Consider the following 57,671-nt stretch of genomic DNA (forward strand, 5'->3'; position numbering starts at 1 on the left):
TCACCGGCATGGTTGACCGTGTTGGTCTCCGGGCTCAAGAACCGGGTGTCGTTGTGGCTGAGCGTGTCGTTGTTGGACAACACCTCGGTCTGCCGCTGCGGAGCGAACGCGATCCCGTGAGTCTGGGCCACCGCCTGCTGCAAACCCACCACCGGATCACCACCACCATGCACCACCGCCGCGGGCGCCACCGTGGCCGCCACGGCCTGCACCTGGGCGGCCGAGACGTTGCCGAAGCCGGCCTGGTGGAGTTCGCGGTCGGGGTCCGCCACGAACGCGGCAGCGGAGACGGGGTCGCGGAACAGGTTCAGAAACCAGTCGATGAGGTTCATGTCGGATCCTTTCGAAGATGTTGGTCTTGGTCTGGTCGCCGGGCTGTCCGGCGAGCTGAGAACCACGTTATGGCCGACGCGACGGCCCTGAAACGGGGTCTCGGCCCCTCCCTGCGCGGCACCGTCCCGGGATCGGAGTAGGGGTGCCGTTAGGGGATTAGGGGATGGCGGGGGTTCGCCTCGGAGGCCCGCATTCTCCAGCCGAAACAACAGAATGCGCGGCCCCTGGAGGGGACCGCGCATTCGGTCGGTTTTGCGTTTCAGTCGAAGATGTCGAATCCGCCCGCGTCGATGTCGAGCTGCTGCACATCGGCCACCGCGTCGCTGAAGTCGTCGACGGTCGGGGCGTCGTCGACGACGTCGGAGATCACCGGCTGGTCCAACTGCAACGAAGTGTCGTCCGCGCCGGGGACGCTGGGGACATCCGGCTCGGCGAGTTCGGGGACCCCCGGGTCGGAGATCAACGCGGTGGACACGTCATCCACCACAGCGGCCGGTACGTGGTCGCCGAACGCGTCGAAGGCGGCGGTGGCCGCTCCGCTGCTCCAGACGTTGCTCGCGGCTTCGGCGATGCCGCCGTCCAGCGCGGTCGGAACAGTCGTCGGAAGCGCCGACATGGACTCCGACACCACCGGGATCAGGGCGTGGACATCGGCACTGGTCACGTTCGTCAGATTGGCGTCGAGCATGGCTTGATCCGGATCGGCGGCGAAACGCGCAGCAACGTCGGGATCACGCACCACCGACATGACGAAGTCAAGTAACTCGTTGGCCATGAAACACCCTCCCTCCCTCAAACAGATATATGGCTAGAGACAAGGCCTAGCCGAGTGGCCTGCCACGATGCTATCGACGGCGAACGCCGCGGTGATCGGTGCGAAACCCACCTGCTCGGCCGCGTCGTTAGGGGATGCCGCGTTAGGGGATTTTCTCCCACTAGGGGCAGCTCCGGTGTCCGAAGCCATCGAGCCGCTATCGTGATGGCCGGGTCCGAATGCACCCAAATGCAAAGGTGAAGATGAGCGACTCACTCGGGTTGTCGATCGGTTCGACCAACTTGGTGGCGGCCCGCATCGGCCGTCCACCGGTCATGCGCCGATCGATACTCACCGTCTACGACGATCGCGCGCCGGAGGTCGGCGTGCCAGCCGAGAACCCCAACCTGAATCAACCCGGCATGGTGCTGAGCGGTTTCGTCGAACGCGTCGGCGACCCGGTCCCGTTGGTGGCCGCCGATGGTTCGCCGCATCGCGGCGAGCGGGTGCTGGTCGAGGCGCTCGACGCCATGGCGCGCACGGTGGGCGGCGGTGCACCGGTCGTGATCGCGGTGCCCGCGCACTGGGGAGCCGCCACCACTGGCGCGCTGGCGGGGGCCCTGCGTGCCGCGCCGGGCCTGGCTCCCGACGGGGTGGCGCCGACGCTGGTGCCGGATTCGGCGGCCGCGCTCGCCGCGCTTCAGGCCGCACCCGGGTTGCCGTCGAGCGGCGTGGTGGTGCTGTGCGATTTCGGCGGCAGCGGAACCAGCATCAGCCTGGCCGACGCGGGGGCCGACTTGGGCCCGATCGGAGAAACAGTGCGCTACGCGGACTTCTCCGGCGACCAGATCGATCAGCTCCTGCTCAACCACGTCGTAGCGGGCATCGCGGCGGCCAACGACGCCGACCCCGCGGGCACCGCCGCCGTCAGTTCCCTGGCCCGGCTGCGCAACGAGGCCCGCGTGGCCAAGGAACAACTGTCGGCCGATACCGCCGCGGTCGTCCACGCCGACCTGCCCGGCTTCAACGCCGACGTGCGCGTCACCCGCACCGAATTGGAGCAGCTGATCAGCGAGCCGCTCGACGGGGTGCTCAATGCCGTCCAGGAGACGTTGCAGCGCAACAACATTCCGCCGGCGAATGTCTCGGCCGTCGCGACCGTCGGCGGTGGGGCGAACATCCCGATGGTCACCCAGCAGCTGTCGACCCGGCTGCGCGCACCGGTCATCACCACGCCGCAGTCCCAACTCAACGTCGCAGCGGGCGCCGCGCTGATCGCCGACGCCGCCGACGCCGCCACCGGGATGGCTGCCGCCGCCGATGCGCCGACCGGGATGGCGCCGACGAGCATGTCCGCCGCCGCGTGGGCCGCCGGAGCCGCGGGCGTCGCGGCCGCCGAGTCGGCCGCCGACGGCGCGGGCTCGGCGACGTTCCGCGCGCTGGCGTGGTCGCAGGACGACTCGCCCGCCGATGAGCCGGTCCCCTATGCCGGTGAGGATTACACGTTCGAAGCGGGCGGAACCGGCGCTCGGCCCGCGATGGACTTCGCCCACGAGGAAGAGCAGTACGAACCGGAACCCGAACCGCTGCCGTGGTACCGCAGGCCGGTGGTGCTCTTCGGCGCGGCTGCTGCGGCCGCACTGTTGGCCGCCGGTGGCCTCGCGGTCACGCTGACCAGCACGACCGGCGACAGCTCTCCCGTCACCGAGACCGCGACCACGTTTGAATCCGGACCCTCACCGGAGACGACGACTTCGGTTGCACCACAGACGGTTACCGTCACGGGAACCGATGGGCGCCCGACCACCAGCGTGGTCCCCCCACCGCCGCCGCCCGAGACGACGACCACGACGACACCCACCACCACAACCACGACGCCGGCAACCACAACCACCACGACGACGACCACGACCACGCAACCCACCACCACGACGACGCGTCCCACCACCACGCAGCCGACGACCACCCAGCCGCCGACCACCGACCCGCCCACCACATCGGTCGAACCGGAGCCGGACCTCCCCGTTCCGGACGCGCCATAGGCCCATGACCGCGTCGGACCCCCGGCCGGACATCCCGCCGCCCGCGCGCGAGGCGGTCGCAGCGCTGGTGGCCGCGCCGACCGAGCCGGTCAAACTGCTGGTGTCGGGCGGGATCGGCACCGGCAAGAGTTCGGTGTTGACCGCCGTCCGAACCGCGCTGCGCGCCGCGGGCATATCCGTGCTCACCCGCATACCGCGCGCCGATGACGATCCGGGGGCCGCGGTCGTCATCGACGATGCCCAGCTGCTGGACGACGACGAAATCGACCGGCTCGCCCAACGGGTGTCGGATCTGCCTTCGACCCTCGTCGTGAGCAGTGAGCCCATCGCGCACCGCCCGGCGATACGCGCCCTGTTCACGGCGATCGAACGCGAGAACCCGATCGTCAGCCTCGGACCACTGGCCCCGGGAGACGTGGCGAGCCTTGTCACCGAAAAGCTAGGTGGCACACCGCCATCCGATATGGTGCGATCCCTTGCCGTGGCGACGGCGGGCCTGCCGTTCCTGCTGCAGCCGGCGATAACGGCCGTCACCGAACCGCAGGACGAGGCACCGGCGACGGCGGTCCTGCAGGCGGTGACGTACGCATTGACCGAACGGCTGCGCCGCCTCGACGACGCGACGCTCGACACCCTTCTGATCACCTCTCTGAGCAGAGAACTCGGTCCCGACGACGTCGCTGCGGCGTTGCGGATCGGCGCCGAACAGGCATACGCGGTGGTCGATCGCGCCCGCGCCACGGGTCTGGTCGAGCCGTCCTACAGCCGAGCCTTCGTGCGGACACTGCACCGATGCGTCGCCCAGATCCTCGGCACGGCACGGCATCACGACACTGAGGTTGCGCTTCTGGTGTCGCAACTCGAATCGTCCACGCTCACACAGCAGTTGGCGCTCCAGATGGCCGAGCACGGGCTGCGCGACGATCGGTTGGCGACCGCGCTGGCCGATATGGCCGCCCGCAGTCATGGCCAACCAGCAAGGGCGGCACGGCTTTACCGCGCCGCCGTCGATGCGGGGGCGACCACGTTGAGCCCGCGGCTGGCCGACGCGCTGGCACTGACCGGTGACTGCGGCACCGCGGGCCGGCTCACCGATCAACTGCTCGGCTCCGACGATGCGGCCGAGAAGGCCGCGGCGGTCCGGATCGCGGCCAGCATCGCGCTGCACGATGGCAGCGCAGCGCAGGCCGCGGACCTGTTCCGCTGGCTGGGCCCGTATCCGGACCCCTTCGTGAGCGCGGCCGGCGCTGTGGTGACACTGGCCGCCGGTGACCTGCCGGCCGCCCGGGCGGCGTTGTCCGCCGACAGCACCGGCCCACCCACCTCCATGGCCCGCGCCGCGCGCAGCCTCGCCGAGGGCCTGTTGATGTCGTTGGACGCGCCGTACCCCGCCACCGTCTCCCGGTTGGGGCAGGCGATCACCGCGGACCAGCCCGCGGCAGGCGTGGCCCCCGACAGCCCCGCGGCGCTGGTGACCCTGGCCGCCCTGCACGGCGGTGATCCGGTACGGGCCCGCAGCGTGATCGCCCGAGCGGTGCGCGCCGGTCTCGAAGACGGTTCGGAGACCGCGCTTTTCGTCGCCCGCAGACACCGGCTGCTGCTGGGCTGGGTGCGGATGCAGGACGGACAACTGCCCGCCGCGACGTCCGACGTGGCGGTCGCGTGCGCAGATGGCGACACCTCCCCGCTGCACCGCCGCGACGCGTTGTGGGCAGCCGCGCTGCAGACAGCGATCGCCCGGCGCAGCGGTGACACCGGCGCCATGCAGAAGCACTGGTACGCGGCGGTGGAGGTGCTGGCCGAGTACTCGATGGACCTCTTCTCTCTACTTCCGCTCGGTGAACTGTGGGTGGCCGCATCCCGGATGCGTCAGATCGACCGGCTGCAGCACACCCTCGACGAGGCCTTCGCACTGCTCGGCTCTCTCGGCGAGCCCATGTTGTGGTCGACTCCCCTGCACTGGGCCGGCGTGCATGCGGGCATCCTCGCCAACGCCCCGGACGCCGTCGCCCCGCACGGCCAGGCGCTGACCGCCGCGGCCGCGCACAGCGCCTTCGCCAAGACGCTGGCCACTGCGGGCCGCACCTGGTTGCGGGTACTGGCCCATCACGTCGACACCGACGAGGTGACCACGGCTGCACGGCTGCTCGCGCAGGTGGGTCTCACCTGGGATGCGACCCGGCTGGCCGGTCAGGCCGCACTGCAGACACCCGATGGCCGGGTGTCCGGCGCCATGCTGCAGCTCGCGCGCGATCTGAAGCAGACCGTCGCCCCCGACGACGCACCCGGGGCCGATCCGCTCGCGGCGCACCAGACCGCGCGGGCCGGCTCGGCACGGCCCGTGTCATCCCGACTGTCCGACCGCGAGCGCGAAGTCGCCGAACTGCTGCTCCTCGGCATGCCCTACCGCGACATCGGAGCGCAGTTGTTCATCTCGGCGAAGACCGTCGAACACCACGTCGCACGGATCCGCCGTCGGCTCGGCGCGGAATCCCGCTCGGAGATGTTGTCGATGCTGCGGGCCATGCTGACGCCGCAGTCGTGATCCCCCAGTGCGCCGCCATCCCCTAACGGAGATCCCCTAACCGCCCCGGCCGACGACGGGTCCTGCACCGGATCCGCACGCCGACGTAGCGCCATAGCGTCATGCCATGTTCAATCCCCAGGCGAACCCGGACCGGCCGGTGGGTGTTTCGGTCGGCGCGACCTACCTCGCCGCGACCCGTGACGGCCACGCCGCGATGATCCGGCCCTCCGAACTCACGCTGCACGGACAGCGACTCACCGGCTTCGTCGATCGTGTCGGCGACCCCGTTCCGCTCATCGCCCCCGACGGCTCCGCCCATCGCCCCGAGCAGCTACTCACCGAGGCGCTGCGCACACTCACGCAGCCGGCCGAGGACATCGCGGTCGCCGTACCCGCGCACTGGCGCCCGTCGGTCGCCGACTCGCTGCGCCGCGCCCTGGGCGGCGACGTGCCGGTGGTGTCGGACGCGACCGCCGCTCTGGCCGCGCTGAACGCCGATCCGGGCCTACCCTCTCGCGGCGTCGTCGTGCTCTGCGACTTCGGCGGCAGCGGCACCAGCATCACGCTCGTCAACGCGTCCTCGGGCCACGCGGTGGTCGGCGAGACCGTCCGGTTCGCCGATCTTTCCGGTGATCTGGTGGACCAGGCGCTTCTGACGCATGTGATGACGTCGCTGCCCCCCGGCGCGGACCCGTCTGGGACGGCTGTCGTCGGTTCGCTGGCGCGGCTACGCGACGAGTGCCGCGCCGCCAAGGAGCGGTTGTCGGCGCACACCGCGACGGCCGTCACCGTCGATCTGCCCGGACACCGCGCAGATATCCGGGTCACCCGCGCCGAGCTCGAGGGGATCATGCAGCGTCCCGTCACCGATTTCCTTGCCGCGGTGGACGAGACGCTCGAACGCTACGGGGTTCCGGCGGCTGCGGTTTCAGCGGTCGCGACCGTCGGCGGCGGCGCACGCATCCCGTTGCTCACGCAGAAGCTGTCCGAACACCTGCGGGTGCCCGTGGTGACCACCGCGCACCCGCAGCTGGCCGCCGCCGTCGGGACCGCTCTGCTCGCCCAGCACCGGCGCGTCGTCGAGCCCGCGACCACTCTCGCGCCCGCCGGGATCGAGGAAGCCACCGTCCGAGTCGAGACCGGGCCATCGTCGGGCACGTTGGCCGCGCTGGCCTGGTCCGAGGACGACCGGCAGGATGAGCCCCTGCGCTTCGCCGATTCCCGCCCCGACCTTCACTTCCAGCATGAGCAGTGGCAGGACGAAGCGGCGCCGCGACGTTCCCCGCTCGTCTTGTTCAGCCTGGCCGCAGCCGCCGCGGTGATCACCACGGCCCTGTTCGGCGTCATGCAATTGCGCGGTGACACCGCCACCCCGGTCGAGGCGGCGACCGTCCTCACTCCCGAAGGCACGCCATCCCCCGCGCCTGCGGCGCCGGCTCCCACTCCAGCACCCCCGGCGCCGCCGGCCCCCCAACTCACCACGGTCGTCGTGCAACCGGCCCAGCGATCGTCCACACCCCAGCAGCGCAGCCCGCGCCCGGCGCCTGCTGCACAGTCGGCGCCGGCCGCGCCGGCCTGGACACCCCCGCCGCCGACGAACGCTCATCCGCCGATCGATCCCGGGCCCGGCAACGGCGCTCCATCACCTGAGGGTGATCCCGTCGTCCCGGATTCGAGCGACGAGCAAACGGGTACCGACTCGGTGCCCGACGAGTCCAGCCCGACCGACGGTGCGTAGTTAGGACAACCTTCGTAGCGGTGTTTCCTTTGGAGATGCAACTATGACTCCCGGGCTTGAGCAGGCCTGAGTTAAGTTACCCGCCGGTAACTAACGATAAGTTACCCTTGAGTAACTTGAGAATGGGAGGCGCGCGGTGGATACGCAGATGCTGATCAGGCTCGTCGTCGGGCTAGGGCTGACGGCCCTCGTCCTGGTCTTCGCCGCCAAACGTGTGCTCTGGCTGACGACGTTGATCCGCTCCGGTGCACCCACCAGCCCCGAGAACAATCGCAAGGACAACCTCGGCAAGCGCATCACCACGCAGATCGAAGAGGTATTCGGGCAAACCCGACTGCTCAAGTGGTCCCTGCCCGGCCTGGCCCACTTCTTCACGATGTGGGGCTTTTTCATCCTCGCGTCGGTCTACCTCGAGGCGTACGGCCTGCTCTTCGACCACGATTTCCACATCCCGATCATCGGCCGCTGGGACGTTCTGGGCTTTCTGCAGGACTTCTTCGCCGTCGCGGTGCTGCTCGGCATCATCACGTTCGCGATCATCCGGGCGAGGCAGGAGCCCAAGCAGCACGGCCGCGATTCGCGGTTCTACGGATCGCACACCGGCGGCGCCTGGCTGATCCTGTTCATGATCTTCAACGTCATCTGGACCTACGCGCTGGTGCGCGGCGCCGCGGTCAACACCGACGCCCTGCCGTACGGCAACGGCGCGTTCTTCTCCCAGTTCATGGGATGGCTGATGAGCCCGCTGGGCTACACCGCCAACTCGTGGATCGAGACCATCGCGCTGCTGGCCCACATCGCGGTGATGCTGGTGTTCCTGCTGATCGTGCTGCACTCCAAGCACCTGCACATCGGCCTGGCACCGATCAACGTCACGTTCAAGCGGATGCCCGACGGGCTCGGCCCGCTGCTGCCCGTCGAGTACGAGGGCAAGCAGATCGACTTCGAGGATCCGCCGGAGGATGCGGTGTTGGGCCGCGGCAAGATCGAGGACTTCACGTGGAAGGCCTACCTCGACATGACCACGTGCACCGAGTGCGGTCGGTGCCAGTCGCAGTGCCCGGCGTGGAACACCGGTAAGCCGCTGTCGCCCAAGCTCGTGATCATGAACCTGCGCGACCACCTGTTCGCCAAGGCGCCCTACATCCTCGGCGACAAGGAGTCGCCGCTGGAGAACACCCCCGAGGGCGGCCTCGGTGAGGAACTGCGCGGCGAGAAGAAATCCGAGCAACACTCGCACGAGCACGTCCCCGAGTCCGGCTTCGAACGGATCCTGGGGTCGGGTCCCGAGCAGGCCACCAGGCCGCTGGTGGGCACCGAGGAACAGGGCGGCGTCATCGACCCCGACGTGCTGTGGTCCTGCACGACGTGCGGCGCCTGCGTCGAGCAGTGCCCCGTCGACATCGAACACATCGACCACATCGTCGACATGCGCCGCTACCAGGTGATGATGGAGTCCGAGTTCCCCGGCGAGCTCGGCGTGCTGTTCAAGAACCTGGAGACCAAGGGCAACCCGTGGGGCCAGAACGCCAAGGACCGCACCAACTGGATCGACGAGGTCGACTTCGACGTGCCGGTGTACGGCAAGGACGTGGAGTCGTTCGACGGCTACGAGTACCTGTTCTGGGTGGGCTGTGCAGGCGCCTACGAGGACCGCGCGAAAAAGACCACCAAGGCCGTGGCCGAACTGCTGGCCGCCGCGGGCGTGAAGTACCTGGTGCTCGGCGAGGGCGAGACCTGCAACGGCGACTCGGCGCGCCGCTCGGGCAACGAGTTCCTGTTCCAGCAGTTGGCCGCGCAGAACGTGGAGACGCTCAACGAGTTGTTCGAGGGCGTCGAGCGGGTGGACCGCAAGATCGTTGTGACCTGCCCGCACTGCTTCAACACGCTGGGGCGCGAATATCCGCAGGTCGGTGGCAACTTCACGGTGTTGCACCACACGCAGCTGCTGAACCGGCTGGTGCGCGACAAGAAGCTGATTCCGGTCACGCCCGCTGACGGTGGGGCGGACATCACCTACCACGATCCGTGCTACCTGGGACGGCACAACAAGGAGTACTCGGCGCCGCGTGAGCTGATCGGGGCGTCCGGCGCGAAGCTGACCGAAATGCCCCGCCACGCCGATCGGGGTCTGTGCTGCGGCGCCGGCGGCGCGCGGATGTGGATGGAAGAACACATCGGAAAGCGCGTCAACACCGAGCGCACCGAGGAGGCCATGGACACCGCCTCGACCATCGCGACCGGCTGCCCGTTCTGCCGCGTGATGATCACCGACGGTGTCGACGAGGTCTCGGCCGCCCGCGAGGTGGAGAAGGCCGAGGTGCTCGACGTGGCCCAGCTGCTGCTGGGTTCGCTGGACAAGAGCACCATCACGCTGCCGGAGAAGGGCACCGCGGCCAAGGAGGCCGAGGAACGCGCCGCCAAGCTGGCCGCCGAAGCGCCCGTAAAGGAGGCCCCCGCCGAGGCCGAGGCCGAAGCTGAGGCGCAGGCCGAGTCCGAGGCCGCGCCATCCCCGAAGGCCGAGGCCGCCACGGCGACTGAAACCAAACCGGTCAAGGGCCTCGGGATCGCCGGCGGCGCCAAGCGACCCGGCGCCAAGAAGACCGCCGCTCCCGCCGGCGACAAGCCTGCGGCCGACGAAAAGCCCGCGGCCACAGCGGCACCCGCCAAGGGGCTCGGAATCGCCGCAGGCGCCAAGCGGCCCGGCGCGAAGAAGGCCGCGCCGGCGGCTCCCGCCCAGACCGAAGCCAAGCCGGAGGCCGGGCCCGAAGCCGGGGCCAAGCCGGAGCCCGAGGTCAAAGGTCTCGGCATCGCCGCAGGCGCCAAGCGGCCAGGTGCGAAGAAGAAGGCCCAGGCCGCGTCGCCCAACGAGGGCGAGGCGACCGTCACCCAACCGCCGAACGTGGACCCGGACAAGGCGGCGCCGGGCGCCAAGACCGACACCGCCGACTCCGACCGGGGCCTGGAAACCAAGCCCGAACCTGAGGTCAAGGGCCTCGGCATCGCCCCGGGCGCGCGCCGGCCCGGAGCCAAGAAATCGGCCGCACCGGCACAGCCGCCCGCTGAGTCGAAACCCGCCGCACAACCGGAGCCGACGGATGACGGCGAATCCGGCGCCGCCCCTGAGCCTTCCGGCGGGGACAACGGAGACCAGCCCGAACCACCTCCGGTGAAGGGACTGGGAATCGCCAGAGGCGCTCGTCCCCCGGGCAAACGATGACCCGGTGACCGGCGATTTTGGTTAATCGCTGGACAGAAGTGAGAGCATGAACGACGTGACCACCCACCACGTGCCGATCCACGCCGCCGGGCACGCACCGCGGCAGCGCACGTTCACGCAGTCGTCAAAGCTGCAGGACGTCCTGTACGAGATCCGCGGACCGGTGCACGAGCACGCGTCACGCTTGGAGGCCGAGGGTCACCGCATCCTCAAGCTGAACATCGGCAACCCCGCGCCGTTCGGGTTCGAAGCGCCAGACGTGATCATGCGCGACATCATCGCGGCCCTGCCGTATGCCCAGGGCTACTCCGATTCCAAGGGCATCATGCCCGCGCGGCGCGCGGTGTTCACCCGTTACGAACTCGTCGACGGCTTCCCGCGATTCGACGTCGACGACGTGTACCTCGGTAACGGCGCGTCCGAGTTGATCCAGATGACGTTGCAGGCGTTGCTCGACAACGGAGACCAGGTGCTGATTCCGGCGCCCGACTATCCACTGTGGACCGCGTGCACCTCGTTGGCGGGAGGCACTCCGGTGCACTACCTGTGCGACGAGACACAGGGCTGGATGCCTGACATCGCCGACCTGGAATCCAAGATCACCGAGCGCACGAAGGCGATCGTCGTGATCAATCCGAACAACCCGACCGGCGCGGTCTATACGCGCGAAACCCTCACGCAGATCGCCGATTTGGCACGTAAACACGAGCTGCTTCTGCTGTCCGACGAGATCTACGACAAGATCCTTTACGACGACTCCGAGCACATCGCGACGGCATCGGTGGCACCCGATGTGCTGACCCTGACCTTCAACGGATTGTCGAAGGCATACCGGGTGGCGGGTTATCGGGCGGGCTGGCTGGTGATCACCGGGCCGAAGGAGAACGCCACCAGTTTCATCGAGGGAATCAGCCTGCTCGCGAACATGCGATTGTGCCCGAATGTTCCTGCGCAGCATGCGATCCAGGTCGCCCTCGGTGGGCATCAGAGCATCGAGGAGCTGGTCCTGCCCGGCGGCCGGCTGCTGGAGCAGCGCGATGTGGCCTGGCAGATGCTGAACGAGATTCCCGGGGTGTCCTGCGTGAAACCGCAAGGCGCGCTGTACGCCTTCCCCCGGCTGGATCCCGAAGTCTACGACATCGTCGACGACGAGCAGCTGGTTCTGGATCTACTGCTGCAGGAGAAGATGCTGGTCACCCAGGGCACCGGATTCAATTGGCCGACACCGGATCACCTGCGCATCGTGACGTTGCCGTGGGCTCGCGAACTGGCGAACGCGATCGAACGGCTGGGCAACTTCCTGGTCAGCTACCGGCAGTAGCGGCGTCCCAGTAGGCGAGCTGCCTCTACCCTGGCCGCGTGGCGCACTCACACTCCCACTCCCACTCACACTTTCCGACCGGCCCGGCACCGCTGGGACCGATCGCCGCGAAGGTCGTCGTCGGCCTCCTGATAGCGATTGGCGTGGCCGTCGTGGCGGGAACCGCGTGGCTGTGGCCGAGCCAGCAGAAGACCGAGATCCCGCTGCCGTTTCAGAACGCCGAGGGCGGCGCCGTCACCACCGAATCGGGGCTGGTCCGCTCGAGCAGCACGACAACATGCGGCAGCCCGTCGGTCGGTCAGGTGCTCACCGCCGATCCCGTCCCCGCCGCAGGCGACGGCGCCGAGTGCGTGCAGGCGCTGATCGCCATCGAATCCGGGCCCAACAAGGGTGCGGCGACCCTGCTCGAATTCAGCGGTGGCCCCGGGCAACCCAACCTCGCCCCCGGTGACGAGGTCAGGATCAGCCGTCAGGTCGATGCGACCGGCACCACCACCTACTCGTTCTACGACTACGAACGGACATGGCCGCTCGTCGCGCTCGCCGTGGCGTTCGCCGTCGTGGTGGTCGTGGTCGCCGGCTGGCGGGGGTTCCGCGCACTCATCGGCATCGTGGTCGCGTTCCTGGTGCTCGTGGTGTTCATGCTGCCGGCGCTGCGCGACGGCGCCGCGGCCGTTCCCGTCGCGCTGGTGGCCTCAGCGCTGATCCTCTATGCCGTCATCTACCTGGCGCACGGCGTCAGCTTGCGGACCAGCGCGGCCCTGCTCGGCACACTCACCTCGCTGCTGCTTGCCGCGTTGCTCTCTTGGGGCGCAATCGAATTGGCTCACCTGACGGGTCTCTCGGAAGATCGCAACAACGAGGTCGCAGCCTACCTGGGCAACGTATCGATCACCGGCCTACTGCTGGCCGGGTTCATCATCGGGTCGCTCGGTGTGCTCAACGACGTCACGGTCACTCAGGCCTCGACGGTGTTCGAGCTGGCCGAGCTCGAGGGCAACTCGCGGCGGACGATCTACCTGGGCGCAATGCGCGTGGGACGTGACCACATCGCGAGCACTGTCTACACGCTGGTATTGGCCTATGCGGGCAGCGCGTTGCCCTTGCTGCTGTTGTTCAGCGTGGCGAATCGGGCGCTGGGCGACGTGCTCACCAGCGAGAGTGTCGCCATCGAGATCGCCCGCTCGGCGGTGGGCGGCATCGCGCTGGCATTGTCGGTACCGCTGACGACGGGCATCGCCACGGTGCTGGCGACGCCGACCGGCCGGCGATCGGCACCCGTGTCGCCTCACAATGCGCCAGACTGAGATGATGGCGGCCACCGACAGTGCGCGGAACGCCTTTGAACACCGGGCATGGCCCGAGGTCTACGAGACCCTGGGCCAGGCCAGCGCGCAGCGCGATCTCGATGCGAACGATCTCGAACGCCTCGCCATTGCGACGTACCTGCTGGGCAGGGACGAGGAAAGCACTCGAGCCTGGGAACAGGCCTACTCCGCACACTTGGCGCGCGACGACCCCGCCCGCGCTGCAGAGTGTGGATTCTGGTTGGCGCTCACACAGCTGCTTGCAGGCAACGGCGCACGCGGTGGCGGTTGGCTCGCGCGGGTAGGTCGGCTCGTGGAGGACGGCAAGCTGGACTGCGCCGCCCGCGGTTACCTACTCGTAGCCGCGGCCCTTCAGTTGTGGACGAGTGGGGACTCGGCCGAATCGTTTGCGATGTGCGCCGAGGCCGGCAAGATCGCGGCACGGTTCGCCGACCCCGACCTGGCGGCCCTCGCTCGGTTGGGGCAAGGTCAGGCGTCGGTCACCGGCGGTGAGACGGCGCGGGGTGTGGCGCTGCTCGATGAAGCGATGGTGAGTGTCACCGCGGGCGAAGTGTCGCCCATCCCCGCCGGCATCGTCTACTGCGCCGTCATCGAGACGTGCATGGGCGCCTTCGACCTGCGGCGTGCAACCGAGTGGACCGTGGCATTGAGCGATTGGTGTGACGCCCAACCTGGCCTCGTCCCCTACCGTGGCCAATGCCTCGTGCATCGCGCGCAAATCCTGCAGATCCACGGCGAATGGTCCAAGGCGACGACCGCAGCCTGTCAGGCCTGCGAACACCTGTCACACCCGACGCCGCACCCTACTTTCGGGCTGGCCGCCTACCAGCAAGCGGAGCTGCATCGGCTGCGCGGCGAATTCGTCGCGGCCGATACCGCATACCGGCAGGCCCACCAATCCGGACGAGACCCGTTGCCCGGCTTGGCTTTGCTCCGACTGGCCGAGGGAAACCTCGACGCCGCGACAACCGCCATCCGCCGGGCAGTGGACGAAGGCTTAGGTCCCTTTGGCCGGCCGGCCGCATTGGCAGCTCACGTTGAGATCATGCTCACGAGCGGCGACGTCGCGGCGGCGCGGACGAGCGCCGACGAACTGTCCGGGCTCGCCGAAACCATCGACGCTTCGTTCCTGCGCGCGATCGCCGCTCACGCCGACGGGTCGACCCTGCTGGCCGAGGGCGACACGGCGGGGGCCCTTGCTGCCCTGCGTCGGGCATCGGCCGGTTGGCGGGACCTGGCAATGCCTTACGAAGCCGCTCGGACTCGGGTTGAGACCGGGCTGGCGTGCCGAACGCTTGGGGACTTCGACTCCGCGGCAATGGAATTCGACGCCGCGCGTGACGACTTTGAGCGGCTCGGCGCCAAGCCAGACATGGAACGCTTGGTCGAACTCGTCGGGAGTCCGCAGGGCCCGAAGGGCATGCTGACCGCACGCGAATGCGAGGTGTTACGGCTTGTCGCCGCTGGCAAGACCAACCGAGAGATCGGCGCGAGCCTCGTGCTCAGCGAGCACACCGTCGCGCGCCATCTGCAGAACATCTTCACGAAGCTCGGCTTGTCGTCCCGGTCGGCGGCCACCGCCTACGCCTACGAGCACCACCTCATCTGAGGTACGAGTGGTCAGAACTGACCACGGGCATCGCGGCGAAATGGTCGATTCGGTCGACGCGACGATAGCGTTCCCGTTCGTACCGTCTCACCATGTCTCAACAAGTTGATTACAGTGATCTCCGGCGAACCGAAGCCGAGAATTACGCGGCCAATTTCGTCCCGCTCATTCCCGCGCCGCTGGCCGACGATCTCATCAAGGCGGCCGCGCCCGAGTCGGGCGAATATGCCGTCGACATCGCGTGCGGAACCGGCGTCGTCACCCGCCTGGCCGCCGAACGGGTGGGGACCACAGGGAAAGTCATCGGAGTGGATCTCACCCCTGAAATGCTGGAGGTTGCCCGCGCAAGCGCCGCACCGTCCGACGCCGCAATTGAGTGGCGGGAGGGAAGCGCCGAAGCTCTCCCGCTTGCCGATGAGGCCTACGACTTAGCGTTGTGTCAGCTTGGGCTGATGTTTTTTCGCGACCGAGCCGCGGCAGTGAGCGAGATGTGGCGGGTGCTGTCGCCGGGTGGTCGTGTCGCGATCAACGTGCCGGGAGCCATGCCGCGGATGTTCGAGATCATGGTCGACGCACTTGGCCGCCACATCAACCCCGATCTCCCCGGCTTCCTACGAGCGGTCTTCTCGGTGAGCGAGAACGAACTAGGCCAGCTGCTCGAGGGCGCCCACTTCCAAGACGTGGCCGTCAAAACCATGACGAAGACGTTGAGGCTTCCCCCGCCAGCCGAATTCCTTTGGCAATACCTTCAAGTCACACCGATCGCCGGCCTGGTGTTAGGCGCCGACGACGACCGCCGGCAAGGACTCGAAGACGATGTCGTCGCCCAGTGGCAAGACTTCGTCGATCACGGCGATCTGGTTGTCGACCTGTCAATCGCAATGGCGACGGCCCGAAAGTAGGTGGTACTCATGCCATTTCTAGCAACCTTTGGCGCCGCCACAGTACTAACATCCGCACTCCTCTTGGGAAGCACAACAAGCACACTCGACGACCCCGCCACCGCATGCGCCAAACGCAAGGGGCTCGATTGGGACCGTTATGAAGCGTGTGTACGCATCGCGGAAGATCTCTACATCGAGGGAAAAATCGACAAGGGCACACTGTTATCTGCGGACGAGGGCTGCTGCGTTAATAACGGGGGTATATGGGTGGACGACCTTGAAACAGGCGAAGGGCACTGCGAGGATCCTCCCCCGAACGAATATCCTGCTCCTCCTGCCGGACAGCTGCCACAGATCCCGGGCCCCACCGAGGCGACGCAAGTTCCGCCGCCTCCAGCGCATCCGGGCAACACCGCCGCTCCGCTTCCTGGTTCGCCGCCGGTGCAAACTCGTTGAGCCGAAAGCCGTAGCGCTTCAGCGTGTCAAATTGGTCATGGTCGAGAAACTACGCCACTCAGAACGACGTGCGCTCCAGCCAACCGTTCCACACCGCGGCGTCGCCCAGCACTTCGATGCCCAGGTCAGCGGCCGTGCGTCGGCGCGTGATCGCCAGCAGCAGGTCGGCGGCGCTTCCGCGCAGAGCAGTGTCGGCCTTGCTGTGGTTGTGCGACCACCAGACGCCGTCCTCGTCGTGGACGATGGTCCACTCCCCGGTCGGCCCCAGCCCGTCGTCGGTGGCGTGCATGTGGATGCTTCTGCCGTGATCCAGCGCGGGTTGCGCACCGGGGCCGACCATCAGTTCGACCCATTCGCTGATCGCGTCGGCGCCCAGCTCGGGCGGTGGGTCGTATTCGGCCCCAACGGCCAGCGCCGCATCCGCGTGGTGGACGGTGACCTCGTGTAGCCGGCGGCGGATCCACCAACCCGCAGGGCGCGGGCCGCGGAAGGTCCACACCCGGGTCGCCGCCCCTGCCCGCTCGACCGCATCAACCACCAGTTGCGCGCCCTCGTTGAGCCAGTCGATCGCCCCGTCGGGGTCGTCGGGTGGTTTGCCGTCGCGCACCTCGCGCGGATCCAGCGCCGACATCCGGCGTTCGGCGATGATCTGTGCCGCCCACCGGTTACCACGACCGACGTGGCGGAACAGTTGTTTGAGCGTCCAGTCGGGACAGGTCGTCACCGGCGTCGAGGGGTCTGCACTGCGGATCAGTTCCCCGAATTCGCGGGTCTGGTCGAGCAGCGCGGCTCGGAAATCCACGCCCCCGAACGTACTCAATACTCGACGCGGAAACCCCCGATAATGCCGATCTCGTTGCCGTCGGGATCTTCGATCTTCGACAGCCGCACACCCTTACTGGCCGCGACGATTTCGTCGGGATCGAGGCCGCGCTCACGCAGTTCAACGAGGTGGCGCTCCAGGTCGTCGACGGCGAAGTTGAGCAGACCGCTTCCGGCGCGCGCCGGATCGCTGAACACCTGCACCCAGGCGCCGGGGCGCACCTGCCACTCCACCAGCGTGGGCATCGGGTTGTTGTCGGGCGGGGGGCCGAACAACTCGGCGTACCACCGGCCGCTGGCCTCGACGTCAGTCACGGGCACGACCGCGAGCACATGGTCAACCGACATGAATCCCTCCGTTCCTCGAAGGGGTAGACCCTGTCAGGCCGGTGAACTAATCGTCGAGCGGGCGGTGCCCAGGGCGATCGGCAGCGACGCCCACCCCCGCAACACCCGCGTCTCGCGCCTGCTGCCCTCACCTGCCAGTCGCGCGCCGGGGAAACGCTCGAAGAACGCCCGCAGCCCGACCTCGCCCTCAGCGCGGGCCAGGGCAGATCCGAGGCAGAAATGCCTGCCACCGGAGAACGACAGGTGTCTTCCCGCGTTCTCCCGTTCGAGGTCGAAGCGGTCCGGGTCGTCGAACACGTTGGGGTCGCGGTTGGCGCCGGCGATGTAGATGAGCACGGCCCTGCCGCGGGGGATCCGATGGCCCGCGATCTCGGTGTGCTTCGTCGCCCTGCGCGCGGTGAGCTGCACCGGCGGGTCCAGGCGCAGGATCTCCTCGACGGCGGTCGGCCAGAGCTCGGGCCGCTGCGCCAGCGTCTCGAGGTGCTGCGGATTGTCGAGCAGCATCCGGATTCCGTTGCTCAGCAGGTTGACCGTCGTCTCGAACCCCGCGGCCAGCACGAGGCCGGCGGTAGCCATCAGTTCCTGCTGGTTGAGCCGGGCACCGTCGTCGGACGCCGCGATCAGCTGGCTCATCAGGTCGTCGCCGGGGTTGCGTCGCAGCGCTTCGAGGTGCCCGGACAGCCATTCGTTGAAGCCGACCACGCTGCGGTACACGGTGCGGTACTGCGGCCAGGTCAGGCCGATGTCGAGGCTCGCCGCCCCTCGTTCGCCGAACTCCAGGACGCGTGATCTGTCGGCGTCGGGAACGCCGAGGATGTCGCCGATCACCGCGACCGGTAGCTGGGCGCAGTAGCGGTCGACGATGTCGACCGTGCCGGCTCCCGCGAGTTCGTCGAGCAGAGATTCGGCGGTCTCTTGCACCCGGTCCCTCAGCGCGGCAACGGCTCTGGGGGTGAACACCGACGACACCAGCTTTCGGTACCGGGTGTGGTCCGGGGGTTCCACCGCCAACATCGACGGCGGTTCGAGGGGATGGAGCAGGTCGGTTTTGGTGCGGTTTGCAACCCATTGCACCGGTTTGGGCAGATTGGAGCCGATCGGCAGAACCTCGAAGTCGTCGCTTCTCAGCAGGTCGTTGGCGATCGCGTGGTCGACGGTGAGGTGCACAATGGCGGCCTCCACCATCGGCCCCCGCGCGCGCAGATCGTCGGCGAACGCAACCGGGTCGGCTCGAACGGTCGGATCGGCGATCATCCGGCCCTGGGGATCGCCGCGGCGGGCGAGCAGCTTCGAGGCACCGCGCACGAAGCCGTGCACCGCAAGCCAGCGGATTCGGTGACGGATGGGTCCGCCGTGCCGCGCCGGACGAATCGGTTCCACGCGGCCGAGCCTACCGATTCTGAGGCGTCACGCCCCGGCCCAGGCAGTGGATCTGCCAGCCGGCGTTCGTCCAGCGGTCGATGTCGAGGCAATTGCGGCCGTCGACAACGACTTTCGCGCGTACCACACCGGCGAGGTCGGCGGGGTCCAATTCGACGAATTCGCGCCATTCGGTGAGCACCAGTACGGCATCGGCCCGTTCACACGCTTCGGCCACCGACGTCGAATAGGTCAGCGTCGGAAACTGGCGGCGGGAGTTGTCCATCGCCTTCGGGTCGTAGACGTTGACGGTGGCGCCCTTGAGTTGCAGCATTCCGGCGACGTTGAGAGCCGGTGAGTCGCGCACGTCGTCGGACTCGGGTTTGAACGCGGCCCCGAGTACGGCGATGTTGGCACCGAGCAGCGAACCGCCGCACGCGACGGTTGCCAGTTCCACCATCCTGCTGCGCCGCCGCATATTGATGGCGTCCACCTCGCGCAGGAACGTCAGGGCATGGTTGGCGCCGAGTTCACCGGCGCGGGCCATGAACGCGCGGATGTCCTTGGGCAGGCAACCGCCTCCGAAACCCAGTCCGGCGTTGAGGAAGCGGCGCCCGATCCGGGGGTCATACCCCAACGCGTCGGCGAGAAGCGTCACGTCGGCGTCGACCGCCTCGCAGACTTCGGAGATCGCGTTGATGAACGAGATCTTCGTGGCGAGGAACGCGTTGGCCGACACCTTGACCAGCTCGGCGGTTTGCAGATCGGTGACCAGCAGGGGGACCTGCAGTTCCAGCAGCGGGGCGTACAGTTCGCGGATCGTCGCCTCGGTGGCACACGAATCCGGTTGTACGCCAAGCACAATCCGATCGGGATGAAGCGTGTCATGCACGGCAAAGCCCTCGCGCAGGAACTCCGGGTTCCAGGCCAACTCGACGTCCACTCCCGTCGGCGCCAACGCGCGCGCCCGTACGCCAAGTTCGGCGGCGGTGCCGACCGGCACCGTGGACTTGCCGACGATCACGGCCGACCGGCGCAGCCGCGGAACCAGCATGTCGATGACGGCGTGGACATGACGCAGATCGGCGGCGAACTCCCCCTTCTTCTGCGGCGTGCCGACGGCGAGGAAGTGCAGGTCGGCGAACCCGGCCGCAGCGTCGTAGTCGGTGGTGAACATCAAGCGTCCGGCAGATATGTTGTCGCTCAATACTTTCCGTAGCCCAGGCTCGTAGAACGGGGCTTCGCCCGCTGCGAGTTTGGCGACCTTGCCGGTATCGACGTCTACGCCGAGCACCTCGTGGCCCAGTTCGGCCATACCCGCCGCGTGGGTGGCTCCCAGATATCCCGTGCCGAAAACGGTGCACCGCATACCGCCTTGATATGCAGCTCCGATGAGCTAATCGCTACGCGACACCGATCACACGGCCAACGGCGGGTTACGAGCTAGCGGCAGAGCCCCAGGAAGCAGTTCGATCCACCGCGGCTGGATCCGTCGGAGCCCGGCCCGCGGGACGATCCGCTGTCACTGTCGCCGCTGCCGGGGTACTGACCCGCGTTGCTACCGGGGTAATCGTCCGACCCGCCGTAAAAACCACCGGTCCCGTTTTGCCACGGCGGCGTCCATTTCGGCGGCTTCTGTGGCTTCTGTGGCTTCTGCGGTTTCGGCGGCTTCCATTTCGGAGGCGACGGCGACCATGGCGGATTCCATGTGTTTTGCGGCGGGTAGTAATAGGGCGGCGGTGCGATCACCGGCGGCACGTACACCGGAGCGGGTGCCGGAGCCACCGGAACCGGGGCCGGAGCGACCGGCGCGGGAGCCACGGGTGCCGGTGCAGGCGGCGGTGCCGCGGGCGGAGGAGCGGGCGGCGGGGCTTGCGGCGGCGGTGGTGGCGCCTCGACATAGACGGTCCGCGGCGGCGCCTGCGGAGCAGGCTGCTGCTGGACGACGGGAACGGGAGCCTTGATGGTCTCCGCCTTCGGGGGAGGCGGGGGCGCCTGAACCGGCTGCGCCTGTTCGGTCGGCGGAGGCGGTGGGGCGGGCGCAATGCTGCTGGGCACGATCGCGCTCTGTCCCGGGCTCGGCCGCTGGTCGGCCGTCGGCCGGATACTGACCGCGAGCGAGATCACGAGCGCGACAACGCCGACCACGAAGATCGACGCCATCGCGCTACCGACGAGCAGGAACGGCTTGCGGTCCTCGTTGGCCGCGGCTGACAAGTCGGTCCGCGACGCGTAGTCGCCGACGAAGGCGCCGTCACCACCAGCGGGCGCCAGTTGGGTTTCCGCGCCGGCGAGCCCGGCGTACACCGAACCCGCGGTGGTGCCGTCGGGGTCCTGGGAGTACGCGAGTCCGACGGTCGAGGCCTCCAACGCGGGCGCGGCCGCGGCGGCCAGCGCCGCACCACGCGCCAGTGCCATCTCCGGCTCGTCGGGGGCGCGCACCGGCAGACTCACCAGATGCTCGAGATGGCTCCTCACCGAGCTAACGTCGACGCCCGATCCGACGACGAACATGCCCTGCGGTGCGTTGTCCTGGGCATCGACGGCGGCGGCCATGTCGGCGAGCACGGCCATCGCGTCCTGGCTGTGCAGGCTGCTGCTGAGAACCTTGACCACGGACCCGTCGTCGGTTTGGACAACCGACAGCGTCGCGGTGTCGCGGTCGATGAACAGCAGGGCGGTGGTGTCATATCCGACCGCCCGCCCGACGGCCTGGGCGAGTGCGGCCGCTGCGTGCCCGTCGGAGACGAGCATGACGTCCTCGATATCGCGGGCGGCGAGCGCGTCACGCAGCTGCGCGGCCTCGGCGTGATCGCTCCACGTGACGCCGACGGCCTTCAGATCATGACCACCCGCCTCGGCGCTCTCCTTGGTGCCAAGCACTGCGTCCACCACCTGGGCGGCGGCACCCGATGTTGCTGAGCCGCCACTTTCGCTGACCTCGATGACGTCGTGGTCGACGGTGGCTCCGTCGGCCATCTCGCCCTCGACCAGCACCATGCGGACCGTCGCAGGTGTCATCGACACACCCAGAACGATGTCCACTGCCCCTCCAAAACGTTTGCTACCAGCCTGGATCGCCGATCGGCATCTCGCCAAGCACAGGTCGGCGACTAGTAACTCATCGCCGTGAGCAGCACAGGTGTTACGCCTCCACCGACATTTGCTGGGGTCGATGCTGCCGACGTTGGTATCTCGACCCTACTCGTATCAACGGGCGTCCGTGCCGAGCGGATCAACTCGACTTGATGAAGTTCTGGTACGACCGCGACGGGGTCGGGCCACGCTGACCCTGATACTTCGAACCGACCCGCGCGCTGCCGTAGGGGTGCTCGGCGGGGCTGGTCAGCCGCAGCAGGCACAGCTGGCCGATCTTCATTCCCGGCCACAGCGTGATCGGCAGATTCGCGACGTTCGACAACTCGAGGGTGATGTGCCCGGAGAACCCGGGGTCGATGAACCCCGCAGTGGAGTGCGTCAACAGGCCCAGACGACCCAGAGAGGATTTGCCTTCCAAGCGGCCCGCCAGATCGTCGGGCAGGGTGCACAGTTCCAACGTCGAGCCGAGCACGAACTCGCCGGGGTGCAGCACGAACGGCTCACCGGGATCGGCTTGGACCAGCGTCGTCAGCTCGTCCTGCTGCTTGGCCGGGTCGATGTGGGTGTAGCGCGTGTTGTTGAAGACGCGGAACAGGTTGTCGAGGCGGACGTCGATGCTGGACGGCTGAACCAGGGAGTCGTCGAAGGGATCGAGCCCCAGTCGCTCGGCAGCGATCTCGGCGCGGATGTCGCGGTCGGAGAGCAGCACCCGACGAGCCTAGCGGCTCGGATGTTAGCCTTCGTGCTCAAACAAGCCGGTGTAGTTCAATGGCAGAACATCAGCTTCCCAAGCTGAGAACGCGGGTTCGATTCCCGTCACCGGCTCCACGAACCCACACTCGGCGGCATAGTCGCGTCTGCCAATCCCCATTCAATCTGAACTATTGAGTGTGACGGGGAACCAATTACTTCCAAACCGTTTGCCGAACGCCGCGGCGGGAACAGACGTCCGGGGGGCCGTTCGAAACGGTGCCGACCGCGAATGTTCGCGGTGAGGCGCTATCAGGATTGCCCGCGATTCCCGCCCACAAGAAATACGCGGGGCACCGAATATGGCACCGATGTAGGAGTCGCCTAATCGTGCAGGCCAATCTCGTCGCTCGCCCCGTCTCTCCAGCGGTCCGTGTGGTGGGGCCAGTCGTCTTGGTTGTTGGGTTGGCGTTGTACGTGGCCGCATATCTTCGGTGGCCCAGCCTGGCCAGCCAGGTGGACCTGCAGGTCTACCGGTTCGGAGCACTGCGCGTCTGGGATGGCCAAGACCTGTATTCGGCGGGGATGACCGGAAATCCGAACACGATGCTCTTCGCCTACACGCCGTTCGCCGCTCTTTGCTTTCTCCCACTGATCGGCTTGAGCCAGCCTGCCGTTCTCGCCGTTGGCCTTCTGCTGAACGTGGCCGCCGTGGGTTACATCGTCCACCGGATGCTCAGTGCTGCAGGAATCACGACCGGAACCGGTTTGTGGGGGTTGACGGCGCTTTTGACGGCTCCGATCATCTGGCTCGAGCCTGTCCGTCTTTCGCTGCAGCTCGGCCAGATCAATTTGCTCATCATGGCTATCGTCCTCGCCGATGTGCTGACGCAACCGCCCCGCAGGTGGACCGGAGTAGGTATCGGGATCGCCGCCGGGATCAAACTGACACCCGCGCTCTTCATCGTCTTCCTCGTCGCAACCGGGCGGCGTCGCGAGGCAGTCATCGCTGGCTTGACCTTCGTCGCGACCGTTGCAGTCGGGTTCGTAGCACTACCGGCCGATTCGAACGAGTTCTGGCTGCAGGGGCGGTTTCAGGATGTACGACGGATCTCCAGTGACCCCCTGGCGAATACCAGCCTGACCGGACTCCTCGCGCGCCTTGACTGGGCGACGCGGTGGGAGAGCGCGGCCGGAGTCATACTCGCGATCTTCGCCATCGCAATCGCCGCGGCGGCGTGGCGCCGAGGTCATTTGCTCTTGGGCATCGCCATCGCGGGGATGACCTCGGCCGCCGTGTCGCCATTCAGCTGGAGCCACCACTGGGTGTGGTTCGCGCCGCTCCTTGTCCACCTTGGGGTTCTCGGCTTCGTGCATCGCTCGCGCGTCGCGGCGCTGGCCATGTGGACGCTCGCTGCGACCTTCGGGGGGTGGTTCATCGCATCGAGGAGCTCGCCTCCACAGGCAGGCTTGATGTCCTTGCGCCACCCGGGAACGTGGGATCAGCTTCTTCCGGCGGCCTATCTTTTCGCGCTTTGTATCGTGCTCATCTGCAGCGTGTACACGATCTGGCGGGGACGACAGCACCTGGCGGCCTCAACGATCGGCATTGACGGAAGAGCGGGACACGCTGTCGGTTAAATGCGAGCCCAGGAGCGTTGATCGGCTGACGGACGGTTGGCAGCCCGCTACCGCGGGTAATGCATCCCCCGGGCGGCGGCGACTCGCGCGCTGTCAGTAAAACGCCGAGGGGGGCCGTCACACCCATGGACAACTCATTCACGCCAGTCAAAGAAGCAAATCCGCCGCACCAAGAGATGCGCCGCGGCGAACCTCCGCTCTCACCGGATGACGACCCGTTCTATCGAGCACCGCAAGGTTACGAGCACGCGGACCCGGGCACGGTGTTGCGATCACGCGACGTGGAGATCGGATTTCTCGGTCTCGTCAGCCAACGAGTGAAAGCCACCCAGTTGCTGTACCGCACGACGAATCTGCACGAAGAACCGGAAGTCGCCGTGACGACGGTGCTTGTCCCGTCACAGCGGGAGTCGGGCGTCGCTTGTCCGGTTCTCTCGTACCAGTGCGCGATCGACGCTGTCGCGTCGCGCTGTTTCCCCTCGTTCGCCATGAGGCGAGGCGCGCGACCGATCGGTGCGTTCGTCCAAGCCGAATACTTGTTGGTGGTCGCCGCGCTGGCCGAAGGCTGGGCGGTTTGCGTACCGGACCACGAAGGCTGTCACGGCATGTGGGGTGCTCCCGTCGAACCCGGCTACCGGATTCTGGACGGCTTGCGTGCCGCGATGCGGTGCGAGCGCCTGGAATTGGCCCCGTCCGCACCAGTGGGTCTCTGGGGTTATTCGGGGGGCGGCTTGGCTTCGGCGTGGGCGGCCGAGCTGTGTGAGCGATATGCACCGGAGCTCAATATCGTTGGCGCCGTGCTGGGTTCACCTGTCGGCGATCCGGGGAGTGTGGCGCGCCGCCTCAACGGCAGTTTCTTCGCCGGCTTGGCCGCGCTGATGATCTCCGCATTGATCCAGGTCTTCCCGGGCGCGCAAAATGTCGTCAACGAGCACGCAACCGACGAGGGCAAGGCCTTGCTCGAAAAGCTGCAGACAATGACGACAGCGCAGGCCGTCTGGCAGTTGCGCAATGTCGACATCGGGTCGTATGTCGACATGACGGCCGACGAGTTGTGGGACCTGCCCGACGTGCGCCACATCTTCGACGAGACCAAGCTCGGCAAGTCCAGGCCCAAGCCCGCCGTGCTCGTCGTCCAGGCGGTGCACGACGGGATCATCAGCGTCGACGACGTCGATGCCTTGGTGGCCGAGTATGAACGCATGGGTGCCGCGGTCACCTACCACCGCGATCGATTCTGCGGTCACCTGCTCTTGCACCCGCTGTCGGCGCCCATGACGCTGAGGTGGCTGCGCGATCGCTTCACCGACCGGCCGGTCGACGAACACAGGACGCGCACCGTGTGGCCGACCTTGTTCAACCCGTCGACGTACTTGGGCATGGCCAAGTTGGGCATCATCACCGCAAAGGTTGCCCTCGGACGCTCCGTCGAACGCCAACCGCTGTCGACGACGGATGCTCAGTAACCAACGAACCCGGTCCTCGTCGCGTACGGTCAGCGCAACCTACAACGAGGAGACCCATGCCAACCAAGAGCGCTCGACGCAATGCGATGTGCTTGATCGCCGTCGGTACCGCCAGTGCGCTCTCGCTCGCGGGCTGCACCTCCGCCGTAGCCCAACCGGGCGCGCCAAGCACCGGGGAGTCGCTGCGCATCGTGCTGGGTTCACAACCACAGCCGTCCCAGATCCCGCTGGTCTACGGCGTAGACCGCTACGGACACGACTTCGGGCTGACCCTCAGTACCCAGCAGAACATCATCCAGTACGACACCCACACCGACGCGGTACAGACCTTGCGCGACAACGAAGCCCAGGTCCTGGCGACGTCGGTGTCCGCGATCCTGGACGCGCGTGAGCACGGCGAAGACGTCAAGATGTTCTGCCCCTACGTCAGCATGGACGACTTCGTCCTTGTCGGCGCCAACGGTGTGAACAACGCCGGCCAGCTGTTCGAACCATCGACGCGGGTGGGCATCGACAGCCCGGGTGGCTCCGGCGCCATCGTGCTCAACGCGCTGCTGAGCGGCATCGGCGAACACCGTGACGTCCACGAGATTCCGAATCCGGTGATCCTCGAAAGCTCCCGCCTCCGACTCGATGAGTGGGTCGCAGGCCAGCTGGACGCGACGGTCATACACGACACGCAGTACGACGGTGCGAAGGCAATGGTGAATCAACCGGTGTTGATGGCCACGCTCTATGACAATGCCCCCGGATTCATCAAGGTAGCCCAGGCCGCCCGCGGGGACTGGCTTGCACAGAACCGCGAGCTCGCCGCCAGATACTGCGCCACCACGTTGCGCGCGATGCGGACGCTGAAAAGCGACTACGCCTTGTTCCGAAGCGCGGTCGACGAATACGTCGAAGCACCCCCCTCCGAAGAATCACTCAGAGAGCTGTTCGACCTCATCCAGCAGCACCCTTTCTGGACCGACGGAGGCGGGCTCACCGATGACAGCGTGAGGTTCATGATCGACATCGCGAGGGAATCGGACGTCCTCACCGGACCCATGAATGCGGCCGACGTCGTCGACCGTCAGACGTTGAACCGGGCCGTCGAACTCGCCAACATGCCAACGCAATAGTCGCCCGATGACGCAGAAGTCATCCAAACGCATCGCGTAACAGCCGCCTCGTTGACGTTTAGACTGGTTAAATAGGCGCGTGGAGTCCGTCGCGAGAGAGCCGATTCAGCAACGCTATGGATGACACGGTCAACGGCGACGATGCCACGCAGCGCGGGGACGGCCCACCCGCCCAGGACGCCTCCCGCGGCAGGGAAGGCGCCCGCGCCGAGGTACCCATCAAGCGCTTCGGCCGCTATGGACTCCTGTCGCTGCTGGGCGCGGGCGGCATGGGCCAGGTGTGGCGGGCGCGCGACTCGCAGACCAATCGGGTGGTCGCGCTGAAGGTGTTGCCCGAAAACTCCGCCGATGACGACGAGTCCCGCGAACGGTTTCGGCGCGAGTGCGAGGCGGTGGCACAGCTGACCGAGCCGCACATCATTCCAATCCACGACTTCGGCGACGTGGACGGTCGGCTCTTTCTCAACATGCGGCTGGTCGACGGGATCGACCTGCGCACGCTGATCAAGCAGGAAGGCGCCCTGTCGCCGACCCGCGCGGTGGCGATCATCTCCCAAATAGCCGGCGCGCTTCAGGCCGCCCACGACGTGGGCCTGGTGCATCGCGACGTCAAGCCTTCCAACATTCTGGTGTGCGCCAACGATTTCGCTTATCTGATCGACTTCGGGATCGCACATGCCTCCGGAGACCGCACGCTGACCAAAGCCGGGGAGACCATCGGCACCGCCGCTTACATGGCACCGGAAGCGATCGGTGCGGCAGTGAAGACCCATTCGAGGGTGGATGTGTACGCGTTGGCGTGCGTGCTCTACGAATGCCTCACCGGCGAACCGCCGTTCACCAGCGACATCGGCATGCAGGGATTGATCGCTCATCACCTGCACACTCCGCCGCCACAGCCCAGCAAGAGCGGCGCGGACGTTCCAGTGGCTTTCGATGCCGTCATCGCCAAGGGGATGGCCAAAAATCCCGACGATCGCTACCCGACCGTCCAAGACCTGGCGCTGGCCGCCCGGGCGGCAGCGGGCGACAGCGAAGCCGCTGCCAAGATAGCGAGTAAGCCACGAAAACGCCTGTCTCGCAAGGCTATGAGTGTCTTGACAGCGGCCCTGGTGGCAGTGGTGGCGATTGTCGTTGCGGGGGTCGTCATCGCCGGGCCACAGTCATCGGACGCCGACAGCGCTTCACCGACGCCGGTCGGTCAAGGCTTTTTGTCGCAGACACCGTTGCCGTTCACAGGACTTCAGGTCTCGGCAGGAATCGCGGTCGAGGCCGATGGGACTACGTACGTCACCGGTATCGGCATCGACCAGGTGATGCGACTGGAGCCCGGCGCGGAGACGGCGACCCCGCTGCCGATCGAGGGTCTGAAGAATCCACGAGATGTCGCGGTGGATGCCAAGGGCGATGTCTACGTGACCGATTCGGGTAACGACCGAGTGATGTGGCTTCCCCTCGGCGCACCTGCGGCGACCCAGCTGCCGTTCAGCGGCCTCAACGACCCGCGCGGCATCACCGTCAAGCCGAATGGCGACGTCTATGTCGTCGACCGCGGGAACAATCGTGTGTTGTTTCTGGCGAGCGGCGCCACCACTCCGAGTCCGGTACCGTTCACCGGCCTCAACGATCCCCGCGGCGTGGCAGTTGGCCCGGCGGGTGGTGTCGTCGTCACCGACACCGGCAACAACCGGGTGCTGCAGCTGGCGACGGACTCGACGGACGCCACTGCACTACCGTTCGCTGGGGTGAACGAGCCGCACGGTGTGGCTGTCGACTCGAAGGGCAACGTCTACGTGACCGACCGCGGGAACGCCGGGATCGTCGAGCTGCGGCCCGGCACGAGTGCGGCGTTTCCGCTGCCCTTCACGGGGCTCAACGACCCTCAGGGGGTGGCGGTCGACGCGGCGGGCAACGTCTATGTCACCGACGTGGGCGCCAATCCCGTGGTCAAGCTCTCGGTCGGCTGATACAACGGGGCCCATGGCTGCGTCGGGGCTCGATTTCGGTGTGCTGGGTCCGCTGCGTGTCAGCGTGAACCGCCAACCGGTGCCGTTGGGCACGCCGAAGCAGTGCGCTGTGCTGGCGCTGCTACTGATCAACCGCAACCGTCCGGTGCCGCGCGACTCGATCATCGCGGCGATCTGGGACGAGGACATGCCGGAGGCCGACGCGATACACAACCTGCATGTCTACGTGGCGAACCTGCGCAAGGTTCTTGGTTCGGGCGGCGCCGACCCGAAGGCGATCTTGGCCAGTGCCCGGCCGGGCTACCAGCTCAACGTGCCCGACGCGGCCTGCGATCTGGGGCGGTTCAACACCGAGAAGGCAGCCGGAGCGCAGGCATCGGCCGCGGGCCGGTTCGGGCTGGCCACCGACCGGCTTGCGGCCGCGTTGGCGCAGTGGCGCGGCTCCGTTCTCCACGATCTACGGGAGTTCCGCTTCGTAGAACCATTCGCCGCCGCGCTGGTCGAGGACAAGGTAGCCACGCATGTGCTTCGTGCTGAAGCCGAAATCGCCTGCGGGCGTGCTGGTTCGATGATCAACCAGCTCGAGGACCTCGTCGGCGAACATCCCTATCGGGAACCGCTGTGGGCGCAGTTGATCACGGCCTACTATCTAGCCGAGCGGCAGACCGATGCCCTCGACGCGTACCGCCGCGTCAGATCGTCGCTGTCGGAGGACCTGGGCATCGATCCAGGACCGACGCTGCGCACACTGCACGAGCGGATTCTGCGCCAGGAGCCCCTGCACATCCAACAGATCGCTCAGAGCGATGCCTCCGACGTCGTCACCATGCTCGAGCGTCACACGTCGACCGCGATCACGGGCGCGGCGGGATCCAATCGGGCGCAGCTTCGTGACGTCGCGGGCCGCTGTTATCCGCTGGAAACCGTGGTTACCGGGATCGGGCGCCGGGGCGACAACACCGTTGTCATCGACGACCCGAAAGTCAGCCGATACCACGCAACGATCATCGACACCGGCGCCAGCTTCGTGATCAATGACCTGCGGTCGGGCAACGGCGTGGTGGTGGCGCGCGAGCGGGTTCGCGGCAGCGTCACGCTCTGCGACGGCGACGCCATCGACATCGCCGGTCACCAGTTCACCTTCGAGATCGCACCCGGGGATTCGCCCTCTCAATAACCGCTGAGCTGCACGAACGCGGCATTGAGTTTCCATTGAGGACCGCGCCCCATTCTTTTCTCAACGCCACACCAGATGGCCCCGAGAAAAGGAACTCAGATGATCAAGAACCGCATCGCCGCCACCGCCGCCCTCGTCATCTTCGGACTGGCCGCTCTGGCCGGCGTCCTCGCCGCGGCAAGCGCCAACGCCGACTCGAGCACCTCGGGCACCGAGATGACCGGAACCGCCCAGCAGTCGGTCACTAACGCCCGCCAGGCGCTCGACGAGCAACTCGACGCGGCCCGCGACGGCAACGGAGTCGGCGTCCCTGCGCCCGGCATCGCCCAGACCGAACAGCACATCACCTTCCCCAAGACGCCCCACGGCCCCTACACCGGCAAGCCCGGCCACAACGACGGCGCCGACCCCGCGACCGGCTCGCAGGCCCCTCAGCCGATGCAGGTCGCCTCGACCCAGGTCAAGACCGCGCACTGACCAACCCGCCCAACCCGCCGGCCCCGTCATAGGGCCGGCGGGTTCTTGCTGTGGCTCGTCTTTCGCGGCGTGTCCCGCGCCATGGCCGCGGAGAATCTGCCAAGGTCGCAAGTCTGTGCCACAGGCGCGGCAGGCGGCACACGACGGGAGATCACGTGAACGAAGCTCGAAGCGCCCGCTACCGGCGCGGTGCCCTCGCCTTGTCATCGGTCGCAGTGACGACGGCCATGTGGCTGGGTGCCGTGCCGCCCGCTTGGGCCGATCCGTACGACGACGGCGACGCACCCGAGATCGTCGATGATTCCGGCTCCTACGCCGAACCCGTCGAAGAACCCGGCCCGGTGGACGCGGGTGAGCCGATTGCCGAGGCTCCCGAGCCGGAGGCGCCGGCTCCCGACATGGAGGAACCAGCGCCCGGCGCTCCCGACGAACCCGGACCCGCAGGGGCACCCGACGAACCGGGACCGGGCGAGGCACCGGGTGACCCCGGCGCCCCAGCGGACCCAGGCGATCCCGGCGACCCCGACACGAACGTCGCCGACCCGGCCGTCGAAGCCGACACCGCCGACCCCGACATCGCCGAGGTGTCGCAGGAGGACTTCGACGAGGCTCACGGCGCCGAGGCGGTGGACGTCGATGCGCCGACGGCGACGGAGGCGGAGGTCACCGAACTCACGGAGTCCCTGGAGTCGTTCACCAGCACCACGACCACCACCACGTCGTCGACGTGGAGTAGCTCAGTGACGCAATGGAATTCGCGGTGGACCGGCTATGACCGCTGGTACCGGCCTGTCTTCACCAATCCGTACAAGACACCGCTGCAGATCATCTATCCCTACGACAACACCACCCGAGTCTTCGACGTCCCGCCGAGCGGACGCGCCGTTCTCACGGCCCCCGGTCCGGGCGTGTACAGCTTCACAGCGGTGAACCGGGACCCCTCTGGCAAGCCGGTGACGGTGTCGACTGGCAGCTTCTCCGGTGGCGGCTACCGGCCGGCGCCCGGTCAGCCGCCGCCCCCAAAGCCCAAGCCGCCGACGACCTTCAAGAACGTGCTCGTAGCGCTCAAGTACAAGGACGGAGAATCGAAGCCATTCCGGGTCAAGATGCTGGCCGATCTCGGCGATGACCCGTCGGTCGGTGGTCACCGCGTGCTGCTCGACGAGGAGACCCCCGCATGGGGGCACTGGACCAAGACCGGAGGCGGTGAGCGCCTGTTCGAGATCACCAGCACCCAGCAGCTCCCCGGCCTGGTCCAGCCGTCGCAGGGTCCGCTCCCTGGTTATCAGGTCCAGCTGGGCAGCAGCGAAACCGCTGCGCCCGCGCAAGATACGTGGGTGAAGCCGGTGGCCATCGCCGCGGCCGTCGCCGGCGTGCTGGCGATCGGTGCGGTGGTGTATTTCCTCCTGTCGGGCCGTCGACGCAAGACGGCGCCGTAACGGCGGAAATTCGTTCCGAAGGTCTCGATCCTGCGGCGGGACGGATACAACCGGGCATTTGCGTGTCCTGCCACCGTGGATTCGCCCGACGCGGCCGTAAATTCCTGAGTCACTATGACAAACGCCTTGCGCACATTGGCAATCGCGGTCGCCCTGCCGGCGACCGCATGCATTGCATTCGCCGCGACGGCGGCCGCCGACCCTCCGCTGCTCAACGGCTCCTACACCGAGGTGGACGGCGACTCCATCCTGGTGCTGACCTTCGCGACGAGATGCGGGCCTGTCGGTTGTACGGGCACGGTCGCCAGCAATCAGGGGTGGCGCACTCCCGCCACGTACTCCGGGGGCCGCTGGAACTTCACCGTCTCCAAACCCGGCGGTCTCACCTGTGAGGACGGCAGCTACGAACCGGCCGTGGTGTCGATGTCGGTCGACCCCACGACGCTCGGCGGTGTCGTCTCCTCAGACTCCAACTACGGTTGCGCGGGCGGGGTCGTCACCCAGAGTCCATTCCAACTGCGCAAGGTCGGCTGACGCCTCAGCCCCGAATCGCGGTACGGAATCTGTCGCGGTACGCCTTCGGGGACACTCCGAGGTGTTCGACGAACGCACGTCGAAGAGTCTCGGTGCTGCCGAACCCGGCGAGGTGTGCCGTATCTGTGACGGTGCGTCCGGCGTCGAGTGCAGCGCGCGCGGCGTCGATGCGGATCATCTCGACGTATTCTGCAGGCGTCGTTCCAAGCTCGGAGCGAAACAGCCGCGTCAACTGGCGAGTGCTCAACGAAGCCCGCACCGCAAGGGATTTCACGCTGTGGTCGGCGCCGGGGTTGGCGGCGATCGTCTCGGTGACGACCCGAAGCGCTGACTGCGGCGGCGGGTTCGACTCGATGAGCGCAGAGAACTGCGATTGTCCCCCAGCGCGTTTGAGATAGACGACCAACCAACGAGCCACGTCGCGCACGAGGTCGGCCCCGTGATCCTGTTCGACCAGTGCGAGCGCGAGGTCGATGCCCGACGACACCCCGGCCGAGGTGAAGATGTCGCCGTCACGGACGAACAATGCATCCGGCTCGACGGTGATGTCTGGGAAAGCCCTTGCCAGTCTTCGTGTTTCTCGCCAATGCGTGGTGGCACGCCGCCCGCTGAGCAGTCCCGCCTGCGCAAGGATGAACGATCCGGTACAGATCGAACCCAGCCGCCGGGTCCGGTCCGCGATCGACTTCACCGCCGCGACCAGTACTGGATCGATGGGCCGAGACGGAATGGTGTCACTGCCGGCCACCAGGACGGTGTCGGCGGATTCGATGGACGCGATGCTGTCGGTGACACCCAGGCGGATCCCAATCGAAGACGTCACGTCGCGTCCGTCGATCGATGCGATCTTGATTTGATAGTCGCCGCCGAATCGGTTCGCCTCGGCGAAGACCTCCCCCGCCCCAGCGACGTCCAACATCGTGACGTCGTCAAAGACGACGATCACCACCACCCGCGAGCGAGCACCCGCAATCACACCGTCATTGTGTCGCAATTTGTGGAGCGAACGGCTCAATCACCGTATGCCCACGACTCCTCACCTGCGTTGACTCAAACGAACTAGTCCAACGAAGGAGGCTGAAGATGAGCACCCAATCGATCCAGTCGATCGCCGGCATCACGATCCCCGACAGCGCGCTGGTGCGCGAGACGACCGAGTACATACGTAATGCCGAGGACGATCTGCTGTTCGATCACTCGCGCAGGGTGTTCCTCTTCGGGGCACTGAGGGGCGAGGGGCTGGGCCTACGACCCGACCTCGAGCTGCTGTATGTGGCCGCGATGTTCCACGATCTCGGCCTCACCGAGCGGTTCCGCAACTCTGAGCTGCGCTTCGAGGTCGACGGCGCCAACGCGGCACGCGATTTCCTGCTGGAGCACGGCGTCGACGGCGCGGATGCCCGCAAGGTGTGGCTGGCCATTGCCCTGCACACCACTCCGGGCGTACCGCAGTTCCTCGAGCCCGAGATCGCATTGGTGAACGCCGGTGTCGAGGCGGACGTCGTCGGAATCGGCCGCGAAGAGCTCTCGCCGCAGGCCATCGACGCTGTGACCGCGGCCCACCCTCGGCCGGACTTCAAGAACCGCATCCTCGCGGCCTTCAACGACGGCATGAAGCACCGCCCCGACACCACGTTCGGGACCATGAACGCCGATGTGCTGGCGCACTTCGACCCTACGTTCGAGCGGCAGGACTTCGTCGACCTCATCTTGAACAACAGCTGGCCCCAATAGCGGGAAAGGAGCACAGATGGACGTCCACGAAGCCCTCTACACCACGCGGATGATGCGGCGGCTACAGCCGGATCCGATCCCACTCGACACGCAGGCCCGGATCCTCGACGCGGCAGTTCGCGCGCCGAACGGCGGCAATACCAACGCTGGCATTTCGTCGCCGTCGACGATCGCGCATTAATTCGCCAGTTCGCGCAACTGTTCCGGAAGGCGCGCGACCTTGAGTACGAGAAGTTCAGGACCGGGACCGGGCCGATGGTTGCGACGGCCCCCGGCGCCGACCGCGCCGCGCACGTCGAGACCATGCGTCGGATGAAGGGTTCGGGAAACTACCTGGCCGACCATTTCGAAGAGGTCCCGCTGCTGCTGTTCGTCTATGCCATGGACGATCTGGGCGGCGCCAACATCTACCCGGCGATCTGGAGCGCATTGCTCGCCGCTCGGGCCGAAGGTGTCGGCGGTGTGATGACGATGGTGCTCCGCAACTTCGAGGACCGGGTGAACGAGATACTCGGTGTTCCCGTCGGCGAGGGCTGGAAGATGTCGGCCATGCTGGCCCTCGGTTACCCCCTGGGCCGATGGGGCGTGGCGGCTAATCGTCTTCCGGTGCACGAGGTTTCGTCGCGCAACCAGTGGGATGCCCCGTTCGGCGTGGAGGTTCCGCAGCCGCTGTGGCCACCTCGAGATGAGACGGCGGTCAGCTTGACCGGGGCGAGCTAGGAGTAGCGCTATGGCCAGGACGAAAGGCGCTGCGCTGACCGTGGTGCAACCCGGCAAAGGCGATGTGGTTTCCATTCCCCGCGGTCAGATGCATGCCATGTGGAATGCCGGATCCGACCCCGGGCGGATCATCGAGGTCATCGCCCCCGGTGGGGGTTTCGAAAGTTACTTCCGCGAGTTGGGCGAGCTGCTGATGTCCGGGCAGGCCGCGGTGGCACCCGGCTCACCGTTGCATGAGTCGGCCGAATTCACCGAGCTGGCAGCCAGATACGGCCTGACCCCTGCCGCACCGGACTGGCTGGACGACGTGGTACGCCGGTACGGATTGTCACCGGCGACACATTGAGTAGGCCGCTCACTTCTTCAAGGTGAACCGGTTGATGTCGATGTACCTCGCGTGATGAACCTGTTGAAGCTCGACTGCCCGTCCGATAGTCAGGTCTTTACTCGGCGATCTGCTCCGCGGTCAGCAGGTGATCGCGTGCAGGAGTCTCGCCCCGCCGTCGGGCATGACGCGCTGGGCCATCTTCGAAGAAGTTGCTTAGTGGTTCTTAACCGAAAAGCTCGAAAGCTGCGATGGAGACGCATTAGCCAAGCTTTCTCGCCGGGGCTGTCGAGGTAGGTGGTGGATGTCCGATTCATCAAGAACAGTTAGCCGGCGCGGCGGCTCTGCGGTGCGCGCTCGCGGCCGTTCCCGTCGCCACCGGCCGGGAGTTGCCCCATGCGATCGGTCGCTGAACCGGCATGCCGCCAAAGTACCGATTGTCGATGGCATACCGCCGACGTGCGTTCCAGCGCGCGGAGCGACCAAACTCTGCCCGTCGAACCCAACTGCGGTGCTGTCCGCGTCAGCCAGTCTCCTTGCAGCACTGATGTATCCGCATCGAGGGACATCTATCGCGCTGTAGCGCCCACAGAACAAATTCCGGGCGATCATCGGTGTGGATTCGCGGATATCGGCGGCGTCGCGATGCTAGGGTGCTCGCGAATGTGACCATATGCGCTGGCGAAGGGCATGTTCTGTACTGGATCGTCGAAGAGGAGACAGATGCTCCAGGAGCAGCACGACGAGGCCATCACAGCTTATGGTGAGCGTGGTTGGTGGGTGCCTGAGGAAGGTCCAGACCACCCCCTGGAACAAGATCGGCGATCCCGGCGCCTTGCTGCCCTCAAGGCCTCTGCCCTGAGGACTTCCGTCGGTTTGGTGTTCGCCGCGGTTCTGTGGCTGCTCGGGCTACGACTCGGAGCCACTCTGCTTGTGTTGATGGTGATCGCGCTCGCGTTGATTGGCGTCTTTCGGCCGGCCGAGGGAGCGACGATCGACCGGGGCATCGCCCGGTTCGCTGCGTCAGCGGCGCGAGCCATAGCGGCGGTTCTGTTAGCAATCATCTACTTCGTCGTCATAACTCCGGTGTCTCTTTTTCTTCGCCTCTTCGGTCGCAACCCCCTTACTTCACCCGGTGTCAATCCCGAAAGCACCTGGATCATCAAGCCGCGCTTATCCGATCCAACGATGGCTCGCCGCCAGTTCAGTGTCGAACCGGAAGTGATCGGTTGGAGACCCAGGGGGCGCGGGGCCACAGCAAGACATGTTGCGGCGATGACTTTTCGCGCGGCGCTGGTGTTGGTCGTCGTCGATCTTGCCATCGGGCTTTCATTCCCGCAGTGGGCGCCCCATGGTGGCGTTCGCGTCGGAGGCAATGAAGGCACTTGGGACGACATCTTTACAGCACAGATCTCTTCAGCCGCCATGGCGGCGGATCAAGACTGGGCTGCTGATTGGTTCAACGAGTTCGAGTACATATACACGCACAACACGTATGTGCCGCTCTTAGGCATGGTGAACGGGGACCATAAGGGCAACTACATCAACATTGTCGACCACGCCCGCAAGACCTATACCGCCCCGGGAGTGGGTGGAGACGCCACCTCCGTATACATGTTCGGCGGGTCGACAATGTGGGGCTACGGTCAACGCGACTTGTACACGATTCCTTCTCAAGTGGCTCGATTAGCCGAAGAGGACGGTATTCCGGTCCGTATCACCAACTACGGTCAGGTCGCGTGGGGAATCTGGCAGGAACTAGCTCTCCTTCAGCAGCTACTCAGCGAAGGGCGGGTCCCCGACGTGGCAGTCTTTTACGACGGCGCGAATGACGTTGCCGAGCAGGTGGAAGGACTCACGACCGAACCTACGTACCCGGGTGGGAACTTCGTAAGCCAGGCTGTGGAAAGGGCTCGCTTGCGTGGCGGGGCGGCGGGCCTCAAAGACTCTCTCATGGCTTTTTACGCGCAACACAGCATTCTGACGCGCATGGCCCTGACCTCGAACTCTAGGAGGGCCGTGCCGGAATTCACTCCAGAGCTGACCCAAGAGCGGGCACGCAACGCTGTGAACCTCTACGACAGGGCGGTCGGGGTCATCGAACAGCTGGCGAGAAGCTACGGTTTCAAGGCCGTGTTCGTCTGGCAGCCACTTGCGTATAGCACTGAGGGCGGCGATGCCGAACGCTACGCGAGCCCAGATGAGTGGGGAGTTGGTGCGGCATTCCTTGAGGCGACGAACCTCATGACCCCTCCAGCCATCAACCTCGCCGACACACTGGACGGCGTAGAGGAAGCCGTGTTCATGGACAACGCGCATACCAATGAATTGGGCGCGGAACTTGTTGCCCGAGTCATCTATCCACACCTGGGGTTGAAGTCATGAGTAATCGGGAAGCTGTCGGCGGGATGGTCGAGCTGATCGGCGGCGCGGTGCGGACATGAACATCCTCGGTATAAGCGCCTTCTACCATGACTCGGCTGCTGCTCTGGTACGAGATGGGCAGATTATCGCCGCCGCGCAGGAGGAACGGTTCACCCGCCTTAAGCACGACCCGGGGTTCCCGAAGAACTCGATCGCGTACTGCCTCGGCGCAGGAGGCGTTGACCGCACTGGAATCGATGCAATCGCCTTCTACGAGAAGCCGATAACCCGGTTCATTCGTCTGCTCAAGACGTACGCCACCATTGCTCCGCGGGGATTTCGCTCCTTCCGGACGGCGCTTCCGCAGTGGCTGGGAACAAAACTCTGGATTACCTATGAGATCGAACGCAATCTAAAAGCGCTCGGGTACGAGATGCCATCGGAGCTGTACTTTACGGAGCATCACGAGAGTCACGCCGCAAGCGCCTTTTACCCCTCACCGTTCGAATCGGCCGCTGTCCTCACGATGGACGGAGTCGGCGAGTGGGCGACTGCGAGCATCGGCCGTGGGGTCGGCAATCAGCTGGAGATCCATCGCGAAATGCGATTCCCGCACTCGGTTGGACTGCTCTATTCCGCATTCACCTATTTTTGCGGCTTCCGAGTCAACTCAGGCGAATACAAACTCATGGGCCTCGCGCCATACGGTGAACCGGCCTACGTCGATGTCATTACAGACAACCTTGTCGACATTCACACCGACGGTTCAATCCGACTCAATCTCAGGTACTTCGACTTCCTGGGCGGCCTCACTATGACGAATGACCGTTTTGCCGAACTGTTCGGCGGGCCACCTCGTCCTCCGGAAAGCGACATCACTCGGAGGGAGATGGATATCGCCCGCTCCATCCAGGATGTCACAGAAGAGATCGTGATGCGGATGGCCGCGACAACCGCGGCCATCACCCAGGAGAAGAACTTGTGCTTAGCGGGCGGTGTTGCTCTCAACAGCGTCGCGAACGGAAGGCTGCTCCGCGAAGGGCCATTCACCGACATCTGGATTCAGCCGGCGGCGGGGGACGCCGGAGGGTCCGTCGGCGCGGCGTTGCACACGTGGTACCAGATCGCCGGTAACACACGGCACATCGCAGGTGACGGCATGGAGGGAGCGTATCTCGGGCCTCAATTCTCGTCAGACGAGATTTCCGCATACCTCTCGTCGCACGGCTACCCTTTCGATACGGTCACAGACGCCGATGAGCGAGCCCGTCGAATCGCGGAGCTGATCGCGGAAGGCAACGTCGTGGGTCTGTTCACCGGCCGCATGGAGTTCGGGCCTCGCGCCCTCGGGAATCGTTCGATTCTTGGAGACGCTCGGTCGTCGCAAATGCAGTCGGTCATGAACCTGAAGATCAAATATCGAGAGTCGTTTCGCCCGTTCGCGCCCTCGGTTCTCGAGGAACGAGCCAAGGATTACTTCGACCTCGACGCGCCTTCCCCATACATGCTCTTGGTGAGTCCGGTCCGCGAGGAGATACGTACCGCTCCCGACAGCGATGGATCAGGCGAGATCTGGAGCGAGGTCAACAAGGTGCGGTCGTCGATCCCCGCGGTTACCCATGTCGACTACTCCGCACGCATTCAAACGGTCTCGCGGGAAACAAACCCGTTCTACCACAACGTTTTAGCGTCATTCGAAGAACTAACGGGATGCCCCGTGGTCGTCAACACCTCGTTCAACGTCCGAGGGGAGCCGATCGTCTGCACTCCACAGGACGCTTACCGGTGTTTCATGAATACCGAGATGGACTATCTGATCCTCGAGGATCACATATTAGACAAACGACTGCAGCCTGGCCGTGAGGACAGAGAATTGTTTTCGATTTCGACGGTACTCGACTGATGCGGCGCGCCTTCTACGCCTGGAAAATGCTGACAGAGTTCAGCAGATACGCCGTCGTGAACAGAGCCTACTGGGTGATCCCCATGATCATACTGTTGCTGGGCGTCGCGGGCCTGCTCGGCGTCGTCCAAGTCACCGTTCCCTTCACCCTGTACGCGCTCTTCTGAGCAGTTGGTCGACAGCCAGATCGCGCGGATTCCGGCATTCGCCTCTAACGTATCCCGCACCACGGTGCCGACGACGCTTTCCTCAAGACGCCGGGGGAAACACAAGCCGGGCCGGGGGTTTCGATTTGGCTTGGCTGCCGATAGTCACTGAGCAACGGGTAACTCGGCTATCGGGCGCTGCAGCAAACGGAAGCGCTTGAGCCCCTGCGGGAACGAGCTGTCGGAAGGCCCCACGCTCGCACCTTGAGCTACTTTGAACAACGTCGTCCGAGTTCTATCAATTCTGGACAACCATCGCTACAGGGAACAGCGGCGCCGTTGTTGTCGGGTGCCGGGTTGACGCTCGATACTGCGATCAATCATCTTCTGATTCAACGCGTCTCAGCCGCTTGCTGACACTACAAGGGCAAACAGAAAAACATGCTTTACGGGCTCCGATCGGACATGAGGGTGTGTGAGCTCCGCGCACGGAAAGTCGGTCCAGACACATCGAACCGCGTACTGCGCTGCCCCGCAGGCTAAGTCAGATTGGCAGAGCGCGCCGTTCAATCAGCCAACACGGGTCAGCTTGCCTTCAGCATCCATCTCACGAAACGACTGATGCCACGCCGCTGTGACACTGTTCCTTGATCTTGAGTTCGAAGTTACACTTCGGCGTGACCTATTCCGGGCTCAACGATCTCTTCAACGAACATTCCGAGTTGTTGTGTTGCCCGCGTTGCGGCGGCGCCCTGGTAGTCCGAGGCGACGACTCATCCTGTGCCCAGTGTCGGCAGCACTATCCTGCCCAGGACGGCGTGACATCGCTTTTCGTACCGAATGATTGGAGCGACTCGAAAGAGGACGTCACCCAAGAGATCAAGGCGTTCTACGAGGTGAACCCCTTCCCGAATTACGACGACTTCGACAGCGTGGGCAGCTTGATCGACAAGGCGCGAAAGGCGGTGTTCGCCAAGCTACTCGACGAACAGATCCCGGCTGGCGCGCGCGTGATCGAGTGCGGATGCGGCACCGGCCAGCTCACCAACTTTCTCGCCATCCGCAACCGGGCGGTGATCGGGACCGATCTCTGCCTGAACTCGCTGAAAATGGCCACAGCCTTCAAGCAGCAGAACAATCTCAAACGCGCCCACTTTCTGCAAATGAACTTGTTCAGACCGGCGTTCAAACCGGGCACGTTCGACTTGGTGATCTCAAACGGGGTGTTGCACCATACGAGCGATCCACAGCTCGGCTTCGAGTCGATCTCGCGGCTGGTGCGGCCAGGCGGCTACATCATGATCGGTCTCTATCACAGGTTCGGGCGGCTGGCCACTGACATCCGTCGCTTCGCCTTCAAGGCCACCAACGATCGCTTGATGTTTCTCGATCGCCACGCCGTAGATGCCCGAGTCAGCACGCAGAAGCGCCGTTCGTGGTTCATGGATCAGTACAAGAATCCGCACGAATCGAAGCACACCGTCGGCGAGGTAGTCGGGTGGCTCAAGGACGTCGGCTTCGACTTCGTGCATGCGATCCCGAAGACCGAGCCGTTCACCGAGCTGGCCGAAGACGAGCAGCTTTTCAAGCCGGAGCGACTCGGCAGCAGATTCGAGCGCTTGCTGGTGAACCTCGGGATGATGGTTACCGGCCATCGCGAGGGCGGATTCTTCATCGTCATCGCGCGGCGGCCGGTGGAGCAAGCGGCCAACCCATAGATTGGCCCACCCCGTTTCGAACTGAAGAACCGCATCCTCGCGCGCCTTGATGACGGCATGAGCACGGCGCGTCAATTCTTCGGATCCAACGGCACATTGGCGATATTCTCGCCTCAGCCTCGCAGTGAGCGGCTCGAATCAGACAAGCATTCTCGCCGAGGCTGTCGAAGGAGGTGTCGGATGTACCGATTATCAAGATTTGCTAGCCGATACGCGGGTGCGGCGGTTCTCGGATGCGCGCTCGCCGCGGGTTCCGTTATCGCCGCGCTGGGCGGCGTCTCTGCGCAATCGGTCGGCGAACCGGCATGCAGCGGAAGTGAATCCATTGTCGACGGTACACCGACGTGCGCCCCGTCGCCTGCGGCACCGGGGGTGTCCAACGTGCAGCCTGCCCCGGCCGACACTCAACAGCAAGACGGCGGACATCACTGAGAGGCTTGCGCCGCTCGTCACGACGCCCGGCCCGTGACGACAACAGCCCCGGGCCATACGGCACCGGGACTGCCTGAGGGCAGACGCAGTTACTCGTCGCCGCCTCCGTCGGTCTTGCTGTCGTCGCTGTCATTGCCGCCGTTCTCGTCGCCCGCCTTGGTGACGTCCGAGGCGGCGTCCTTGTCAGCGTTCGCGGCGCTCGATCCCGGCACCCTGGCCACGGTTCCGGGCTCCACCTTGTTGGCGCCGCCGTCCCCATTGTCCTTCCTGGTGCCGCGGTAGCGGCCGTCCGGAGTCGCCTTGTTGGCGCCACCGTTGGCGTCGGTCTTGCCGGCGCCGCTTCCGCCGCTTCCGCCGGTGCCGTCCCTCTCGCCGGAGCGAGCGTCGACGCGATCGAGATTCTCCACCGCCGACCGCACTCCGCCGACGACCTCGTTGACCCCATCCCGCACGGTGGCCAGCCCTTGGCCGACCTCCCGCTGCCGCTCGCCCAGGTCGGCCTGACTCGGCCTCGGCACGTCGGGCGTTTGGCGCTCGACCTCTGAAGTCACGCTCGAGACCTGTTCTCCGAACTGAGAACTGACGGTCTTCAAGATCGAGCCGGGCGCCGCCAGCATCGTATTGAGTTGAGCGCGCTGCTCGGTTGTCAGTCCGATCTTCGTCTGCTCGACCAACTGCGTCACCGCGCGCGTCAACACATCGGTCATCTCGTCGCCCACACCTGAACCCAGCAGGCGGATGAAATCGCCTGGCAACATGGCCATCTGGGCCGGCGTCAGCGTCGGCGTGCCGAACAACGTCGGCTCACCGAACTTGTCAAGCGAACGGCTGTACGTGCCGTCCGCATTTCGCACGACGTCGGAGTATCCGATGTTGACCAGCATCTTCAAAACCGGCTCGAGCGCATCGGCCAGCGGCGTGTTGACGTCTTCGCCGGTGGCCAGACCGATGGCGGCCGCGGCCAGCCGAGGCAGCGCCAGCAATGGCAGCTCGTCCACCGGTAGCGTGTAGTAGATCGTCCCGTCCGGGCCGACATATCCACCCGCGCCGAGGTTTCCGAAGTCGACTCCGGTCAACAGATTAGTCAACAGCACCGCCGCCGCAACCGAGTTGGCCCATGCGATCGGGTTGGCGGTCGCGGGGGCATCGGAGAGCAGGTCATACTGCCAACCGACGTCGGCTTTGACCGTCACGATGATCGGCTCCCCGTCGACCGAGTCGATCACGGTCTGCAGGTTGCCGAGTTCGTCGAAAGTGATGTCGCCGGCATTCCCCGTGAGCAGCTTGGTGATCAGGTCCGGGTCAAAGCCTTCGGGCAGCACGTCCTGGCGGTCGGGCGTCACCGGGTTGACTCCGGTGAGCTCTTCGTACATCGGCGCGAAGCGCGAGTAGAGGCCACCGTTCGCACGGCCCGGATTCCTCACGAGCAGCAGCGACAGCAGGGTCACGTCGATCACGCCGCCCTCCTGCACCGTCTCCCAGCCCACCGGCGGCGCATCGGGAAATTCGAGGTCACCCGGAAGCGGGATCTCGAGCGGATTGTTTGTGGTGTCCGTCCGTGTCACCGTGACCTTGCCGTCGCCGAAGGTGAGGCGAATTTTGCGTGGACCGGTCGCGGGATCGCCGACGGCGAAGGGGTTGTAGCCCTCGTGGGTGTTGCCGTTGGCGCTGTCGATGAAGGCTTGATACGCCTGACCGGCTGCGATCGCCCCGTCGCCGTAGGCGATCAGGTTGACATTCGTGAGATAGGCGGTCCAGTTCAGCACCGGGGCAAGTGCACTGAGATCGCCGTTCTCGATAGCGTGCGCCAGATAGGCGAGCTGGCCAACCGTCGGCAGGCCCGCGACGTCGTCAGGCGACGCAACCCATTGACCCGAGGTGGTCGTGGTCCAGTACCCGTCTTCCTTCCAACCGAATTCCGGTACCTCTGTGGTGAATTCAATGGTTTGAGGGATGTTGGTCACGGCGGCCAGTGCCGCGGCCAAGCCGGCGCTGTGCCCAGCAGCGGCGGCGGCGGCCGCAACGGTGGGGTCCTTGGCCGCGGCCTGGGCAGCCGCGACGGCGGCTTTGCCGGCCTCTAAGGCTGCCTCACCTTTGGCGAAGGCGTCCGCAGCCGTCTTGATCGCCCCCGAAGGATTCTTTGGGTTACAGATGACCTTGCAGTACTTCTGGACGTACTCGTTGTACTTACGCGTGTATACCTGCGCGTACGTGGTGTTGTACGCCGCGGTGGAGGCGTCCTCCGAAGCCTTGGCGATATAGGCAGCACGAGCGACCTCGTATCCGCCGTCGTACGCGAGGTCATACGCCTCGTCATACAGGGGGTTGGGCTCGTTGACCGAAACCGTGTGTGAGCCGGTCTGACCCCACTCACCGGGCGTGTAGTACTGCTCCTGGCCCGGGTCTGTCGGATCCAGCGGGTTGACCGGTGTGTACCAGTTCACCCACACCGGCTTCAGCTGCACGGGACCCAGGCCCCAGGCCACCAGCGGATTGCGGTCCTTGGCCGCGACAATGGCGTTGTTGATCGCGACCGGATCATTCGGCAGCCTCGACCCCTCGCCAATCGGCAACCAGTCCGGAACCCCCACGAAGTAGGTCTGTGACGAAGCGGCATTAGCCATCGACGGCGTCAGGACCATCGCTATCGACGTCGTCGCGATGGCACCCATCAACGCCAGCTTTTTGCCGCTCCCACGGCTGAGCCTGCGCCTACGGGCCCGAGCCCCTTCCGGTTTTGCGCTCCAACTGCGCATGCGTGTCCCACCCCTGAAAATAAGTGTGCTTACTTACGGATGGAAATATTAACCGAGTAGTGGCGAACCCCGGTCGGGGCTGGGCTGGCGGTACGTCTTGGATGTGTTTGCTAGAGGTAATTTTCGTGCGCGTAGCTGGCGATTCTCAGCAAACTGTAAGATTGGTCACACCCGCGGGCATCCGCTGCGTCGCATCACGCGCGCGACAACTCAGCGCAGGTAGGTCTCTTCGCCGGTCGGATATCCGCCGCCATGGGTCGTGATGTGCACATGGTCGTAATGGCCGTAGCCACCTCGCTGAGCGCCATCCGGCGTGTAGTACACGCCGCGCCAGATCGCATCCTGCAAGCCGAAGCGTTTCGCGTTGCGCAGTACGTACGAGACGATCTCGTCACCGAGCGCAATCCCCTCCGCGCTACCCGGATTGGGGATCATCACGTCGAGCGCCAAGCCGTTGGGATGCCACCTCAGCGAATCCGGGCGCACACCGCCGATATTGCTGATCTCAGGGAAGGCCTCGCTGATCGCGCGCGACGCCAGGATCGTCTTCACCTGCAGGCCGCGCTCGGGTGCGATGCCGACCGGCAGAGAACGGTCGACAGTGCGGTAGCGGGCGGCCGCAACCATGGCGTCGGGTGCCACGCCGGGATGGACATGACCGATGGCCGCCGCGGGGGATATCGGAGGGGCCGCGACAATCTCCAGACAACACGGCTGGGTGTCGACGACCTCTTCGACGACGGGCTTGCTCTCGGGGGCCGGACGTGCCTGAAGATGAACGTCTCCGCCAACCGCGAAGAAGACGGCGGCCGGTCCGAGCACGGCAGCCACGCCCATCGGTGACGTGCGCCGCTTCTTGGCTACGGAGTGCCGACCCACGCAGGGTTGTATATCAAATCGTTACATTCGCCGCAATCCGGGACGATCGGCTGTGACGGTACTCGACCAGGGTGGATCATCTCCGAACGTGGCGAGAATGCTCGAAGACAAGGTCATCATGGTCGCCGGCCTCGGCGGCATCGGCAACGGGCTGGCGCGCAGGTTCGCCGACGAGGGAGCCCGCCTGGTGATCGGGGATATCGACGCTGAGCTGGTGAAACGCGTCACTGACGACATCGACCCCGGCGGCGAGCGGATCCGCGGGACGCATCTCGACGGCTCCGATGAGCAGTCCGTGATCACCGCGGTCGCACTGGCCGTGGACACCTTCGGTCGCCTCGACGGCATGCATGTGAACTTCACCAATGCCGCGGACGCCTATCTGCCCGGCGGAGTCGTGGAGCTTCCCCTTGAAGCCTTCGACGAGGTAATGCGCGTCAACACCCGCGGTTTCGTCATCTGCGCCAAGCACGCCATACCCGTGATGGTCGAAGCCGGCGGCGGTTCGATCGTCTTCACCGCTTCCATCGACGCCTACAACGGCGCAGGCACCCGGGTGTCGTATGCCATGAGCAAAGCTGCCGAGTTGGCCCTGATGCGACACATCGCGCGCCGGTACGGACCGAAAGGCATCCGATGCAACGCGATCGCGCCCGGCTTGATCTGGCACTACAAATTCGACCAGCAGCCGATGCCCGACGGCGTCATCGAACAGGCCCGCGCCCGACAGATGATCAAGGCCCGGTTCGGGACACCCAACGACGTCGCCGCATTGGCCGCGCTTCTGCTCTCCGACGACGGCAGCTTCATCACCGCGCAGACGATCAGCGTTGACGGCGGAGTGACGTTCCGGCCCTGATCCCGGTCAGTGCAGACGCGACACCAATGTCCAGCGGTTACCGGTTTCCTCGCGCCGATAGGACAGCTCGTCGAGCACCCTCAGCGTGATGGCCAGCCCCCGGCCGCTTTCCGCGAGTTCGTCGGGCAACTCCACCTGACTGAGGTCGACGGGGGACGGTCCGCCGTCGTCGATGAGGGTCGCGATCACTTCGGTGGGTGAGACCGTGACCTCCATTCGCAACCGCACCGACTGGCCACCCCCTGCATGCTCGATGATATTGGCGCCGATCTCTCCGACCGCCAGATCCATCGACATCCGGGTCCCATCGGGAATGTCATGCCTCTGCCACACCTCGTCCAACGTTTCCTGCAGAGCTGCAAGGGTTTCCGGTCCGGTGGCCATTTCGACCACGGCGGCGGGATTCTGCATCATCGGTCGCTTCTAGTCGAATGCGGCATCGGCTGTGGGATGTGCGCGCAGCACTCGGTCCAGGTTCGTGAGCGACAACACGGTCTCCACCTGCGTCGTGGGCGCCGCGATTCTCAGATCCCCGCCCGCCTGCCTCGCGAGCTTGAGTCCGGAGATCAGCGCCCCGAGTCCCGACGAGTCGATGAACTCCGTTGCCGACAGATCCACGACCAGCCGGGTGTTGCCGCCCTCGATGAGGCCGTGTAGTTCCGTGCGCAGCGCCGGCGCCGCCACCATGTTCAACCGCCCCTCGGGCTTCACCACCACTGCGCCCGAAGCTGTTGTACGCCTAGTCGATCCGGTCACTTCTCACCTTCCGCTTCATGGCCGCGATACCGCACCGCCTGGAACACCACGCTCAGGATGATCAGGTCGAAGAGCACCCAGAATAGATTCACTCCGACGCCCAGCACCGAGATTGCGCCGAAATACAACTGGACGATCCCGATGACCGAGGCGACCACCAGCAGCACCATGGCAGCGATCTGCCATTTCACCAATCCCCACGGAATGGCACCCGCACCCTGCCGCGTCTTGGGCGTCACCGCGAAGCCGAGCGGCCGGTCGAAGTAAACATTGCGAAATGCCGTGATACACGCCTTGATCCACACCGGGAACAGCGCAAGACTGTACTGCTGGCCACGCCATGTCGGCGTACCCCTGCTGACGACGATGAAAAGGAGCTGATTGAGGATCAGGAACGGGATCAACCGCCCGAAGAAGTCCCAGCTGTATGCCTGCACCGGCATGACGTTGAAGATCAGGAAGATTGCCGGGGCGGCGATGTAGGCCAACGCCGCGAAACCCGCCAGGTAGCTCCACATCGTCGCGAAGTACATCAGGCGCTGTCCGATGCTCAGCCCCTTGACGAACAGTGGGTTCTCCTTGAGCATCACCTGAATCGTGCCCTGTGCCCAACGCAGCCGCTGCGTGAGCATGGTTCGCACGTCGTCGGGCGCCAGCCCCTTGGCCAGGATCTCGTGGTGGTAGGCCGACTTCCACCCGAGCGCGTGCATGCGCATGCAGGTGGCCATGTCCTCGGTCACGGAGATGGTGGCCATCGGCAGCATCGGCTGGGCCTCGTCGTCCCTCCCGACGTCGACCGCGCGGATCATGGTGCGGATCGACTCCAGGGCCCCCAACGGTGACCAGTCCCGTCCGGCCAGCGATTCCAGGGCCTCGTCGTCGAAGATGACTGCGGTGTCGAGTTGTTCACCCTGCCCACTCAGCGCGGCGATGGCATCTAGATCGGCGCGCATGGCGCTGACGTCGGCATCCACCAAGCTCTTTGCCGCCGCGTCGACGCGTTGCTGGAATAGGTAGGTGATGTCGGCCAGCGGTTGCTTGTTCTTGAGCGCGGCACGGGACTCGTGCACTGCGTCCTCGACGCTCGTCAGGGCGGCCAACACGTCCGGTTGGTCCCTGCCGATCTTGCGCTTGGCCTGTTTGAGGATCTTGCGGGAGGTGTAGAGCGCGCGTTTGATGCCGTCTTCAACCGCGCGCACATAGCCGGTCACACCGAGTTGCATCAGCGCATCGCGTCGCAGAACGGCGTTGGATCCACAGAAATAGGCAGCATTCCAACCGTCTTTGCCTTGCTGGATCGGACCATAGAACAGTGGCGCCTGGCTGCCCAGCGGGTCGGAGAACGGGACGTTGACGAAGTATTGCGGCGTCTGCACCAACGCCATCTTCTCGTCACGGAAATAACCCAGCGTACGATCGAGGATCTCCGGCTCCGGAACCTGGTCAGCGTCGAGGATCAGGATGAACTCACCGTCGGTCTCGAGCAGCGCATTGTTCAAGTTTCCGGCCTTCGCGTGACGCGGTTTGTCCAGCCAATGCGACGACCGGACCAGATAGCCGATCCCGCGTTCGGCGGCCGCCTGCGCCAACTCGTCGCGTTCCCCGTCGTCGAGAATGTAGGTCCGATGTGGATACCGAATGCGTTGCGCCGCTTCGGCTGTCGCGATCACCATGTCGATGGGCTCGTTGTACGTGGTGATGAACACGTCGACCGTCGCCCCCTCGGGAGGCGGTGGCGGCGGAGGCCGCCGACGCAATCGCCACATCGTCATCCCAAACAGAAGCGAGTCAATGAGGCTGTAGGTCTCGGCCAACACGAGAGGGACGGCGATCCACCACGCCGACCAGTTCGTCGAGGCAAGCCATCGCCATACGACGTAATTGATGCCCAAGACCGCCGTCACCACGATCAGCAGCCGCAGCCACGGTGACGGCGTGGTTCCTTCCGACGAATGCTTGTGTGTCACGGTCCGTCCCGGCGTACCGCGATCAAGGTCACGTCGTCGAGCGGCGGCTTCCTGGTTGTCAAGGCTCCCACCGCGGCACAGAGTTCACCCGGCTGGGCGTGGGCGGCAATGAAATTCAGGATGTCCTGCTCAACGGCTGAGCGCCCCAGCAAGTCCAGCGACCCGTCCGAGGCAACCACCAGCATGTCTCCCGGCTCCAACACCGTCTCCTGTGTTCCCCAGGTGTCGTCGGGTACGACACCCATTGGTAGCCCACCTGCGGATAAGCGTTCGACCGTCCCGGTTCGCCTCAACACCGCGGCGATTCCGTGGCCGACGTCGACGTACTGCACCCGGCCGGTCATCGTGTCCAGCCGGGCATGAAAAATCGTCACGAAGGTTTCTGTGCGACTAAAGTCTTCGGTCAACTGGCTGGCCACCGAGTTGATCGCTGCCGACAGGTCGGCGTCGTGCGCCACCTGGTCGACAGCGCGCGACGCTCCCCTCAGCGCCGACCGCACACTCGCGGTCAACAGTGCCGCCCCCAGCCCCTTGCCCATCACGTCGGCGACAGTGAACACCGCGCCGCGTTGCACGGGGTAGTAGTCGTAGAAGTCGCCGCCGACCGCGAAGGCGGGCGAACACATCGCGCAAACCGAGTAGCCCGGGAGGTCGTCGATTGCCGGAGGCAGGAGCAGACGCTGAATGGCGGCCGCCCTCTCCAAGTCGTCGGACCGTTCGAGTTCGCGTTGCGCCCATACGGCGAGCTGACGGAACACCTCGCGCTGTCGAGCGTCGAGTGAACGCGGTTTCAAATCGTAGATGCAGAAGGTGCCGACCGCATGACCGCCGGGACCGAACAGCGGATAACCGGCGTAGAACCGGATTCCGTCCTCGGCTGCGATAGCGGGCAGCGCAGCGAATTCCGGTTCGGCGGTGAGGTCGTCGACAATCAGGGCCGGCTCTGACGGTTTGTCATAGGTCCGCGCGATGGTGGCTCGACACACCGAGGTCTCGCGAGGTCCGCTGATCTCAAGACCCTCGCCCACCGCCTGCTTACACCATTGGCGGTCACGGTCGATGAAGTTGATGTATGCCCTCGGCACCTCGAAAATCAGTTGGGCCATGCGGATGATCCGGTCGAACCGCTCTTCCGCCGGGGTGTCGAGGATGTCCAGTTGTGTCAGGGAGTGAAGCCGCTGCTCTTCCACTTCGGCCGGGAGGGCGAAGCGGTCGTAAACCACGTCCGATGTCATGAAGATAACCGCGTATCCCGCATCGCCTCGGCCATCGCGGCCGCGGACTCCGGGGTGCTCTCGATCCGCCAGTCGGTCTCCTTGTCATGATCGAACCAGACGAAGCCGATCACATCGCGCTGAAGCCGGAGGAATTCCACGAAGCGCTCGATCCATTCGGCTTTGCAGCCGCCGGACTCGGCGCAACCGACTTCCGCGATCAGGATCGGCTTGTCCGCGGTGATGGCTCTCAGCTCGTCGAGGGCGGCTCCGAACAGTTGATCGGGGTCGACCCAGCTCGTCGAGGACAGGCAGGTCCCCCAGTTGTATCCGTCGATCCCCAGAACGTCGACGTACTCGTGGCCGGGATACCAGTCGGCAAGCCTTCCGGCAGCACCGACCGTGGGCGCCCATATCCAGTCGACGTTTGCGACGTTGCGTTCGGTGAAGATGTCGTGCACGTGCCGCCACGCGCTGATGTACGCCGACGGCGAAGTGCCGCATGCAGGTGTCCAGGGATACCAGTCACCGTTGAACTCGTGCGCCAACCGGATGAAGACGTGGCGCCCCCATTCGCAGAACTCGTCGGCCCAGCGGTAGATGTAGTCGTCGAGGGCACCCGCGAGTAGCGATCTCACGACGGCGGGTGACCGATCGTCCGTCCAGCACCACGGCTCCCAGGACACGATGGGTTCGGCGCCGCTGTAGGTCACGACGGCCATCGCCGACACGGGCGGCGGAGCAAAGAAATCCTCGAACGCCATCACCATCTGGGGCCGCTGTCCGACGGCGTCGGCCACAGCCTGCAACTCCCGCCCCGCTGTGAACCCGCCCGGCGTGCTCACCCCGAAGCGCAGGGACGAGGTGCGCACCCCCGACTGAGGGTCCGTAGTCGTCTCGGCCAGCGCGTCCACGGTCTGCTCCCCCTCAGGTGCTGAGTGACTCTGATGTTCCCCCGGGTGCCATCGTCGCAAACTCCACATCGCGCCATTGCGCAAACGGGGGTACGTGGCCTCGCCGCAACCGTTGGGTGCCGCTGCTGAGTGGGTACCGAGTCAGGCGAGAGGTAACCTCAGAGCCTGATTCACCGCAAGAACGGGGACACGATATGGACCTCGTGCTCGGCCTGTCGATGACGTCCAGCACGGTTCGGTGGGTGCTCGTGGAGGGCACCACCGGCGAAGGAGCAACCGTCGACCGTGGGTCGTTCGACTTCGACGCGGACGTCGATCCCGACGATCTGCTCAACGTGGCGCTCGCCGATGTCGTCGACAGCCCGATCCACGCGATCGGCGTCACCTGGACCAACGAGGCCGAGGCCATGGCGTCCGGTGTGCTGGAGGTCCTGACCGCGCGCGGCTACGGCAACGCGATCGCGATCTCCGAGCTGGAAGCCGGCGATGTGCTGGCGGCGGGCATCGCCGACATCGCCGACTACGACGACGTCGCGGTGTGCATCGTCGAGCCCGACGCCGCGGTGGTCGCGATGGTCGACCGTGACGGCGTGACCGTCGATCGCATCGCACGACCCCTTGACGGCGCGGACGTCGTCGAGCTGCCCAGCAGCGTGATCGCCATGCTCGAGCTCAACCAGTGGCGACCGCAGGCCATCTTCGTGGTCGGGTCGGCCCGCGATCTCGACCTGGTCACCTCCACGCTCGGCGACGTGACCGACTCCCCGGTGTTCTCCGCCGCCGAGGCTGACCTGGCACTTGCGCGCGGCGCGGCGCTGGCCTCGGCGCGTGCGGTCAACAGGCTGGACGCCACCGTGGCGAAGGGACCGTCGCGGGTCGGGGCGCTGGCGTCGGTCCTGGTCGCCGCCGTGGTGACGTTCGTGGTGTCGACCTCGACAGCGGTCGGCTTGAGCCTGACCGGCGACGTCGAGCCCACACGCCAGGACGCGCACGTCGCGGAGGAGGAATCCGTGGCCGTCGCGGAAGAGGCACAGCGGCCCGTCGACAACGAGATGCCCAGCAAGAAGGCCGCTACGACCCCGGCCGAGGCCAGGCCTGTCGTCGCGCAAACCATCGCGGTGGCCGCCCCTCCACCACCGCCCGCCGCTCCCCCGGTCGGACCCGTCTACGAACCCCCGGCTTACGTACCGCCCGCGCCGGCCTACACCGCACCGGAACCCGTCTACGCGCCGCCGGCCCCCGTCGACACCGCCCCGGCGTACACGCCACCGGCACCGGTGTATGCGCCGCCGCCGGCGCCTGCTTACGTACCGCCTCCGAAACCGCGGCTACGCGACCGCATCATCGAGCGGATCCCGATCATCAATCGGTTCCATGAGCCGGAGTACACGTACGGGCGTTAGCCCTACGGGCAGGCGGCCGGCGCGTCGTCCCGCACCGCACGGTCGGCGGGCAACGTGTAGGTGACTGTTGCCTCAGCGTGCTCAGAACCCTTGTTGGACACCACATGTGGGACTCCGGCGGGCACGAAGATGGCTTGGCCGGCGCCGAAGACCGCAGGCAGGCAGCCACCCGCCCTCTGCAGACTCACCTCGCCGCCGTTGATCACCGAGTACTCCGGACCCGGGTGGGTGTGCCAGCCGCTGCTCGACTCCGGGGCGAGCACCAAGCTCTGCACGTAGAGGGTGGTCGGGTGGCCCACGGAGACGATCGCGATGGGCGCATCCGTCGTCCCCTTCGCCAGATCGGTGCGCTCGATGTCGCCCTCTGCGGGTGTGGCGGCCGCCGACGGTGCAGTCATCGTCGCCGTGATCGCCAGGGCTGCCGCGACGGAATGTAACCGGTTCATCGCCGCATTATCTCCACAGTCGGGCCTACGGCACCGGCTGGTAAGGGTTCTGCGGCACCTGGATCGGAATCGGCACCGGCACGAACGGCACGGTCAGATACGTGGTCGTCATCGGCGTGGTGCTCGCAGTGGCGGAAGAGGTCGTCGCCGTGGTGGGTGCGGTGGTCGTGGGCGGGGTGGTGGTCGTCGTGGTGGTCGTCGCCGTGGTCGTCGTCGTCGTTGTGGTTGTAGTGGTCGTTGTGGTTGTGGTCGTCGGTTGTGTCGTCGTGACGACCGTCGTCGGCGGCGGTGGAGGCGGCGGCGCCTCGGTGGTCACCGGCGGAGGGGGCGGAGCATCAGTCAGCGTCACGGTCTCGACCGGGGGCGGCGGCGCCTCGGGTGCGACCGGTTCAGGCGCCGGTGCCGACGGCGGCGGAACCGGCGCGGTCTGCGGCGCCTCGGTCACGCCGGTACTGCCGGTCGCGCTGGTCAGGGCGATCGCCACTCCGCCGACTGCGACCACCGCGATGGCCGCGGCCACACCCATCACCAGCCCTGGTAGCCGTTGCCAGATCCGCGGTTCGTCGATGGGCCCTTCCGTGGGGGGAACGTACTGCGCGGGCGGCGGGCGCATCGGCCCGGAGTCATACGGGGTCTCATAGGGTCCCGAGCCGGTGTAGGGTACGGGGTCGTCCGCCGCGTCGTCCTGCGACCAGGCCAGCGCTCGAAACGTCGACGACCCGGGGGACTCGGCCGCCGGCTGCGGCACCGGCGCCAAACCCGTCGGGGCGTCCGCGGGAATCACGGGCGCCAAGCCGGTCCGCGCCTCGGCGGCCGAGGTGTACGCACCGATCAACGCGGCACCCTTCGCGGCGTCGAGCCCCGGTTGCGGGGTGGCGAACACCGGCATGCCGGAGCGCTCCGCCAGCCGCCGTCGAATCAACGGCATGCCTGCGCCACCGCCGGCAACGACCAGGGCGGCGACGTCCTTCCAGCCAATTCTGTTGCGCTGCAACGTGTCATCGATCGCCACAAGGACACCGTCCAGCTTTGGCGCGACCAGAGCCTCGAGCTCGTCGCGTGTCACCCGGACCGCCACGTGATGGTCCGGCAACTGCACATCGACGTCGGTGGCTTCGTGCGTCGACAACCGTTCCTTGGCGTTGCGGCACTCGTCTCGCAGGCGGGACAGTGACCCCACGGCGGCCGTGCTCAGGGGGTCGTCGCCACCCGAGCCCGCGAGCCCGGCAAGGATGTGGCTCAGCAGGGCTTGGTCCACCAGGTCACCGGAGAACTCGGTGTGACGAGTCGTCTCGTCGATGGGCTCGAAGGCATCGCCTGCATCCGCCAGCGTGATGCTGGTTGCGCCGCCGCCGAAATCGACCAGCGCCACCACACCCTGTGCCGGAAGGCCGAGATCGCCCTGCAGTGCGGTCAGCGACGCCTTGGCATCCGAAACGAGTCGGGTGATCGTGCCGTCGGCGCCGAAAAGGGGATGTCCGCGCAGTGCGCTGCGCAGTGTCCGCAGGCTGGCCGGTCCCCAATGTGCGGGCACAGCGACCGAGACGTCGGACGACGCGGACCCGTACCCTTCGACGAGGTCTGCGAGCGCGGCGACCAACAACCGGTCGGCCGAGTGTGACGATCCGTCGGCGGCCACCAGTGGCACGTTGTCGCCCACCCGCTCGACGAAGCCTGACATCACGGTGCCGTCCGGCACGGTGAATACCGAACGACGGAACGCGGGCTGATCGGCTGGATTGTCGATACGTACCGCGACCAAGTTCGTCGTCCCGATCGACAACCCCAGTGGGTCGCTCATAACGGAGGACACGATAGTCTTCCGGCCACCGGGAACCGGTCAGACACTCCGTGCGAACCCCGTTCGGCCGCCACGGTTTTGGGGTGCGCCAAACGGGTACCTGCAATGCCATGACATCTCTTTGGCTAGCAAACCGCGTCGAGCGGCCGACACCGCCCGACCCGCTGGTCGAATCGGACCGGTCGGCCGACGTCGTCGTGGTCGGCGCCGGCATCACCGGCCTCATCACCGCGGTGCTCTTGGCGCGAGCCGGCAAGGACGTGCTGGTGCTGGAAGCGCAACGCGTCGGGGCGGGCGCCACCGGCAACACCACCGCCAAAATCAGCCTGTTGCAGAGCACCAAGCTCTCGAAGATCGTCTCCAAACACGGTCCCGGGACGGCCAGGCAATACGTCGAGGGCAACCGCGAGGGGCTGGAGTGGCTGGTCCAGCACTGTGAGGCGCATGGGCTGTCGGTGCAACGCGAGGACGCGTACACCTATGCACAATCCGAGAACGGCGTTCCCTCGGTGCGCCAGGAGCTGGAGGCGTGCCAGGCCGCGGGATTGGACGTCGACTGGGTCGACGACGCCGATGTGCCTTTCCCGTTCCACGGTGCGGTCCGGCTGGCAGACCAGGCGCAGTTCGACCCGATGCCGTTGCTCGACAGCCTGGTCGTGGAGCTCGACGAACGGGGCGGACGGCTGACGCAAGGCGTTCGGGTGCAGAAGGTTTCGAATGACGGCGACAGGCTGGCGTTGGGTGTCCGCACCACCGCGGGTGACGAATTCGACGTGCATGCCAAGCAATGTGTTCTCGCGACGGGCATCCCGATCCTGGACCGCGGCGGTTTCTTCGCCCGCCTCAAACCGCAACGCTCCTACTGCATGGCCTACAAGGTGCCCGGCAACATCACAAGGGGCATGTACATCTCCGCCGATTCGCCGACCCGGTCGCTGCGTTATGCGCCGACACCGGACGGCGATCGGCTGATCGCCGGCGGGGCCGGACATCCCGTCGGCCACGAAAAGAGCCCGGCCTCGTCGGTGCAGGAACTCGACCAGTGGACGAAGCTGCACTTCCCCGGTGCGATGCAAACCCATTACTGGTCGGCGCAGGACTATTCGCCCATCGACGAACTGCCCTACGTGGGGCCGATCCTGCCCGGGAACGACAAGATCTTCGTGGCAACGGGTTTCGACAAGTGGGGCATGACCAACGGAACCGCCGCCGCGCTGGCGCTGTCGAGTCGCATCCTCGGAGGCCGGATGGACTGGGCCGAGGCGTTCGACAGTTGGAGCCCGCACGAGTTGTCGGGCATTCCGAAGGCGATGCAGACCAATGCGCAGGTGGCGCTCTACCTGACGCGCGGGTGGATCACGCCGGTCACCCGTATCCTCAACCGCACTCCCGAGGAGGGCGGCGTGGTCAGTGGACCCCCATGGGATCTGGAGGCGCGAAGCGTGGTCGACGGCCGCGAATATCGCGTCTCGCCGGTGTGCCCGCACCTGGGCGGCATCGTCAACTGGAACGACGCCGACGAGACGTGGGAGTGCCCGCTGCACGGGTCACGCTTCGCGCCCGACGGAACCTTGCTCGAGGGTCCTGCGACACGCAATCTCACTGCGGCGCAGTAGTTATCGGCTTCTCCGGCAGAAAGCGCCGGACGGCGATCGACCCGACGATGCCGACTACGATCAGCGTGATCGCGACGGTGTCGGATGTCGAGTCCGACACCCAGCCGACGATTCCGGTTACGGTGAGGAATGGTGGAAGCCAGTCGATGGCACCCGACCACGAGTCCGACTCTCCGGTCGCGTAGTCGGGATAGAACTCGGTGAACGACGCAGCGAAGACGAGTGCCCCGATGGGGATGATCCAGGCGGTCCAGAAGTTGTCGTTGTCGCGCAGGACGGCGTCGCCGATACCGCCCGAGATGGCCGACACGACGAACGCGGCGGCCCATGCGCCGGTGATCGCGAAGTTGATGCGCCGGAACGGTGCTGTGTCCCAATGCTCACGAGGCGTCGTGTCCTTCGCGTAGGCCATGGTGAAGGGGCGGCGCACGATCAGCGTGCCGACGGCGAATACCGCCAATACGATGTTGCTGAGCTCGCCGGACCACAGCTGCAGCCAGTCGATCACACGGTCCGGCGCGAGGAGGCCGATCACGGCGAGAGCACCGAAGTAGGCGATGGTCAGGGCTTCGAGGGCGTGGACGGGAACACCGCGGCGGGTGCCGACCCAGAGTGTCAGTAGGGCGAGACCCAGCGCCGCGGACGCGGCCTCCTCGAACCTGCCCGGGCCTGCGACAACCGCCATGAGGACCCACGGCGCCAGCCCCGCGAACGGAGATTTGACGTAGGCGTCGACGAATTTCATGTCCGGACTGTACGCGGTGCGGAGGTGTTGTGTTGCAATGTCGGCATGGGTGACATCGACGAGATCCAGCAAGTGAAGTACCGCTACCTGCGCGCGCTCGACACCAAACACTGGGATGAGTTCGCCGAGACCCTCACCGAGGACGTGGTGGGCAAGTACGGCGAGTCGATCGGCGAGGAGCACCACTTCACCAATCGCGACGAGTTGGTCACGTTCATGCGCAACTCGCTGGGCCCCGAGATCATCACCGAACACCGCGTCACCCATCCCGAGATCACCGTCGACGGTGACGAAGCGACGGGCACGTGGTACCTGCAGGACCGGGTGATCGCACCCGACTTCAACTTCATGCTGATCGGCGCGGGCTTCTATCACGACCGGTACCGGCGGACCAGCGAGGGATGGCGGATCAGCGAAACCGGTTACGACCGCACCTATGACGCGTCGATGTCACTCGAGGCGCTGAACTTCAAGGTGAAACCCGGTCGGGCACTGAACATCTGAGTCACTGAGCGACCGCGATCAGCGCCCCCGGCCGGAGCCACCGCATGATCTCGACCAGCTTGCCGTCGTCGATCGCCACACATCCGGCCGTCGGCCCGCCGTCGGTGGCGTGCAGGA

At 66.0% G+C, this 57,671-nt stretch carries 46 protein-coding genes, 1 tRNA gene and 1 pseudogene (1 of these 48 running past the window's edge); 28 read left to right on the plus strand and 20 right to left on the minus strand.

Annotation, left to right across the window (positions count from 1 at the left end; genetic code table 11):
* Nucleotides 1–332: IniB N-terminal domain-containing protein (locus AU198_RS06380; RefSeq protein ID WP_197416038.1), on the minus strand; the 332-nt coding region annotated here is incomplete at its 3' end.
* A 260-nt stretch (nucleotides 333–592) separates the two neighbouring features.
* Nucleotides 593–1,108, minus strand: a complete 516-nt coding sequence (locus AU198_RS06385) for an Rv0340 family IniB-related protein (protein ID WP_064346754.1) — start codon at nucleotides 1,106–1,108, stop codon at nucleotides 593–595.
* Between the two features lie 242 nt (nucleotides 1,109–1,350).
* On the opposite strand from AU198_RS06385, the gene AU198_RS06390 reads away from it, so the two are divergent.
* From AU198_RS06390 to AU198_RS06425, 8 genes are all read left to right on the plus strand, one after another.
* Entirely contained in the window at nucleotides 1,351–3,129 is a 1,779-nt protein-coding gene (locus AU198_RS06390; protein WP_064346934.1) for an Hsp70 family protein, read from the plus strand.
* 4 nt (nucleotides 3,130–3,133) lie between these two features.
* Nucleotides 3,134–5,674 carry an isoniazid response ATPase/transcriptional regulator IniR gene (gene iniR, locus AU198_RS06395; protein ID WP_064346756.1) on the plus strand — a complete coding sequence of 847 codons (2,541 nt, stop codon included), beginning with the start codon at nucleotides 3,134–3,136 and terminating at the stop codon, nucleotides 5,672–5,674.
* 106 nt (nucleotides 5,675–5,780) lie between these two features.
* Nucleotides 5,781–7,394 carry an Hsp70 family protein gene (locus AU198_RS06400; RefSeq protein ID WP_064346758.1) on the plus strand — a complete coding sequence of 538 codons (1,614 nt, stop codon included), beginning with the start codon at nucleotides 5,781–5,783 and terminating at the stop codon, nucleotides 7,392–7,394.
* Nucleotides 7,395–7,530: 136 nt separating this feature from the next.
* A complete protein-coding gene (locus tag AU198_RS06405; protein WP_064346760.1) occupies nucleotides 7,531–10,614 on the plus strand; it encodes a heterodisulfide reductase-related iron-sulfur binding cluster in 3,084 nt (1,027 codons plus the stop codon).
* A 46-nt stretch (nucleotides 10,615–10,660) separates the two neighbouring features.
* Nucleotides 10,661–11,935 carry a pyridoxal phosphate-dependent aminotransferase gene (locus tag AU198_RS06410; RefSeq protein WP_064346761.1) on the plus strand — a complete coding sequence of 425 codons (1,275 nt, stop codon included), beginning with the start codon at nucleotides 10,661–10,663 and terminating at the stop codon, nucleotides 11,933–11,935.
* A 38-nt stretch (nucleotides 11,936–11,973) separates the two neighbouring features.
* Nucleotides 11,974–13,242, plus strand: coding sequence for a YibE/F family protein (locus AU198_RS06415; protein WP_156431509.1), 1,269 nt, complete (start codon nucleotides 11,974–11,976; stop codon nucleotides 13,240–13,242).
* Nucleotides 13,243–13,246: 4 nt separating this feature from the next.
* Entirely contained in the window at nucleotides 13,247–14,872 is a 1,626-nt protein-coding gene (locus tag AU198_RS06420) for a LuxR family transcriptional regulator (protein WP_231744591.1), read from the plus strand.
* Between the two features lie 92 nt (nucleotides 14,873–14,964).
* Nucleotides 14,965–15,774 (plus strand): class I SAM-dependent methyltransferase, encoded by an 810-nt coding sequence (locus tag AU198_RS06425; protein ID WP_064346764.1) that lies wholly within the window; start codon nucleotides 14,965–14,967, stop codon nucleotides 15,772–15,774.
* 496 nt (nucleotides 15,775–16,270) lie between these two features.
* Here the strand turns inward: AU198_RS06425 and AU198_RS06430 are convergent, their stop codons facing one another.
* From AU198_RS06430 to dcd, 6 genes are all read right to left on the minus strand, one after another.
* Nucleotides 16,271–17,014: a maleylpyruvate isomerase family mycothiol-dependent enzyme gene (locus tag AU198_RS06430; protein WP_064346765.1), complete on the minus strand. Its 744-nt coding sequence runs from the start codon at nucleotides 17,012–17,014 to the stop codon at nucleotides 16,271–16,273.
* A gap of 14 nt (nucleotides 17,015–17,028) precedes the next feature.
* Nucleotides 17,029–17,382, minus strand: a complete 354-nt coding sequence (locus AU198_RS06435; protein ID WP_064346767.1) for a VOC family protein — start codon at nucleotides 17,380–17,382, stop codon at nucleotides 17,029–17,031.
* A 33-nt stretch (nucleotides 17,383–17,415) separates the two neighbouring features.
* The gene (locus AU198_RS06440; protein WP_231744595.1) at nucleotides 17,416–18,726 is read right to left on the minus strand and encodes a cytochrome P450; all 1,311 of its coding nucleotides are present in this window, start codon (nucleotides 18,724–18,726) and stop codon (nucleotides 17,416–17,418) included.
* Between the two features lie 46 nt (nucleotides 18,727–18,772).
* Nucleotides 18,773–20,110: a UDP-glucose dehydrogenase family protein gene (locus AU198_RS06445; RefSeq protein ID WP_064346769.1), complete on the minus strand. Its 1,338-nt coding sequence runs from the start codon at nucleotides 20,108–20,110 to the stop codon at nucleotides 18,773–18,775.
* 74 nt (nucleotides 20,111–20,184) lie between these two features.
* Entirely contained in the window at nucleotides 20,185–21,786 is a 1,602-nt protein-coding gene (locus AU198_RS06450) for a DUF7159 family protein (protein ID WP_082690892.1), read from the minus strand.
* Between the two features lie 190 nt (nucleotides 21,787–21,976).
* Nucleotides 21,977–22,549, minus strand: a complete 573-nt coding sequence (gene dcd / locus AU198_RS06455; protein ID WP_064346781.1) for a dCTP deaminase — start codon at nucleotides 22,547–22,549, stop codon at nucleotides 21,977–21,979.
* 45 nt (nucleotides 22,550–22,594) lie between these two features.
* Here dcd and AU198_RS06460 point away from each other — a divergent pair.
* From AU198_RS06460 to AU198_RS06500, 9 genes are all read left to right on the plus strand, one after another.
* A tRNA-Gly gene (locus AU198_RS06460) sits at nucleotides 22,595–22,668 on the plus strand.
* Nucleotides 22,669–22,920: 252 nt separating this feature from the next.
* A complete protein-coding gene (locus tag AU198_RS06465) occupies nucleotides 22,921–24,171 on the plus strand; it encodes a glycosyltransferase 87 family protein (protein WP_064346784.1) in 1,251 nt (416 codons plus the stop codon).
* 125 nt (nucleotides 24,172–24,296) lie between these two features.
* Nucleotides 24,297–25,637 carry a lipase family protein gene (locus AU198_RS06470; RefSeq protein ID WP_064346785.1) on the plus strand — a complete coding sequence of 447 codons (1,341 nt, stop codon included), beginning with the start codon at nucleotides 24,297–24,299 and terminating at the stop codon, nucleotides 25,635–25,637.
* Between the two features lie 56 nt (nucleotides 25,638–25,693).
* Complete coding sequence (locus tag AU198_RS26570) at nucleotides 25,694–26,758, plus strand: ABC transporter substrate-binding protein (protein WP_231744592.1); 1,065 nt, start codon at nucleotides 25,694–25,696, stop codon at nucleotides 26,756–26,758.
* 116 nt (nucleotides 26,759–26,874) lie between these two features.
* On the plus strand, nucleotides 26,875–28,725 hold the full coding sequence (locus tag AU198_RS06480; protein ID WP_064346790.1) for a serine/threonine-protein kinase PknD: 1,851 nt from the start codon (nucleotides 26,875–26,877) through the stop codon (nucleotides 28,723–28,725).
* A 13-nt stretch (nucleotides 28,726–28,738) separates the two neighbouring features.
* Complete coding sequence (locus tag AU198_RS06485; protein ID WP_064346791.1) at nucleotides 28,739–29,902, plus strand: BTAD domain-containing putative transcriptional regulator; 1,164 nt, start codon at nucleotides 28,739–28,741, stop codon at nucleotides 29,900–29,902.
* Nucleotides 29,903–30,001: 99 nt separating this feature from the next.
* The gene (locus AU198_RS06490; protein ID WP_064346793.1) at nucleotides 30,002–30,379 is read left to right on the plus strand and encodes a hypothetical protein; all 378 of its coding nucleotides are present in this window, start codon (nucleotides 30,002–30,004) and stop codon (nucleotides 30,377–30,379) included.
* A gap of 155 nt (nucleotides 30,380–30,534) precedes the next feature.
* On the plus strand, nucleotides 30,535–31,818 hold the full coding sequence (locus tag AU198_RS06495; RefSeq protein WP_064346794.1) for a hypothetical protein: 1,284 nt from the start codon (nucleotides 30,535–30,537) through the stop codon (nucleotides 31,816–31,818).
* Between the two features lie 126 nt (nucleotides 31,819–31,944).
* On the plus strand, nucleotides 31,945–32,352 hold the full coding sequence (locus AU198_RS06500; RefSeq protein ID WP_231744593.1) for a hypothetical protein: 408 nt from the start codon (nucleotides 31,945–31,947) through the stop codon (nucleotides 32,350–32,352).
* Nucleotides 32,353–32,356: 4 nt separating this feature from the next.
* Here the strand turns inward: AU198_RS06500 and AU198_RS06505 are convergent, their stop codons facing one another.
* Nucleotides 32,357–33,328, minus strand: coding sequence for a GlxA family transcriptional regulator (locus tag AU198_RS06505; RefSeq protein ID WP_286141438.1), 972 nt, complete (start codon nucleotides 33,326–33,328; stop codon nucleotides 32,357–32,359).
* 107 nt (nucleotides 33,329–33,435) lie between these two features.
* On the opposite strand from AU198_RS06505, the gene AU198_RS06510 reads away from it, so the two are divergent.
* The 7 genes and pseudogenes from AU198_RS06510 to AU198_RS06535 all read left to right on the plus strand — a co-directional run bounded on the left by AU198_RS06510 (nucleotide 33,436) and on the right by AU198_RS06535 (nucleotide 41,262).
* The gene (locus AU198_RS06510; protein ID WP_064346799.1) at nucleotides 33,436–34,086 is read left to right on the plus strand and encodes an HD domain-containing protein; all 651 of its coding nucleotides are present in this window, start codon (nucleotides 33,436–33,438) and stop codon (nucleotides 34,084–34,086) included.
* A 16-nt stretch (nucleotides 34,087–34,102) separates the two neighbouring features.
* Nucleotides 34,103–34,806, plus strand: a pseudogene (locus AU198_RS06515) (nitroreductase family protein).
* A 10-nt stretch (nucleotides 34,807–34,816) separates the two neighbouring features.
* Nucleotides 34,817–35,152: a cupin domain-containing protein gene (locus AU198_RS06520; protein ID WP_064346801.1), complete on the plus strand. Its 336-nt coding sequence runs from the start codon at nucleotides 34,817–34,819 to the stop codon at nucleotides 35,150–35,152.
* A 702-nt stretch (nucleotides 35,153–35,854) separates the two neighbouring features.
* Entirely contained in the window at nucleotides 35,855–37,516 is a 1,662-nt protein-coding gene (locus AU198_RS06525) for an SGNH/GDSL hydrolase family protein (protein ID WP_064346803.1), read from the plus strand.
* 55 nt (nucleotides 37,517–37,571) lie between these two features.
* The gene (locus AU198_RS06530) at nucleotides 37,572–39,398 is read left to right on the plus strand and encodes a carbamoyltransferase family protein (protein WP_064346804.1); all 1,827 of its coding nucleotides are present in this window, start codon (nucleotides 37,572–37,574) and stop codon (nucleotides 39,396–39,398) included.
* A gap of 26 nt (nucleotides 39,399–39,424) precedes the next feature.
* Nucleotides 39,425–39,565 (plus strand): DUF5989 family protein, encoded by a 141-nt coding sequence (locus AU198_RS26100; protein WP_156431510.1) that lies wholly within the window; start codon nucleotides 39,425–39,427, stop codon nucleotides 39,563–39,565.
* Between the two features lie 656 nt (nucleotides 39,566–40,221).
* Nucleotides 40,222–41,262 carry a methyltransferase domain-containing protein gene (locus AU198_RS06535; RefSeq protein ID WP_064346806.1) on the plus strand — a complete coding sequence of 347 codons (1,041 nt, stop codon included), beginning with the start codon at nucleotides 40,222–40,224 and terminating at the stop codon, nucleotides 41,260–41,262.
* 521 nt (nucleotides 41,263–41,783) lie between these two features.
* Here AU198_RS06535 and AU198_RS26575 read toward each other — a convergent pair.
* Both AU198_RS26575 and AU198_RS06545 read right to left on the minus strand, forming a co-directional pair.
* Nucleotides 41,784–44,366, minus strand: a complete 2,583-nt coding sequence (locus AU198_RS26575; protein ID WP_064346808.1) for a PE-PPE domain-containing protein — start codon at nucleotides 44,364–44,366, stop codon at nucleotides 41,784–41,786.
* Between the two features lie 294 nt (nucleotides 44,367–44,660).
* The gene (locus tag AU198_RS06545) at nucleotides 44,661–45,329 is read right to left on the minus strand and encodes a VldE C-terminal domain-containing protein (protein WP_197416039.1); all 669 of its coding nucleotides are present in this window, start codon (nucleotides 45,327–45,329) and stop codon (nucleotides 44,661–44,663) included.
* 97 nt (nucleotides 45,330–45,426) lie between these two features.
* Here AU198_RS06545 and AU198_RS06550 point away from each other — a divergent pair, with 97 nt between their 5' ends.
* Nucleotides 45,427–46,188, plus strand: a complete 762-nt coding sequence (locus tag AU198_RS06550) for an SDR family NAD(P)-dependent oxidoreductase (RefSeq protein ID WP_064346813.1) — start codon at nucleotides 45,427–45,429, stop codon at nucleotides 46,186–46,188.
* A 6-nt stretch (nucleotides 46,189–46,194) separates the two neighbouring features.
* Here the strand turns inward: AU198_RS06550 and AU198_RS06555 are convergent, their stop codons facing one another.
* The 5 genes from AU198_RS06555 to AU198_RS06575 are packed head-to-tail and all read right to left on the minus strand — an operon-like array spanning nucleotide 46,195 to nucleotide 51,039.
* A complete protein-coding gene (locus tag AU198_RS06555; protein ID WP_156431511.1) occupies nucleotides 46,195–46,602 on the minus strand; it encodes an ATP-binding protein in 408 nt (135 codons plus the stop codon).
* A gap of 9 nt (nucleotides 46,603–46,611) precedes the next feature.
* Nucleotides 46,612–46,944: an STAS domain-containing protein gene (locus AU198_RS06560; RefSeq protein ID WP_064346815.1), complete on the minus strand. Its 333-nt coding sequence runs from the start codon at nucleotides 46,942–46,944 to the stop codon at nucleotides 46,612–46,614.
* Nucleotides 46,941–48,911: a glycosyltransferase gene (locus AU198_RS06565; protein ID WP_064346817.1), complete on the minus strand. Its 1,971-nt coding sequence runs from the start codon at nucleotides 48,909–48,911 to the stop codon at nucleotides 46,941–46,943. The genes AU198_RS06560 and AU198_RS06565 overlap by 4 nt, the downstream gene beginning before the upstream one ends.
* Complete coding sequence (locus AU198_RS06570; RefSeq protein WP_064346818.1) at nucleotides 48,908–50,146, minus strand: PP2C family protein-serine/threonine phosphatase; 1,239 nt, start codon at nucleotides 50,144–50,146, stop codon at nucleotides 48,908–48,910. Before AU198_RS06570 ends, AU198_RS06565 begins: the two co-directional genes overlap by 4 nt.
* Entirely contained in the window at nucleotides 50,143–51,039 is an 897-nt protein-coding gene (locus AU198_RS06575) for a glycoside hydrolase family 26 protein (RefSeq protein ID WP_231744594.1), read from the minus strand. The genes AU198_RS06570 and AU198_RS06575 overlap by 4 nt, the downstream gene beginning before the upstream one ends.
* A gap of 194 nt (nucleotides 51,040–51,233) precedes the next feature.
* On the opposite strand from AU198_RS06575, the gene AU198_RS06580 reads away from it, so the two are divergent.
* Nucleotides 51,234–52,442: a DUF7159 family protein gene (locus tag AU198_RS06580; protein ID WP_064346822.1), complete on the plus strand. Its 1,209-nt coding sequence runs from the start codon at nucleotides 51,234–51,236 to the stop codon at nucleotides 52,440–52,442.
* A gap of 2 nt (nucleotides 52,443–52,444) precedes the next feature.
* Here the strand turns inward: AU198_RS06580 and AU198_RS06585 are convergent, their stop codons facing one another.
* The gene (locus AU198_RS06585) at nucleotides 52,445–52,888 is read right to left on the minus strand and encodes a cupin domain-containing protein (RefSeq protein WP_064346824.1); all 444 of its coding nucleotides are present in this window, start codon (nucleotides 52,886–52,888) and stop codon (nucleotides 52,445–52,447) included.
* Between the two features lie 25 nt (nucleotides 52,889–52,913).
* The gene (locus AU198_RS06590) at nucleotides 52,914–54,689 is read right to left on the minus strand and encodes an Hsp70 family protein (protein WP_064346826.1); all 1,776 of its coding nucleotides are present in this window, start codon (nucleotides 54,687–54,689) and stop codon (nucleotides 52,914–52,916) included.
* Nucleotides 54,690–54,799: 110 nt separating this feature from the next.
* Between AU198_RS06590 and AU198_RS06595 the strand changes: the two genes are divergently transcribed.
* The gene (locus AU198_RS06595; RefSeq protein WP_064346829.1) at nucleotides 54,800–56,305 is read left to right on the plus strand and encodes an FAD-dependent oxidoreductase; all 1,506 of its coding nucleotides are present in this window, start codon (nucleotides 54,800–54,802) and stop codon (nucleotides 56,303–56,305) included.
* Here AU198_RS06595 and AU198_RS06600 read toward each other — a convergent pair.
* Entirely contained in the window at nucleotides 56,289–57,050 is a 762-nt protein-coding gene (locus tag AU198_RS06600; RefSeq protein ID WP_156431512.1) for a DUF3159 domain-containing protein, read from the minus strand. The two genes, AU198_RS06595 and AU198_RS06600, sit on opposite strands and share 17 nt — an antisense overlap.
* Nucleotides 57,051–57,095: 45 nt before the next feature.
* On the opposite strand from AU198_RS06600, the gene AU198_RS06605 reads away from it, so the two are divergent.
* On the plus strand, nucleotides 57,096–57,554 hold the full coding sequence (locus tag AU198_RS06605) for a nuclear transport factor 2 family protein (protein WP_064346831.1): 459 nt from the start codon (nucleotides 57,096–57,098) through the stop codon (nucleotides 57,552–57,554).
* 1 nt (nucleotide 57,555) lies between these two features.
* On the opposite strand, the gene AU198_RS06610 is transcribed toward AU198_RS06605, so the two are convergent.
* Nucleotides 57,556–57,671, minus strand: the end of a protein-coding gene (locus tag AU198_RS06610; protein ID WP_064346945.1) for a L,D-transpeptidase family protein. 538 nt of this gene lie beyond the right edge of the window; the window shows 116 of its 654 coding nt (coding positions 539–654); the start codon falls outside the window, past its right edge; it ends in the stop codon at nucleotides 57,556–57,558.

It is taken from the genome of Mycobacterium sp. GA-1199 (assembly GCF_001500045.1).
In the GTDB taxonomy this organism is placed as follows: Bacteria; Actinomycetota; Actinomycetes; order Mycobacteriales; family Mycobacteriaceae; genus Mycobacterium.

Coding starts and splice junctions, on each gene's coding strand:
- AU198_RS06385 (WP_064346754.1), bottom strand. CDS start 1,108: ATGGCCAACGAGTTACTTGACTTCGTCATGTCGGTGGTGCGTGATCCC.
- AU198_RS06390 (WP_064346934.1), top strand. CDS start 1,351: ATGAGCGACTCACTCGGGTTGTCGATCGGTTCGACCAACTTGGTGGCG.
- iniR (WP_064346756.1), top strand. CDS start 3,134: ATGACCGCGTCGGACCCCCGGCCGGACATCCCGCCGCCCGCGCGCGAG.
- AU198_RS06400 (WP_064346758.1), top strand. CDS start 5,781: ATGTTCAATCCCCAGGCGAACCCGGACCGGCCGGTGGGTGTTTCGGTC.
- AU198_RS06410 (WP_064346761.1), top strand. CDS start 10,661: ATGAACGACGTGACCACCCACCACGTGCCGATCCACGCCGCCGGGCAC.
- AU198_RS06420 (WP_231744591.1), top strand. CDS start 13,247: ATGGCGGCCACCGACAGTGCGCGGAACGCCTTTGAACACCGGGCATGG.
- AU198_RS06425 (WP_064346764.1), top strand. CDS start 14,965: ATGTCTCAACAAGTTGATTACAGTGATCTCCGGCGAACCGAAGCCGAG.
- AU198_RS06435 (WP_064346767.1), bottom strand. CDS start 17,382: ATGTCGGTTGACCATGTGCTCGCGGTCGTGCCCGTGACTGACGTCGAG.
- AU198_RS06445 (WP_064346769.1), bottom strand. CDS start 20,110: ATGCGGTGCACCGTTTTCGGCACGGGATATCTGGGAGCCACCCACGCG.
- AU198_RS06470 (WP_064346785.1), top strand. CDS start 24,297: ATGGACAACTCATTCACGCCAGTCAAAGAAGCAAATCCGCCGCACCAA.
- AU198_RS26570 (WP_231744592.1), top strand. CDS start 25,694: ATGCCAACCAAGAGCGCTCGACGCAATGCGATGTGCTTGATCGCCGTC.
- AU198_RS06480 (WP_064346790.1), top strand. CDS start 26,875: ATGGATGACACGGTCAACGGCGACGATGCCACGCAGCGCGGGGACGGC.
- AU198_RS06485 (WP_064346791.1), top strand. CDS start 28,739: ATGGCTGCGTCGGGGCTCGATTTCGGTGTGCTGGGTCCGCTGCGTGTC.
- AU198_RS06490 (WP_064346793.1), top strand. CDS start 30,002: ATGATCAAGAACCGCATCGCCGCCACCGCCGCCCTCGTCATCTTCGGA.
- AU198_RS06510 (WP_064346799.1), top strand. CDS start 33,436: ATGAGCACCCAATCGATCCAGTCGATCGCCGGCATCACGATCCCCGAC.
- AU198_RS06520 (WP_064346801.1), top strand. CDS start 34,817: ATGGCCAGGACGAAAGGCGCTGCGCTGACCGTGGTGCAACCCGGCAAA.
- AU198_RS06525 (WP_064346803.1), top strand. CDS start 35,855: ATGCTCCAGGAGCAGCACGACGAGGCCATCACAGCTTATGGTGAGCGT.
- AU198_RS06530 (WP_064346804.1), top strand. CDS start 37,572: ATGAACATCCTCGGTATAAGCGCCTTCTACCATGACTCGGCTGCTGCT.
- AU198_RS26100 (WP_156431510.1), top strand. CDS start 39,425: ATGCTGACAGAGTTCAGCAGATACGCCGTCGTGAACAGAGCCTACTGG.
- AU198_RS26575 (WP_064346808.1), bottom strand. CDS start 44,366: ATGGGTGCCATCGCGACGACGTCGATAGCGATGGTCCTGACGCCGTCG.
- AU198_RS06550 (WP_064346813.1), top strand. CDS start 45,427: ATGCTCGAAGACAAGGTCATCATGGTCGCCGGCCTCGGCGGCATCGGC.
- AU198_RS06555 (WP_156431511.1), bottom strand. CDS start 46,602: ATGATGCAGAATCCCGCCGCCGTGGTCGAAATGGCCACCGGACCGGAA.
- AU198_RS06570 (WP_064346818.1), bottom strand. CDS start 50,146: ATGACATCGGACGTGGTTTACGACCGCTTCGCCCTCCCGGCCGAAGTG.
- AU198_RS06580 (WP_064346822.1), top strand. CDS start 51,234: ATGGACCTCGTGCTCGGCCTGTCGATGACGTCCAGCACGGTTCGGTGG.
- AU198_RS06585 (WP_064346824.1), bottom strand. CDS start 52,888: ATGAACCGGTTACATTCCGTCGCGGCAGCCCTGGCGATCACGGCGACG.
- AU198_RS06590 (WP_064346826.1), bottom strand. CDS start 54,689: ATGAGCGACCCACTGGGGTTGTCGATCGGGACGACGAACTTGGTCGCG.
- AU198_RS06595 (WP_064346829.1), top strand. CDS start 54,800: ATGACATCTCTTTGGCTAGCAAACCGCGTCGAGCGGCCGACACCGCCC.
- AU198_RS06600 (WP_156431512.1), bottom strand. CDS start 57,050: ATGAAATTCGTCGACGCCTACGTCAAATCTCCGTTCGCGGGGCTGGCG.
- AU198_RS06605 (WP_064346831.1), top strand. CDS start 57,096: ATGGGTGACATCGACGAGATCCAGCAAGTGAAGTACCGCTACCTGCGC.